The organism is Actinoplanes cyaneus (assembly GCF_016862095.1).
Taxonomy (GTDB): Bacteria; Actinomycetota; Actinomycetes; order Mycobacteriales; family Micromonosporaceae; genus Actinoplanes; species Actinoplanes cyaneus.
The window spans coordinates 1-40718 of record NZ_BOMH01000009.1 but is presented as its reverse complement, the minus strand read 5'-3'; the positions used below and the strand labels follow the sequence as shown (position 1 = coordinate 40718).

The following is a 40718-nucleotide window of genomic DNA, read 5'->3' as shown; positions in this document are numbered from 1 at the left end:
CACCGGCGGTGCGACGGGCTCGGCGGAGACGGCGGCGTGACTCAGGACAGGCACGCGCACTGCACGTTCTGCGGCGCGCGCTTCGTGCCCGGCCAGCCGTGGCCGCGGCGGTGCGCGGCGTGCGGCGAGACGACGTACCGCAATCCGACGCCGGTCGCGGTCGCCCTGCAGCCGATCGGTTCCGGTCTGCTGGTGATCCGGCGCGGCATTCCCCCGGCGCAGGGCAGGCTGGCGCTGCCCGGCGGCTTCATCGAGCTCGACGAGACGTGGCAGGCCGGCGCCGCCCGTGAGCTGCGTGAGGAGACCGGTCTGAAGGCAGACCCCGCGGAGGTACGCCTTTTCGACGCCCTCAGCGCCCCCGACGGCACGCTGCTCATCTTCGGACTGTTTCCCCGGCTCGCCGGGCCCGGCGAGCTCCCCGGCACGCCGCCCACGGTGGAGGCGCTCGGCCTGGAGGTGCTTCCCGGCCCCACCGAGCTCGGCTTCGGCCTCCACACCCAGGTGGCGAACCGGTGGTTCACGGAGACCCGCGGGAACGGGTGATCAACGGGGTTCCGGCCGCCGAGCCCGGCGGCGGACATAGGCGACGGTCACCGCCGCCACGAGCACAGGCCACCATGCGGCGGGCAGGTAACAGGCCGTCGCCAGCATCGTCCAGCCAGGCGACGGGCGGCCCGCCGCCCCGATGAGCACGTCCCAGTTCGCGACGCTCGTCACCACGATGACGGCGAGCGGCACCACGCCGGCCGCCGCGAGCCCCGCCACCAGCCAGGTGGGACAGCGCCGGCTACCGAGCACCGGTACCCAGGACGGGACCTGTTCCCCCACGGGTACACCAGGCCGAGCGTCAACGACGCGAACGCGATCGACAGAACGCTGAGAGACAGCACGTAGACGGTGCCGGGACCGGGGATCTGCTGCAGTTCGCGCCACTGGTCGGACATGCCGAGGCCGGCACCGAAACCGGCCGCCGACCGCCACACCGACGAGGGGACGACGCACCACACCGTCGCCCACGCCGCGACCACGGCCCACCGCGGCGTACCCGCCACCGGCCTCCACGCGGGATCAGACACCTGCGGGTCACCTCCCGGAAGGCATCAGCATATCGAGATGGACGCCTCAGTCGATGAGTCCGGCGGTGACCAGCTCGTCGAGGAGCAGGCGGATCGCCGGGGCACACCGCGGCGCGTCGGCGGAGGTGAACCAGGCCAGCTCGGCGATCTCGTTGGCCGCTTCCGGGGTGGCGTCGGACTCGGCGAGGAAGCACACCAGCCGCACCCGGGTGCCGGGTGGGCGATTGTGGGCGGGGGCTTCGATCGTACGGAAAAGTCGCAGTTGATCTGCTGTCACGACGATCCCGACCTCCTCCAGCGTCTCCCGCGCGGCGGCCTCGGCGTGCGTCTCCCCCGGCTCGGGCTTGCCGCCGGGCAGGTAGAAGGCGTCGGAGTTCTTCGCGCGGACGACGAGGACGCGACGGTCCCGCACGCACACCCATGCGGCGGCGACGACCTCACCCACGGCTGCGGCCCTGATGTCGCTCATGCCAGCGTGAACGGGGCGCCGGACTCGAAACGAGCCAGATCTTCGAGGGTACGACGGGTGTTCGGCCCGGCCGACTCCGGCAGCGCGTCCACCGGGTAGAACGCGGCGTCGATCGTCTCGTCCGTCTCCCGCAGCAGGTCGCCGGACCACGAGTCGGCGCGGCAGGCGAGCGTCACGTGCTGGTACGGATGCCCGTACGCGCTGGTCGTCAGCCCCTCCCCGGAGTAGAGGGCGAACGGCGTGACCTCGTGCACGGTCAGCCCGGTCTCCTCGACCACCTCGCGGATCGCGCAGTCGCGCAGGGTCTGCCGCAGCTCCATGGTGCCGGCGGGCAGCGCCCACCGCCCGTTGTCGCTGCGCCGGATCAGCAGCACCTTGCCCTCGGGGTCGCGCAGCACGGCACGCGCCCCGACGGTCAGGAGCACCCGCTCCGGTCCGACCGATTCCCGCAACTGACCCAGATAGGACTCTTCCCACGCCGGCACGCGAGCGACGCTAGCATCTCAGCCACCGGTGATCTGCGCCGAACCGCAGGAGGTGACGCGGATGCGCTCCCTGGTGCTGGTCGTCGCGCTGGCCGGCGTTCTGGGGCTCGGCGGCGCGGGCTGGTCGGCGGTGGTGGTGGCGAGCGGGTCGATGCGGCCGGCGATCCGGCCCGGTGACGTGGTGCTGACCGCTCCGGCCCACCGTTTGCGGGTCGGGTCGGTGGTCACCTACCGCAAGCCGGGCCGGCCGATGCTGCACCGGGTCGTCGGCGTCGACGCGCACGGCCGGCTGATCACCAGGGGCGACGCGAACGCGGTGGCGGACGCCGCCCCGGTGCCGCGTGAGGCGGTCACCGGGGTGGCGCGGTGGCGGGTGCCCTACGCCGGGTTGCCGGTCCTGTGGATGACCGGGATCGGTCACCCTCTGGTCGCGGCGCTGTGCCTCGCGTGCTGGGTCAGATCTCGTCGATCAGGTCGGCGACCGAGTTGATGATGCGGGACGGCCGGTAGGGGTACGTCTCGCTCTCCATCCGGGTGCTGATGCCGGTCATCACCAGGATCGTCTCCAGGCCCGCCTCGAGGCCGCAGAGCACGTCGGTGTCCATCCGGTCGCCGATCATCGCCGTCGTCTCGCTGTGCGCGCCGATCGCGTTCAACGCCGAGCGCATCATCATCGGGTTGGGCTTGCCGACGAAGTACGGCTTCACGCCCGTCGCCTTGGAGATCATCGCGGCCACCGAGCCGGCCGCCGGGAGCAGCCCCTCGTTGGACGGGCCGGTCGCGTCCGGGTTCGTGCAGATGAACCGGGAGCCGCCGTTGATCAGCCGGATCGCCTTGGTGATCGCCTCGAAGCTGTACGTCCGGGTCTCGCCGAGCACCACGTAGTCCGGCTCGAACTCGGTCAGCACGTAGCCCGCCGCGTGCATCGCGGTGGTGAGCCCGGCCTCGCCGATCACATACGCCGTGCCGCCCGGGCGCTGGTCGGCGAGGAACTGGGCGGTCGCCAGCGCTGCCGTCCAGATCGACTGCTCGTCCACCTCGAAGCCCATCCGGGTGAGGCGGGCCTGCAGGTCACGCGGGGTGTAGATGGAGTTGTTGGTGAGGATCAGGAACGGCTTGCCGGACGCCTTCATCCGGTTGACGAACTCGGGGGCGCCGGGCACCGGCTCGCCCTCGTGGACGAGCACGCCGTCCATGTCGGTGAGCCAGCTCTCGATGGCCTTGCGTTCCTTCATTCCGGGGCTCCAGGTCGCTTCGCAGGGGGGCAGCAGTTCGTCGGGCAGACGTCCCAGGTCGGCAGAGTACCGAGCTTGGTGTGCGGTTGATCACCCAGCCGTTCCTGGACCAGCTCACGCACCATCGACACGAACTTCGGGTGGACCCCCGGGGTGGCCGCACGCGCATAGCCGAGGCCGAGCCGGTCGGCGGTCTCCTTCGCCTCGTTGTCCAGGTCCCAGATGACCTCGAGGTGATCCGACACGAAGCCGATCGGGCTGACCACCACGTCGGTGACCCCCTTCTCGGCGAGCGCCTCCAGGTGGTCGTTGACGTCCGGCTCCAGCCACGGGACCTGCGGCGGGCCGGACCGGCTCTGCCAGACCACGTCGTAACCCAGGTCGTCACCGGCCCGGGCGTGCACGAGCCGGGCGGTCTCCTCCATCTGGGAGGTGTAGCGACCGCCGGTGGGCCCGGCGTTGCGGGCCATGCTCATCGGGATGGAGTGCGCGGTGAAGACGATCCGGGTGGTGGCCCGGCGGGCCGGGTCGAGCGTGCCGAGCGCGGCGCGGACCGCCTCGGCGTGCGGCTCGACGAAGCCGGGGTGGTCGTGGAACTGCCGCAGCTTGCTGATCAGCGGCGCTTTGGGGCCGACCGCCTTGCGGGCCGCGGCGATGTCCTCCCAGTACTGCTTGCAGGAGGAGTATCCGCCGTACGCGCTGGTGGCGAAGCCCAGCGCGTTCTCGACACCGTCGTCACGCATCTGCGCCACGGTGTCCGCCAGCATCGGATACCAGTTGCGATTCCCCCAGTACGCCGGCAGGCCGATGCCGTGCGTGGCGAACTCGCCCTCGACCGCGGCCAGCAGGTCGCGGCACTGCTGGTTGATCGGGGAGACCCCGCCGAAGTGCATGTAGTGCTCACTCACCTCGGCGAGGCGCTCGTCCGGGACGCCGCGCCCGCGCACCACGTTGCGCAGGAACGGCATCACGTCATCGGGCTTTTCGGGGCCGCCGAAGGAGAGCAGGACGAACGCGTCGTAAACCACCCGACCATCCTGCCACCGGCTCGGTCAACCGGCGTGCCGGAACCGCTCCCGTGTCGGCGGTGTCACGATGCCGCGGTCAGGCCGCGATGGCGTGGTAACCGCCGTCGACGTGCACCATCTCGCCCGTGGTGGCCGGGAACCAGTCGCTGAGCAGCGCGCAGACGGCCTTGGCGGTCGGCTCCGGGTTGGTCAGCTCCCAGCCCAGCGGCGCCCGCTGCGTCCACGCCTCCTCGAAGTCGCTGAAGCCCGGGATCGACTTGGCCGCCATGGTGCGCAGCGGCCCGGCCGACACGATGTTGCTCCGGATCCCGTGCTTGCCCAGGTACATGGCGAGGTAGCGGGACGCCGACTCGAGCCCGGCCTTGGCGACGCCCATCCAGTCGTAGAGCGGGTACGCCTTGGTCGCGTCGAAGGTCATGCCGACGATCGAGCCGCCCTGGTCCATCAGTGGCAGGCACGCCGTGGCCAGCGACTTGTAGGAGAACGTGGAGACGTGCAGCGCCTGCGCGACGTCCTCCCACGGCGTCTCCAGGAACGTGCCGCCGAGCGCGCTCTGCGGGGCGAAGCCGATGGAGTGGACAACGCCGTCCAGCCCGTCGACGTGCTCGCGGACGCGGGAACCGAGCGCGTCCAGGTGTTCCTGGTTGGTCACGTCCAATTCGATGACCGGCGCCGGCTGGGGAAGCCGCTTGGCGATCCGCTCCACCAGCGAGAGCCGGCCGAAGCCGGTGAGCACGACGGTGGCGCCGTTCTCCTGCGCGAGCTTCGCCACCGAGAAGGCGATCGAGGCGTCGGTGATGACGCCGGTGACGAGCAGCCGTTTGCCGGCCAGCAGTCCAGACAACATTCTCTCCTGAAAAAGGTTCTCGGAAGAAGTCAGTGCCCCATCCCCAAGCCCCCGTCGACGGGGAGCACGGCGCCCGAGATGTACGCCGCACTGTCGCTCGCCAGGAAGGTCACCGCGGCGGCCACCTCGTCGGGACTGGCGAGCCGACCGGCCGGGACGGCCTTGATGATCTCGGCCTTGCGCGACTCCGGCAAGACGTCGGTCATCTCGGTCTGAATGAAACCGGGCGCCACCACGTTCGCCGTGATGTTCCGGGTGCCCAGTTCCCGCGTGATGCTACGGGCCATGCCGACCAGACCCGCTTTCGACGCGGCGTAGTTCACCTGGCCGGGGCCCCCGTACAGGCCCACCACCGAGGAAATGAAGATCAACCGGCCCCACTTGGCGCGCAGCATCTTGCCGGTGGCCCGCTTCGCGACCCGGAACGCGCCGGTCAGGTTCGTGTCGATGACCCGCTCGAACTGCTCCTCCGACATCCGCAGCAGCAGCGTGTCGTCGGTGATGCCGGCGTTCGCGACCACGACCTCGATCGGGCCGATCTCGGCCTCCACGAAGCTGAACGCGGCATCCACCGACGCGGAGTCGGTGATGTCGCACTGCACGCCGAACAGGCCCTCCGGGGCGCCCGTCCCACGGTGGGTGATGACGACCCGGTCGCCCTGCTTGGCGAACGCCTGGGCGATGGCCAGGCCGATGCCGCGGTTTCCGCCGGTCACCAACACGGTGCGAGGCACAGCGCACTCCTTCGAGAGGTATCTGTCATACCCGGGTAGGGGGTACCGCAGGACGACGACAGCCTCAGCCCATCGTCCTACCCTGCTGGGGATGGAGACTACCGACCGCGGAGCGCGAAACGGGTTAATGGGGCCACTGGTTCGGCTCACGTTCGGCCGCGAGACCCCGCGCCCGGCGACCCGCGGCCGGCTGCGCTACTTCCTGCCGCTGATCGTGATTGGCCTGGTCGGCGTCGGTTCGACGGCCTTCGAGTACCTCCAGGCGGTCCGCGAACTCCCCACCGTCGTGATCGCGGTCATCGCCATCGGATCCGTGCTGCCGGTCGCCCTCGCGTACCGCCTTCCGGTGAACGCCTGGCGGCTCACGTTCCTGATGATCTTCGTGGGCACGGTGAATCACGCGCCGAACGAGCCGTGGCCCTGGAACACCGTGCAGATCCTCGCCACGATCTTCGTGCTCGCCCGCCTCGCCGTGGTCAGCACCTCGCTCGTCACGATCTGGGCCACCACGTTCACGGTGATCCCGGTCCTGCTGCTGGGCGGGAAGAACTCCGGGGGCGCGGCCGTCATGATCGTGGCGGTCGCGGCCCTGGGCAACATCGTGTCGTCCCGCCGCCGTACCCGGGAGCTGCTCGCCCAGCAGGAGGAGATCAACGAGCAGGAACGGGCCCGGCGCTCGGTGCTGGAGGAACGTGCCCGGATCGCCCGGGAGATGCACGACGTGGTCGCGCACCACATGTCGATGATCGCGGTGCAGGCCGAGACCGCGCCGTACCGTCTGACCGGCCTGCCCGACGACGCCAAGGAGGAGCTCGCCTCGATCGCCGGGGCGGCCCGGGAGGCGCTCACCGACATGCGCCGGCTGCTCGGCGTGCTCCGCGCGGAGAACCAGGATGCCGAGCGGGCCCCGCAGCCGGGGTACGACCAGATCACCGACCTCGTCGCGACAGCGCACCGGGCCGGGCTGCCGGTCACCGGCGACCTGCCCGTGCTCGCCGGGGTCGACGGGACGGCCGGGCTCACGGCGTACCGGATAGTGCAGGAGGCCCTGGCCAACGCGGGCCGGCACGCGCCGGGCAGCCCGGTGCGGCTGACCGCGCGCGTCAACGGCGACCGGCTGGAGCTGTGCGTCGCCAACGAGCTGACGACGACGCCGGAGGCGGGGCACAAACCGGGTCACGGCTTGATCGGGATGCGTGAGAGGGTGGCGTTGCTCGGCGGCGAGCTGACCGCCGGGCCGGACGGCGCCGGGAGCTACCGGGTGCTGGCCCGCATCCCCCGGCAGCCGGAGGCTCGATGATCAGGGTGTTGATCGCCGACGATCAGGCGATGGTCCGGCAGGGGTTCGGCGCGCTGCTCGCCGCGCAGCCGGACCTGCTGGTCGTCGGCGACGCGGCGGACGGGGCGGCAGCGGTCACCGCCGCCCGGAACCTGAACCCGGACGTGATCCTGATGGATGTCCGCATGCCGGTGATGGACGGTCTGGAGGCGACGCGGCGACTGGCCTCGGCCGGCGGCCCCAAGATCCTCATCCTGACCACCTTCGATCTCGACGACTACGTCTACGAGGCGCTGCGGGCCGGCGCCAGCGGATTCCTGCTCAAGGACGCGCCGGCCGCCGACCTGGTGCAGGCCGTCCGCGTGGTCGCGGGCGGGGAGGCGCTGCTCGCGCCGTCGGTGACGCGGCGGCTGATCGCCGAGTTCGCCGCCCGCCCGCAGAAGGACCGGCCCCGCCCGGTCGCGCTGAACGCGTTGACCCCGCGCGAGACCGAGGTGCTGCGGCTCATCGCACGGGGCCGGTCGAACCAGGAGATCGCCGCCGATCTCGTGGTCGCGGAACAGACCGTCAAGACCCACGTCGGCCGGATCCTGACGAAACTGTCGCTGCGGGACAGGGCGCAGGCAGTCGTTTTCGCGTACGAGACGGGCCTGGTCGCGGCGGGCGAATGACCCGGACGGGTGTTCCACGCCACCTGTGGGGAGCCTGAGTTTCTTAAGTTCTCTTTAAGGGGTACAGTTCCCGGCGGTTCCCTGGCCCGACGACCTTGCGGAGGTGATCGCTGTGCGAGATAGCGATCCTCCTAGTCGTGGCCGGGACGCTCGTCAGCGTTTCTGACCGCTGACCAGACTTCCCACCCGTTTCCACCGGCTCGACCCTGCCTTCAGGGGAGCCGGCCGTGTCGTGTGCGCCGCGACACCGGGAGCGGGCATGGCCGCGACGTGACCGCGCTTCTTCACCGCCCGTCACGAAGCGGAAGTAGGTGGCTCCACCATGAAGAACCTGATCGCTCCCCTCGGCTTCACCGTCATGACCGCGTGGGTCGTCCTGCTCTTCGTCCTCGCCTCGCACAACACGCCCTGACCGTCCCCGGCGCGCCGGCGTCGGCGCTTCGCACAGCGGACCCGGGTTGTCCGGCGCGCGGCGTCGGCATCGGCGCTTCGCACAGCGAGCCCGGCTTTCTCCGGCGCCGGCCTCGGCGCTTCGCACGATCAGCCCGGCTTTCTCCGGCGCGCGGCGTCAGCGTTCCCGCCGCGCGCACCCGGGGATCACGGCAGGCGGGACGTCCACAGCAGGCTCGTGGCCGCCCCGACCAGGGCCAGCAGCAGCGCGGCCGCCGCATACCACTGCGTCACCTCGCGCGGCTGCGTCCGGTGCCCGATCGAGCTGCCCATGTCCTCGTAGACCTTCTTCAGCTCGCTGACCGAGGCCGCCTCGTAGAAGTAGCCCTTCGTCCGTTCCGCCAGCTCCTGCAGCGAGAGCCGGTCCACCGGCACCCGCTGGAGCTGGCCGCGGATGTCGACGACGCCGGTGTCGGTGCCGAACGCGATCGTGCTGACCGGCACGTTCGCCCCGGCGGCAGCGGTCGCGGCGTCCTCGATCGAGCGGCCGGACGTCCGGTAACCGTCGGAGAGCAGCACGATCCGGGCCGGGGGCGCGCCGTCGGCGCCGTCCGACGGGATCGAGCGGATCGCGTCGAGCGAGGTGAAGACCGCCTCACCGGTCGCGGTCGCCTCGGCCAGCGTCAGGCCGTCGATCCCGGCGAGCACCTCGGCACGATCCTTGGTCGGCGCGACCAGCACGTTCGCCGCCTTCGCGAACGACACCAGACCCAGGTTGTACGTCGGGGGGAGCTCGCTGACGAACGCCTTCGCCGCCTCCTGCGCGGCCTCGATGCGGGTCGGCGCCACGTCGTCGGCCTGCATGGAGAGCGACACGTCGATCGCCAGCATCACGGTGGCCCGCTCCAGCGGCTGCTCCTGGTCGACCGACGGGCGGGCCGTGGAGAACGCCAGCGCGGCCAGCATCAGCAGGAACGCGGCGGCCGACACGTGCCGGCGCCAGCCCAGCCCCTTCGGCGCGAGGGTGCGCAGCAGGTCGACGTTGGTGAAGCGCATCGCGTACGACCGCTTGTGGAGCTGCCGCCACACGTAGGCGCCGGCGACGACGAGAACGGGCAGCAGCGTGAGCAGCCACCACGGAGCCAGGAAGCGGATCATCGAGTGGTCCCCCGGGTGCGTGCGTGTCGTTGGGCGGCCACGAAACGGACCATGTCCAGCAGCCAGTCGGTGTCGGTGCGCAGCCGCAGGTGAGCGGCACCGGCCGCGCGCAACGCCCGGGCGATCGTGGCCCGCTGCTCTCCCGCCGCGGCCGCGTAGCGCTCGCGCAGCGCCGGGTCGGCCGTCTGCACCTCGTGCAGGTCGCCGGTCTCCGGGTCGGTCAGGGTGAGCACGCCCACATCGGGCAGCTCCAGCTCACGCGGGTCGACGACCTCGATCGCCAGCACGTCGTGCCGGACGCCGAGCTTGCGCATCGGCCGCGACCACGTCTCCGCCGGCGCCAGGAAGTCGGAGATCACCACGGCGACGCCGCGCCGCCGGGGCGGCCGGTTCAGCAGGTCGATCAACTCGCCGAGATCGGCGCGACCCGGCCGGACCTGGGTCCGCGCGATCGCCCTGAGCAGGCCCTGCGCCTCCTTGCGACCGGGCCGGGCCGGCATCCGGACGACCGGCGGGCCGGGTGCCTCCGCCTCCGCCTGACGTTTCCGGAAGAACCCCGACGAGCCCTTTCCCGGTACGGCGGAGCCGGTGCCCACGACCGCACCGATCCGGTTGCCGCCGCGAGCGGTCAGGTGGGTGACCGCCGTGGCCGCCGCGATCACCAGGTCCTTCTTCAGCCACTTGGCCGTGCCGAAGTCGAGACTGGCCGACAGGTCGATCGCCATCCACGTCTCCAGCTCGCGGTCGGCGACCGTGCGCCGCACGTGCGGGAGGGTGGTGCGGGCGGTGACCGGCCAGTCCATCCGGCGCACGTCGTCGCCCGGCCGGTACTCCCGGGACTCGCCGGCCTCGGTGCCGGGGCCGGGCAGCAGCCCCACGTAGTCGCCCTGGAGCAGGCCGTCCAGTTTCCGGGTGACGAGCAGCTGGAGCCGGGCGAGGACAGCCTCGGCCCGCGCCGCCTCGTCCGGCGGCGCCGGCGTAGAGCCGACGGGTCGACTCATGGGTGCGGCCAGGGGCCGTTCTGCGGGAACGCCGGAGCGCCGGCCGGAACACCGCTGGTGGGCTGCACCCCGTTCGGCTGGATCCCGTTCGGCGCGGGCGGGTGCGCGCTGCCGTTCGGCGAGGTGCCCTGACGGGACGCGACCGAGGGCATCGGCACCATCTGCATGATCCGGGCGACGATGTGGTCGGCCGGGATGTCGTCGGCGAGCGCGTCGTAGCTGAGCACCAGGCGGTGCCGCAGGATGTCGGGCGCGACGTCCTGCAGGTCCTGCGGGAGCGCGTAGTCACGGCCGCGGAGCAGGGCCAGGGCCCGGGTGGCGCGGACGATGCCGAGCGAGGCGCGCGGGCTCGCACCGTACTGAATGAGCTGGGCGACGTCCGGCATGCCGTGCTGGGCCGGGGCGCGGGTGGCCAGCACCAGCCGGACCGTGTAGTCGACCAGCGCGTTGTGCACGAAGACCTGATCGGCCCGGCGCTGCAGGGCGAGCAGGTCGGCCGGGGTGAAGACCTGCTTCGGCTCGGGCGCGCTCACGCCCATCCGGTAGACGATCTCGCGCTCCTCGGCATCGGTCGGGTACCCCACGACGATCTTCATGAGGAACCGGTCGCGCTGCGCCTCGGGGAGCGGGTAGACGCCTTCCTGCTCGATCGGGTTCTGCGTGGCCATGACCAGGAACGGGTCGGGCACGTCGTAGCTCTTGCCACCGATCGACACCTGGTGCTCGGCCATCACCTCGAGCAGCGCCGACTGCACCTTGGCGGGTGCGCGGTTGATCTCGTCGGCGAGCAGGAAGTTCACGAAGACCGGGCCGAGCTCGACGTCGAACTGCTCGTTGCTCTGCCGGTAGATCCGGGTGCCGACGATGTCGGCGGGCACCAGGTCGGGCGTGAACTGCACCCGGGAGAACGTGCCGCCGACCACCTTGGCGAGGGTCTCGACCGCGAGGGTCTTGGCCACGCCGGGCACACCCTCCAGCAGGCAGTGACCGCGGGCCAGCAGCGCCACGAACATCCGCTCGACCATCCGGTCCTGACCGACGATGACCCGCTTGACCTCGAACATCGCCCGTTCGAGCTGCGACGCGTCATGCGCCGGCGGGACCGGCACGGCCCCCTCGGGGCTGGTCTCGGTCTCGGGCGTGCCTGGCTGCGCCACCGGTCCTCCAGAACGGTCGTGATCCGCCGGCTCGGATTGCCGACGCTCAAGACTTACATGACAGACAACTACACACGGCTGAGAGGTTCCTAGGAGCATAGAGACCGGCGCCGTCATCTGACCGTCACCATCATCCCGGTCCGCGAAGATCTCCGCAGCCCAGGGCACTATCGGCCGAACATGTTGATCTTTCTGCGCGATCCGCCGGAACGGGCACGCTCACCGGGTGGATCCGTACCTCTCAGAACCGTGTAGCATTTGCCGTGTCGCCGGGCGGCTTCCCCCGTGGCCGCCCGGCGCATAACTCGCTTTCCTTTCTCCCACGTCGTTTCCTCTATGTTGGTCGACATGGTCGAGGAACTTCCCCCGCAGTGTTCCGCCAAGGGTTGTCGCGCGCCCGCTGCCTGGCAATTGCTCTGGAACAATCCGAAGTTGCACACGCCGGAATATCGCAAGACGTGGCTGGCCTGCGACGATCATCGGATTTCCCTGGGAGCGTTCTTGGAGGCCCGCTCCTTCCTCCGAGAAGTGACGCCTTTCGTGTCGTCGGAAGATGCCGGCGTCTCCTAGTCTCGTAGATGTGAACGAGCCTTCCGTGCCGACCGCCGTCGATGCCCTGCAGCCGTGGCCGGACACGGTGCAATGGCGTCCCGTCTCCCCCAAGCTGATCACCGTGGACCTGATCGGGCTGGCCGTCTGGCAGGTGATCCTCGTCGCCGGGCTCGTCACCGGATGGCTGCTCGCCGGTGGCTGGGGCTGGCTGGCCGGGATCGCCGCGGTGCTGCTGCTCGGCGTCTGGCGGGCGACCGTCGCCGTCCGTGGCGTGCGCGCCTGGGGTTATGCGGAACGCGACAACGACCTGATGGTCCGGCACGGGCTGCTGGTCAAACGGCTGACCATCGTGCCGTACGCACGGATGCAGTACGTGGACGTCACCGCCGGCCCGATCGAACGGGCCTTCGGGCTGGCCACCGTGCAGTTGCACACCGCGGCGGCGGCCAGCGACGCCCGGGTGCCCGGCCTGCCGCCCGAGGAGGCGGCCCGGCTGCGTGACCGCCTCACCGCCCTCGGCGAGGATCGGGCCGAAGGCCTGTGACCACCACGCAGACCCCCGAGCAGGCCCAGCGGCAACGGCTGCACCCGCTCAGCCCGCTGCTGCACGGCGCCAAGACCCTCTTCGTGATCATCGCGGCGCTCTCCTGGCAGACGCTGAACCGGCTCGGTCTCGTCCACTTCGCGTTCGTCGTGGGCGCCGTCGCGGTCGGGGCGGTGATCTTCTCGGCGGTCGGGTGGTGGAACACCGGCTACCAGCTCGTCGCGCGCGAGCTGCGGATCTCCGACGGGCTGCTGTTCCGGCGGAACCGGGCCATCCCGCTCGACCGGCTGCAGTCCGTCGAGCTGCGACGGCCACTGCTCGCGCAGCTCACCGGGCTGGCCGAGCTGCGGCTCGAAGTGGTGGGCGGGAACAAGGCCGAGGCACCCCTGGCGTACCTGACCGTGCGCGAGGCCTCGGCACTTCGCGAACAGCTTCTCGCGCTCTCCGGCCGTACCGCCGCAGCAGCGACCCCGGCCACGGCGGACCCGGCGGCCGGAGTGCCCGCCTCGACCCCGCTCCTCGCGGTCCGCAACCGCGACCTGCTGATCAGCCAGCTGCTCACCCCGCAGGCTTTCCTGCTGCCGGTCGGCGTGGCCTTCGTGATCACCCAGTTCGTGATGGAAGGGTCGTGGACCTTCATCGGCATCGCCAGCACCGTCACCGCCATGGCCGGGGTGCTGCTCCAGCCGATCCGGCGGGTGCTGCGCGACTGGAGCTTCCGGCTCGCGCGCGACCCCGGCGGCCGGCTGATGCTGCACTACGGGCTGACCGAGACCCGCAGCCAGGTGGTGCCGCTGCACCGGGTGCAGGCGGTGCGGATCACCTGGCCGTTCCTGTGGCGGCTCAACAGCTGGCTCTACCTGCAGCTCGACGTCGCGGGATACGAGACGCCCGACCGTGGCAACGACACCGGGTCCGACCGGCTGCTCCCCGTCGGCGACCAGCACGCGGCCCGGTTCCTGGTCGGGACCGTACTGCCCGGCGTCGACCTCGCCGCGCTGGCCACCTCGCCGCCGCCGGCCCGGGTGCGGTGGCTGCATCCGATCGGGCTGCGGTTCATGGGCGTCGGGCTGCACCAGGATGTGCTGGTCACCCGGCAGGGGCGGCTCGCCCGGGAGATGACCCTGGTGCCGTACGCCCGGCTGCAGAGCGTGCGGGTCGTTCAAGGGCCGCTGCAGCGGCTGCTCGGCGTGGCGACCGTGTACGCGGACGCGGCGGGCGCCCGGTCCGGGGCAGCCCGGGACCGGGATGTGGCGGAGGCCTGGGCGCTGGCGGAAGAGCTGGCGCGGCGGGCCCGGGAAGCCCGGCGGGCGGCGCCGGACGGTCAGATCTCCCCGGCGGCCGTCCCCGCGACGACGCCCGTCCCCTCGGCGGCGCCCGTCCCCCCAACGGCTCTCCCTCCGGCGGCGGCCCTCCCTCCGACGGGGGCCCTCCCTCCGACGGGGGCCTTTCTACCGCCCGCGGCCGGATTCCCGCCGCCTCCGGTGGCTTCGCCGCAGCCTTCGGTCGGTCAAACCGGCGACGACGCGTTCTGGCAGCGACCTCCGCAGGCTTAGGCTTCGAGCATGGAGCTTCCGGAGTTCGCGCCCGGCCTCGGCGCACGGGTCGAGTTGACGGTCACCGACGCCGACACCGCGCAGTCCGTCGGCTCCGGCGACGTGCCGGTGCTGGCCACGCCGCGGGTGCTCGCGCTCGCCGAGGCCGCCACGGTGGCCGCGACCGCACGGCAGATACCCGGCGGCATCACCACCGTCGGCACCAGGGCCGAAGTGGAGCATCGCGCGCCGACCCCGGTCGGGCGGACAGTGGTCGCGCAGGCAACGCTGGCCAAGGTGGACGGCCGCAAGCTCTCCTTCGACGTGACCGTGCGGGACGGGGAGAGCGTGGTCGCGGAGGTGCGGGTCGAGCGGGTGCTGCTGGATCGGCAGCGTTTCATCGCCCGCGCGCTCGGCGACTGACCCCCGGTCCTCGGCTGGTCCTCATGGTCGTTATCCGAGTCGGATAACGACCGTGAGCACCAGCCCGGACCGCAAGCCGCGCCGCCTGCTGGCGCCGGGTCCCGGCTGGCGCTCACGGTCGTGACAACGGTCCCGGAGCAACCGTCAGCGCCAGCCGCCCGCCGCCGCCCGGCGCAGGAGCCGGCTGGTGCTCACGGTCGTCACGACGGTCCCGGAGCAACCGTCAACGCCAGCCGCGCGCCGCCGCCCGGCGCAGGACCCGGCTGGCGCTCACGGTCATGACGAGCGCCCTAAGCAGCCCTCAGCACCAGCCACGGCCGGGAGTCGCGTCGATGGCGAGGACGGGCGGCGATCGCGGCGGTCAGAGGGCGGGCCAGCGGGCGGCGAGCTCGGACGGGGTGGGCATGGCCGTGGCGCCGCCCTGGCGTTCGCAGACCAGACCGGCAACCGCGAGGGCGTACCGGACGTACTCCTGCCACCCGGCCAGACCTGCCGGGCGGCCGGCGGTGAGCAGCCGGTGGACCAGGGCGCCCATCACCGAGTCGCCGGCGCCTGTCGCGTCGATCGCGTCGACCGCGGGGGCCGGGAGCATCGCCGCGCCGTCCGCGGCGGCGACGTGGGCGCCCCGGGCACCGCAGGTGACCACGACGGTGCCGGCGCCCAGGGCGCGGATCCGGTCGGCGGCCGCGGCCGGGTCGCTGTCGCCGTAGAGCAGCTGGGCGTCGGCGGAGCTGAGTTTGACCAGGTCGGCGGTGGCGAAGAACTCCTCGACCAGCTCGCGGAGCGCGTTCAGGGCGGCGTCGTCGGGGAGCAGCCGGGGACGGACGTTCGGGTCGAAGACGCGGACACCACCGAAACCCGCCCACGCCTGCCGGGCGGTGGCCCGGAACGGCTCGCGGAGCAGGCAGATCGAGCCGGTGTAGAGCACGTCGGCCCCGGCCAGCGCGCGCGGGTCGAGATCGTCCGGGCTGAGCAGCGCGTACGACGGGGGCTCGCCGTAGAACGTGAACGCCGGCTCGGCGCCCTCGAACGTGGTCACCGCGAGCGTGGTGGGCACGTCGACGCGGCGCACGCCGGTCGCTCCGACACCGGCCTCGGCCAGGAACGCGGCGATGCGGTCGCCGAGGACGTCGGTGCTCAGCGTCCCCGCGTACTCCACCGGGCTGCCCAGGCGGGCCGCGCCGACGGCGACGTTGAGCGGCGCGCCGCCGATCGCCTGGCGGTAGATCTGCTCGCCGCCCACCTCGGCCTCGAGGAGATCGATCAGCGCCTCGCCCAGCACCACCGCGTTACCCATGCCAGTCCTTCCGTTGCTTCACCGGATCTCAGCCTTGCGCTCCGCGCCGGGGAAATCCAGCCCGACGTTGCCGCACCGGACAAATCCTCTTTTGAGAGAATTAAGGCATGTTTGCCAACCGAATACTGACGACTCTGCATCTGGCGACCGCCGCGGCCTGCCTCGCCGCCTCACCAGCCGCCGCCACCTCACCAGCCGCCGTCGGCTCACCAACTGCCGGCGGCTCACCCGCGGCCGCCGCCGGGCTCGGGCCTGCCGCCGCCGGGTCCGGGCCCGCCGTGTTCCAGACCTGGCGCCCAGGGGCTCAGGCGATCACGTACGACGTCAGGGCCGTCCCGCCCGGCGCGACAGCGCAGGTCCAGTTCAGCTCGACCGGGCACAACCTGTGGGTCCGGCTGGAGGTGACCGGGCTGGTGCCGGGGCGGGCCTACGGCGCGCACATGCACGTGGCCGAGTGCGGCCGGGACCCTAAGGCGGCCGGTCCGCACTACCAGCATCAGCACGACCCGGCGGCGACGAAGGAGAAGCCCTCGGCGGATCCGCGGTACGCGAATCCGGCGAACGAGATCTGGCTGGACTTCACCGCGGACGCGCGCGGCACCGCGGTCGCGAGTCGCGAGCAGCGCTGGATGGTGGCCGACGACCGGATGCCGAGGTCGCTGGTTCTGCACGCGGAGACGACGAGGACCGGTCCTGGTGTCGCCGGGACAGCCGGCGCACGTGTCGGTTGTCTCAAACTTCCTTTCGGGTACGGCCATGCGGGGTCTTCGAGACCGCAACCACCCACGGAGATCGCCCTGCAGGGATGAGCGTTAAGGGCGCCCCGGCGCCCTGCTCAGCCCGGAAGGGTCCCCGCGGGAGCGACGATCCGGACCACAGCGGAGCTAGGACCTGAAGAGTTTGATCTTGAGAAGTCACCCGGGGCACCGGGCCATGCTTTGTGTCGGAGGTAGGCGGTAACGTCGGGTCACAGCTCGCGAACGGAGGCACCCCACGATGGCGCAGAAGGACGGCGGCGCGCAGCCCGCGCCGAAGACGGAGTCGCACGACCCCGGCTTCCCCGAGGCGTTTCTGCAGTTCATGCGCACCGGCTGGCGGGAGGACCCGATCTCGGTCGCGCCGGTGCCCGAGGTGCCGAACTATGCGAAGCGCCGCGCCGCGCTCTCCGAGGCGTTCCCCGGCGAGACGCTGATCATCCCGAGCGGCAACGAGAAGGTCCGGGCGAACGACACGGATTACCCGTTCCGGCCCGGCAGCGACTTCTTCTACCTCACCGGCGACCGCGACCCGGACAGCGTGCTGGTGCTGCACCCGACCGCGTCCGGGCACGAGGCGGTGCTCTTCACCCGCGAGCGCAACTCCAAGGACACCGACCGGTTCTTCCGTGACCGCAACGGTGAGCTGTGGATCGGCCGCACCCACACCCTCGCCGAGAAGTCGACGGAGCTGGGGCTGGAGACGGCTTCGCTGGGCCACCTGGGCTCCGCGCTCGCCCAGTCGGCGCCGGGGCGCACCCGCGTGCTGCGCGGCCTCGACGCGAACGTCGACCGGGCAATCCTGGCCTACGAGCCCGACCGCTCCCGGCCCCGCGACCGCGAGCTCGCCTGGACGCTCTCCGAGCTCAAGCTGGTCAAGGACGAGTGGGAGATCGCCCAGTTGCAGGCCGCGATCGACGCCACGGTCCTCGGCTTCGAGGATGTCGCGCGCATCCTCCCGGCCGACCGCGGGGTCAAGGAGCGCCTGCTGGAGGGCGTGTTCGGGCTGCGCGCGCGGCACGACGGCAACGACGTGGGCTACTCGTCGATCGTGGGCGCGGGCTCGCACGCGACGATCCTGCACTGGGTGCGCAACAACGGCGTGACGAAGCCGGGCGAGCTGCTGCTGATGGACATGGGCGTCGAGGGGCACAACCTCTACACCGCCGACGTGACCCGCACCGTGCCCGTCTCCGGGACGTTCACGCCGTTGCAGCGCCAGGTGTATGACATCGTTCACGCGTCGCAGCAGGCCGGCATCGAGGCGGTCCGGCCCGGCGTGCTGTTCAAGGACGTGCACCAGGTGTGCATGCGCGTCCTCGCCGAGGGGCTCGACGACCTGGGCCTGCTCCCGGTCAGCGTGGACGAGGCGATGGCGGAGGACAGCACGATCTACCGGCGGTGGACGCTGCACGGCTTCGGGCACATGCTCGGCATCGACGTGCACGACTGCGCGCACGCCCGTAACGAGACGTACCGGGAGGGTGCGCTCGGGGAGGGCTACGTGCTGACGGTGGAGCCGGGGCTCTACTTCCAGCCGGAGGACGAGCTGGTCCCCGAGGAGCTGCGCGGCCTCGGCATCCGGATCGAGGACGACGTGCTGGTCACCGCGGACGGCTGCCGGAACCTGTCGGACGGGCTGCCGCGGACGTCCGACGAGGTCGAGACGTGGCTCGCGGCGCAGCGCGAGGCCGGTCCGCGCCTCCCCTCCTGAGGTCGAGCCGCGCCTGCCTCCCGGAATCCTGCCGCGCCCGCCCTTGGTGAGGCCGGCGCGGCTGGTTTCTGGGGCCGGGCCGCGGTCGTGCGGCTTCCGCCGGGCGTCACCGAGGCGGCGCCCGGCGAGGCGAGGGGGTTTGCGGGGCGCTGCGAGGATTGACGGATACCGCGTTTCGCCGACCCCTCAGGAGCCGCCGTGACCGACCCCCGCGCTTTCACCGTCGATGTCGAACGCAGTGACGGCCGGGTGGCTGTCGAGGTTCGCGCACCGGGTCGCCGGCACACCGCCGTCCTGGAGCGGCTGCACCAGCCGGAGCTCCAGGCGCACATCCCGATCGGGACGCGCGAGCGGCAGCATCTGCGGATGATGGTCGACGATCTTCCGGTGCACCTGCGGCCGGGAGCCGGGCGGTGGTCACGCTTCTCGTACCGGGTGGTGGTCGAGCACGAGGGCCGTCAGTACCTGTACCGGCCGACGACGGCCGGGAGCAGCCGCCTGCTGCGGGACGGCTTCCGGATCGGTGACTTCACCATCTCGGAGACGGGTGACGTCGAGGTGTCCTGGGAGGGCTCCGCCGAGGCCGAGCCCGTCGAGGTCGCGATCGGGTATGCGCTGGCCGCAGCGTTCGGCGCGGGTGCCGAGTTCTTCCTGGTCGCGCTCCTGGAGCACCCGGCCCTCTGACAGGCCGCCTCCCCGAGGACCCGGCCCGCTGAAACGCAGCTCCCGACCACACGGCTTGCTGACACGCAGCCGTTTGCTGACACCCAACCCCCGAGCGCCCGGCCTGCTGACACACAGCCGCCGGGCACCCAGCTCGCTGGCGCGTAACCGCGGAGAACCGGGCGGGGGCTGTCAGCCGGCCTTGTAGTCGGAGACGATCCAGCACTCGGCGCCGGAAGCCTCACCGGTCACGTTGACGGTGACCTTGACCGGATGGCCGTCAGCCCCGTCGTACTCCGTGGCCACCTCGCCGCCGTCCTCGGCGCTGGTCTGCGCCATGTCGACCAGCTCCTTGAGCGTGGGAACCTCGATCTCCTCGCCCTCACCGCCGGTGACCGGGCCCAGGTCGACGTCGGCCGACGGGCCCGGGGCAGCGGCGGCGCCGCCCACGCGGGAGGAGGTCGCGATCTGCCCGCTCTTCACTGTCGCCTGGTATCTGCCGGTGGGCTTGGCGGGGTCGCAGCCGCGGGTCAGCACGAACGAGTAGGACGCCGGCTCGGTCCAGGCGGGCGCCGGCCCGCCGTGGACCGGTGCGGCGGACGCCGAGGCCGCCGGCTCGGTGAACTTCGGGTCATCGGACGACGAGCTGCACCCGGCAACCACACCGACCAGCGCAAACGCGCACAGGGCACGCTCGAACCGCACCAGGACCTCCGCTTCGACGGCCCGCCGACCACCGGCATGCCACGCGGCGCAATCTAGCGCAGCCGCGCACCCCGCCAAGCCCGGGGTTCATCGATCGCGCCCGGGCCGGGCCACGCCGAACCCGGTGCCCGCCGATCGCGCCCGGGGCGGGCCACGCCGAACCCGGCGCTCGCCGATCGGGCCGGGTCACGCCGAACCCGAGGTTGCCGATCAGGCCGGGCCGGGTCACGCCGGGGCCAGGGTTCGCCGATCAGACCGGGCCGCATCACGCCGGCAGCTCGGCGACGAAGACCGCGACCTGGCGGGCCGGGACGGTCAGCGCGGCCCCGTCCGGCTCGGTCACCGCGGACGCGCCGCGCAGCACCGGGTCGGCCGAGGCGGTCAGCTCCGGGTGCAACCGCAGCGCGCCTTCGCACGGCACGACCTGGCGGGTCACCTCGTCGGTCGCGTTGAAGACGACCACGATCCGCCGCCACCGCTCGTCGAGGCCGGTCCCGTCGAGGCACATCACGATCACGCCGGGGGTCTCGCCCGGCCCGCCGAGCGGGAACGTCACCCGCCGCTGCACCTCGTCGGCGGTGGGCAGCCCGAAGACCGGCGACGTGCGCCGGATGCGCAGCAGCTCCCGGTACCGCTCGGCGGCCAGGTCGATCACCTCGGCGCTGGGCACGAGCGCCGGATCGGCGAGCAGCGGCCGGGCGAAGTCCCACTTGTCGCCGTTGTCGCCGTGGGGCGGCAGGCCCAGGCCGAAGCCGTTGCCCTGCCCCGGGTCCCAGCGGATCTGGTTGAACCAGTCGCCCGAGTTGAACGAGTTCCGATCCAGCGACTTGGACCGCAGCCGTTCGCTGCCGAGCGCCAGGAATCCGGCGCCCTGCCCGAGCACCACCAGCGCCAGCGCGAGCACCTGCATCCGGGCCCGGTCCACGGGGCGGGTCCCGGCGGGGAGTTTGAACGCCATCGCGTCGTACAGGATCTCGTTGTCGTGCGCGTCGACGTAGTTGATCGTCTCGCCGGGTGAGGCCGCATAGCCGCACGGCGATCCGTTGTAGTCGACCTGGGCCCCGCTGCGCTCCACCCCGTCGTGGTTGACGAAGCGGTACGTCGCCAGCCCGCCCGCAAGTCCGACTTTGATCAGATCGTGCACCGTGCCGGGCGTGCGGGAGCCGAGCCCGGTCACGAAGCCCTGCACCCCCGGGTCGTCCCCGAACGCGCCACCGCCGCGCGCCGCGTCCCGCATCCGGTCGTTGAACGAGCCGATCCCGGTGCCCGCCATGTTGACCTGCGTCGCCTGGGCGAACCGCGCGTCGTGGGCGACCTCCCCGAAGTTCCACCCCTCGCCGTACAGGCAGATGTCGCGACCGTGCTCGACCCGATGATCGAGGGCGAGCCGCGCCTCCAGGATGTTCGAGCGCGGATGGTGGCCCATCAGGTCGAAGCGGAAACCGTCGACCTTGTACGCCCGGGCCAGCGTGACCAGCGAGTCGATGATGAGCTTGCCCATCATCATGTTCTCCGGCGCCGTGTTCGGGCAGCACGTCGACTCCGCGGTGCTGCCGTCGGGCAGCAGCCGGTGGTAGTACCCCGGGACGATCCGGTCGAGCACGCTGAACCGGTCGAGCCCGTCCCCCATCGTGTGGTTGTAGACGACGTCGAGCACCACCCGCAGGCCCGCCGCGTTGAGCCCGGCCACCGCGGCGCGCAGTTCCCGGATCCGCGCCGTCCCGGCGGGGTCGGTGGCGTAACTGCCCTCCGGCGTCGTCCAGTGCCACGGGTCGTAGCCCCAGTTGTAGCCGTCCCGGTCCGCGACCTCCATCACCGCGCGCTGCTGCTCGGCCGAGTCCGGCGGGAAGGACGCCAGGTCACACGCGGGTTGTGCCTGGTCGGCGCGACGGTCGGGCACGGTGGCGAAGTCGTTGACCGGCAGCAGGTGCACGTGGGTCAGCCCGGCCTCGGCGAGCGAGCGCAGGTGGCGCATCCCCTCCGCGCCGGGGCGGGCGAACGCCTGGAACGTGCCCCGCTCGCCGGCCGGCACCGAGGCGTCGAAGATCGAGAAGTCCCGCACCGACACCTCGGCGATCTGCATCCGCGCGGGCGCGACGGCGGCCGGCTTGACCAGCCCGTCCCATCCGGGCGGCGCGAGCTCCGGGTCGTCGAAGAGGTCGACGAGCCGGCTGTGGGTGGAGTCGGCGGCCAGCGACACCGAGTACGGATCCGTCACGCTCGTCGTCACGACCTGTTGGGCGGCCGGGTGCCACACCTGCACCCGGTAGCGGTAGAACCGCCCGAGCCACTTGCGTTTGACCGGAATCGACCACACGCCGTTGACGTCGTCGCGGTCCATCGGCAGCAGCCGCGGCTCGGCCTGCGGGTCGCGGTAGAGCTCCAGCTGAACGTCCCGCGCGGTCGGCGCCCACACCGCGAGCCGGGGCTGGTCGACGTCCAGGGTCAGGCCCAGATCGGCGTCGGCGGCCTCCAGGTACAGGTCGTCGAGTACCCCGGCGATCTGCACCGCTGTCCGCGCGGTCACCTCGCCGCTCGTGGTCCGTCCCTCCACCAGCAACCGGTCGCGCAGCAGCTCACCCAGCTCGGCGTCGCCCAGTTCACGAACGGCATACGCCCGGTATGCCCGAAGGTGCGGGAAGCGCCGGCTCTGCGCCTGGAACAGCCCGCCCGGGCGGGGCGTGAGCGGGAACGCGGTCTTGCCGCTGAGCAGCTCGAACGCGGCGGCCCGGCCGGCGAGCCACTCGGGCAGGGCGATCGTCGTGCGGTCGAGGAACACGGCGTGCGAGCGGGCCGGGTCGAGCTCGGGGCCGAGGGTGCCCAGGTCGGGACGGATCGGGTCGACCTCACCGGCCAGCAGCCAGACCTCCCTGGTCACGGTCAGGTCGAGCCGCTGATCGTCGGGCAGGTCCTTCTCCTCGCCGCGGTGCAGCACGTATCGCAGGCCGGCCGCGCCGGGCTTGAGCGGCACCCGGAACACCGCACCGAACGCGTCGAACTCGGTGGGCATCAACGGCGTACGCCAGAAGGTCTTGATCTCGAGAGGAACGCCCTCCCAGCAGTGCAGACCCCAGCCCTGGTAGTCCCCGCCGGGGCGCCGGTAGTGGATCACCGCGGTGCCGGCCGGCGGCTCGGGAGCCGGCTCGGCGAAGGAGACGCGCTCGTCGCCGGACCGCAGCCAGATCTCGCCGGTCGAGCGGACCACGACGAACCGGTCGGCCTCGACGTCCTTGCGGCCGTCGGCGTGGACGACCACGAAACCCACCGAGGCGGCGCTCTCCGGAAGCCGTACCCAGGCGAAACGCCCGAAGGCATCGGCGCCGGCGAACGTCGCCTCCTGGACGCCGACGTCACCCCAGACGTGCAGTGACCAGTTTGAGTAGTCGCCGTCAGGACGGTGGTAGTGAACGATCAGCCACGACACCGCCACATCGTCGCACCGGGATACGACCTTTTCAGCGGGAAGCGATCACCGTCGTGATCAGCGGCCCGTCAGCGCCGGTCCGGATCAGGTACCGGTAGCGCTCGCCGGGCACCGCTCCACCGGCGCTGTCCAGGTATTCCCACTCCACCTCGACCAGCGACAGGGCGGTCGAGACGCGCTGCACGTCGAGCAGTTGCGCGTGTGCCGCGACGATCTGCTGATCCCGGTACGTGGGAGCGGCGCCCAGGAACGACAACGCGACCGCCGCCGGCGAGCTGAACGTGAAGCTGTACGAGTCGGCGACCACCATCCCGGGCAGCGCGTGACATCCCGCGATGACGGCGATGTCGCCGGTGGTGAGCGCCGCGCCGTAACGGCTGAAGAACTCGGTGAGCTGATCCAGGTCCGCCGACGTCGTCATGCGCGCGGGATGCCCGCCGATCGACTCCGGTAAACCTGTGCCCGCCGCACCGGGCCCGGCTGGAAGGATCAGCACGTGGACCCCGCCTTGCGAGGGCTAGCAAGACGGACGTACGGTTTAGCGGACGGCACAACCGAGAGTTAGGCCTACCTAACCCGAAGGTCGCCCTTTCGGTGCGAAAGACTTGACTTCCAGTCGCTGGGTGTGAAGGAGATGACGGTGGCCAGCCTCGACACCTTTGGTGCGAAGAGCGAGCTGCGCGTCGGAGACGCGAGCTACGAGATTTTCACGATCGACAAGGTGAAGGGGCACGAACGCCTGCCCTACTCCTTGAAGATCCTCCTGGAGAACCTCCTCCGGACCGAGGACGGCGCGAACATCACCGCCGACCACATCAACGCGCTCGGCAGCTGGGACCAGAACGCCGACCCCAGTGTCGAGATCCAGTTCACCCCGGCACGGGTGCTGATGCAGGACTTCACCGGCGTGCCCTGCGTGGTCGACCTGGCCACGATGCGCGAGGCCGTGAAGGACCTGGGTGGCGACCCCACCAAGGTGAACCCGCTCGCGCCGGCCGAGCTGGTCATCGACCACTCGGTGATCGCCGACCTGTTCGGCCGCGCGGACGCGTTCCAGCGCAACGTCGAGCTGGAGTACCAGCGCAACCGCGAGCGCTACCAGTTCCTGCGCTGGGGCCAGACCGCGTTCAACGAGTTCAAGGTCGTCCCGCCGGGCACCGGCATCGTGCACCAGGTCAACATCGAGTACCTGGCGCGTACGATCATGGAGCGCAACGGCCAGGCGTACCCGGACACCGTGGTCGGCACCGACTCGCACACCACCATGGTCAACGGCCTGGGCGTGCTGGGCTGGGGCGTCGGCGGCATCGAGGCCGAGGCCGCCATGCTCGGCCAGCCGGTCAGCATGCTGATCCCGCGGGTCGTCGGCTTCAAGCTCTACGGCGAGGCGCCGGCCGGCACCACCGCCACCGACCTGGTCCTCACCATCACCGAGATGCTGCGCAAGCACGGGGTGGTCAGCAAGTTCGTCGAGTTCTACGGCCCCGGCGTGAGCGCGGTCCCGCTGGCGAACCGGGCCACCATCGGCAACATGTCCCCGGAGTACGGGTCGACCGTCGCGATCTTCCCGATCGACGAGCAGACCATCGACTACCTCAAGCTCACCGGCCGCACCGAGCAGCAGGTCGCGCTCGTCGAGGCGTACGCGAAGCGGCAGGGTCTCTGGCTCGACCCGAACGCCGAGCCGGACTACTCGGAGAAGCTCGAGCTCGACCTGTCGACGATCGTCCCGTCCCTCGCGGGCCCGAAGCGCCCGCAGGACCGCGTGCTGCTCAGCGAGGCCAAGCAGGCGTTCCGCGAAGTGCTGCCGAACTACGCCGCGCCGCACGGTCACGCCGACGAGGCCAGCGAGGAGTCCTTCCCGGCGTCCGACTCGCCCGCCAACGGGGTGGAGGACGAGGCCGACAAGCCGCACGCGTTCAGCGCCGCCCTCGGCGCCACCGGCCGCACGTCGAAGCCGACAGTGGTCAAGGGCGACGACGGTGTGACGTACGAGCTGGACCACGGCGCGGTCGTCATCGCCGCCATCACGTCCTGCACCAACACCTCGAACCCGCAGGTGATGATCGGTGCGGCGCTGCTGGCGAAGAAGGCGGTCGAGAAGGGCCTGACCCGCAAGCCGTGGGTCAAGACCACCCTCGCCCCCGGCTCCAAGGTCGTCTCCGACTACTACGACCGGTCCGGCCTCACGCCGTACCTGGACAAGATCGGTTTCAACCTGGTCGGCTACGGCTGCACCACCTGCATCGGCAACTCCGGCCCGCTGCCCGAGGAGGTCTCGGCGGCGATCAACGAGAACGACCTGACCGCGGTCAGCGTCCTCTCCGGCAACCGCAACTTCGAGGGCCGGATCAACCCGGACGTCAAGATGAACTACCTGGCGTCGCCGCCGCTCGTCGTGGCGTACGCGCTCGCCGGCTCGATGGACATCGACATCACCACCGAGCCGCTCGGCACCGGGTCCGACGGCAAGCCGGTCCACCTCGCCGACATCTGGCCGTCCGCGCAGGAGATCGACGAGGTCATCGCGCAGGCGATCGGCGCCGAGGGCTTCTCCACGGCGTACCAGGACGTCTTCGCCGGCGACCAGCAGTGGCAGTCGCTGCCGACGCCGACCGGCGACACGTTCGCGTGGGCCAGTGACTCCACCTACGTCCGCAAGCCCCCGTACTTCGAGGGCATGTCCGCCGAGCCGACCCCGGTCAAGGACATCTCCGGCGCGCGCGTGCTGGCCAAGCTGGGCGACTCGGTCACCACCGACCACATCTCCCCGGCCAGCTCGATCAAGGCCGACTCCCCCGCCGGCAAGTACCTCGCCGAGCACGGCGTCCCGCGCGCCGAGTTCAACAGCTACGGCTCGCGCCGCGGCAACCACGAGGTCATGATCCGCGGCACGTTCGCCAACATCCGGCTGCGCAACCAGCTGCTGAACGACGTCGAGGGCGGCTTCACGGTCAACCACCTGACCGGTGAGCAGACCACGATCTTCGACGCGTCGGTCGCGTACCAGGAGGCCGGCGTCCCGCTGGTCATCCTCGCCGGCAAGGAGTACGGCTCCGGCTCGTCCCGCGACTGGGCCGCCAAGGGCACCATGCTGCTCGGCGTGCGCGCCGTCATCGCCGAGAGCTACGAGCGCATCCACCGCTCGAACCTGATCGGCATGGGCGTGCTCCCGCTGCAGTTCCCGCAGGGCGAGACCGCCGAGTCGCTCGGCCTGACCGGCACCGAGACGTTCTCGTTCGCCGGCGTCACCGAGCTCAACAACGGCACCACCCCGCGCACGGTCAAGGTCACCACCGACACCGGCATCGAGTTCGACGCGGTCGTCCGTATCGACACGCCCGGCGAGGCCGACTACTACCGCAACGGCGGCATCCTGCAGTACGTCCTCCGCAAGATGCTCCGCAGCTGACATTCCGCTGTCCGGACGCCCCGTTCTCCCTCGGGAGGGCGGGGCGTTCCGCATTTCCGGCATCAGATCAACTTCAAGATCTTCATTGCCTGTCTCCGCTGTGGTCCAGACCGTCGCTCCCGCGGGGACCCTTCCGATCCGAGCAGGCCGCTGGGGCGGCCAAAACGCTCAGATCGAAAGGGCGACCTCCGTGGGTGGGCACGGTCAGAGCAGAAAAGAGCCCACACAAGCGCGAATAAATCGGTTGCGCGGGCTCACGGCGTGGGGAAATGTCGTGGGCGCACCGCGGTGGCATCGCCGCGCGCACTGTCCGGCCCGTCCACGGCCGGCTCGAGAGAAGAGGGGGGTGGCCACGAGATGGCTGTCTTTGCCGTTGCTGTTTTTCCGGCTTCCCTGACAACTTCTTTCTCCGAGGAGAACCTCCAGTGCGAGAGCACGACTCCTACGGTCCGGCCACCATGCGCCGCGGCCGTCGCAAGTTCGACGACGACGAGTCCGACTTCCTGAAGCGCGGCCGGCTCGAGCCGGCCCTCCAGGAGGATCCCGACCTGCCCGAGGTCGGTGATCGCTGGTCCACCTGGGACGGCGCCCTGCACGGCCCCGACCCTCGGCCCGACTGGCTGCGCACCGAGCACGGCGCGGTCGACACCGAACTCGGCGTCCTGAAGACCGGCAAGGAAGCAGACGTCTTCCTGGTCCGGCGCTGGCTGCCGGCGACCGGGCAGGTCAGCATGCTCGCCGCGAAGCGTTACCGGGACGGCGAGCACCGCATGTTCCACCGCGACGCGGGATACCTGGAGGGCCGCCGGGTCCGCCGGTCCCGGGAGATGCGGGCCATGACGAACCGCACCTCGTTCGGCAAGGAGCTGATCGCGGGGCAGTGGGCGGCCGCCGAGTTCGACGCACTCGGGCGGCTGTGGCAGGTCGGCCAGGAGAGCGGGCTGGTCTGCGTGCCGTACCCGGTGCAGCTCATCGGCACCGAAGTGATGCTGGAGTTCATCGGCGACTGGGAGACCGGGGAGGCCGCGCCACGGCTCGCCCAGGTCCGTTCCGGCGCCGAGGAGCTCGACGACCTGTGGCGGCAGATGGTCGACGCGCTGTCCGTGCTGTCCCGGGCTCAGGTGGCACACGGCGACCTGTCGCCCTACAACACGCTGGTCCACGACGGGCGGCTGATCCTCATCGACCTGCCGCAGATCGTCGACATGGTCGCCAACCCGCGCGGCGCCGAGTTCATCGCCCGCGACGTCACCAACGTGGCCACCTGGTTCCGGGCGCGCGGCCTGCCGATCGACACCGAGGAGCTGATCGAGCGGCTCCTGCTCGAGGCGGGACTGCGGTGAGGCCCCGACCGGACCCACGTCCGGTCCCGACCCGCACGTCGCGCATCACGGGTTGCCGCCGCCCGCGCGACAACCGGCCCGCGGGCCGCTGACCGGGCCCGGTGTGCGGCCGCCGTTCGAGAGCGGCGGCCGCGCACCGGATCACTGCAGGTAGCTCTCCACCTCGCTGACGCTGTGTGCCTGCTCGGAGTCGGGGTTGTTGCCGACCTCCCGGGCGGCACGGCGGCGGCGCAGCAGATCCCAGCACTGGTCGAGAGCCTCCTCGACATCCTTGAGGCGGGCATGCTCATCGGTGGAGGAGATCTTGCCCTGGCTCAGCTGCTGACGCAGCTGGTGCTCCTCCTCGACCAGGCCGTGAATGCGGGTCAGCACACTGTTGTCATCCATGCCCGAAGCCTATTCACCTCGGCCTCGAACCCCACACACCCCCGCACGTGTCCGACGTCGCATCCCCCGACCCGACCGCACCCCACCAGCCCCCACGCCGTCAGCGCGCACACCGCCAGCCGCCACGCCCTCAGCCCGCACGCCGTCAAGCGGCACGCGACCCACTGCCCGCACCGGGCCGCGGCGCGGCGCACGGTCCCGGCTGGTTCTCATGGGCGTTATTCGTCCCGAATAACGCCCATGAGAACCAGCCGGAAGAGCGGGCCGCGCAGCTTCCGGGCCTGGAAGCGGACATCGCGTCCGGGGTGACCGCGCCCGGGGCCGGGTCAGTGCCGGCGGACGGCGTCCTCGACCAGGTCCAGGACGCGCGCGAGATCGCCCGGCGGGCGGCCGGTGGCCAGGTGCAGGACGAGCCCGTCATAGGCCAGCTCCAGGAACTGCGTGAGCACCTCGACCGGGACGTCCTGCCGCAGCACGCCGGCGTCGCGCTGGCGCTGCAACCGCTCCCGGGTCGCGTCGGCGATCGCGGCCGAACGCTCCGCCCAGCGCTTGGCGAACGCCGGGTCGGTGCGCAACCGGTGCGACACCTCGAGCTGCGTGCCGAGCCAGCCGGCCGTGTCGCCGTCGCTGTTGCCGGCGCGGCCGAGCAGGTCACGCATCACCTGGACGAGGCCGTTGCGGGCGACCGTCTCGACCATCGTGGCCGCGTCGTCCTCGGCGACGGCGAGGAACAGCGACTCCTTGTCACGAAAATGGTGGAAAATCGCGCCTCGGGACATGCCCGTGGCTTCCTCGAGACGGCGGACCGTGGCGCCCTCGTAGCCGAAGCGCGCGAAACAGCCCCGCGCCGCCGTGAGGATCTCGTGGCGACGGGCGTCGAGCTGGTCCTGGCTTACCCTGGGCACACCGCTGATCGTGTCACGTGGCCCCGGCGTCTTGCAATCCGTACGTACGGCTTTTAAAGCCACGATCGGATGACGCTAATTACGTCAAGTCTTCCGCTTTTTGTTTACAGTCCTGGACTGTTCGCTTCGGGCGCCGCTCACGTAAAGTGCCCGGGTGCCTCTAGTCTTCCTCGCCCTGGACGACACCCTGCTCGACCGCAGCGGTGCGTACCGGCTGTGGGCTAAAGGTTTCCTCGACGAGATCGGCGCCTCGCAAGATGATCTTGATTGGCTGGTCGCCGTGGACGCCGACGGCCTGACCTCCCGGTGGGATCTCGCCGACCAGATCCGGGACCGCTACCAGCTACGAGTGCCGGCCATCGATCTCGTCGACGAGCTGCACGAGGGCCCGCTCGCCTTCGAGCGCCTCGACCCGATGGTCGGCTGTGCCCTGGAGATCGCCGCCGACGCGGGCCTGATCCCGGTCATCGTCACGAACGGCGCCACCGAGCAGTCCGAAGGGCGCATCCGGCGTACGGGGCTCGACCGCTATGTCGCCGACTGGGTGATTTCGGAGCAGGCCGGCGTCAGCAAACCCAACCCCCGCATCTTCGCCCTCGCCGCGCAGAAGGTGCGGATGCGACTGGCCGGCGCCTGGGTCGTCGGCGACAGCCCGGAGGCCGACATCGGCGGCGCCGCGGCTCTCGGTCTGCCCAGCGTCTGGCTGCACCGTGGCCGCGAGTGGATGGACACGCGGTTCGCCCCGACACGCGTGGTCGGCAACGTCATCCAGGGCTTGTCCGCCATCATGGCCGCCCGCGTCTGACCGGGCTGGCACTCACGGTCGGATTCCGGCCCGGAAACAACCCTCAGCACCAGCCGGCGGCCCGCGGCTGGCGGTCACGGTCGTAACCCGGCGCGGAAGCAACCCTCAGCACCAGCCGGCGGCGCGCGGCTGGCGGTCACGGTCGCAACAACAGGTTTCGGTGGCAGCGGGCATTACCCCGGGGGTAATGCCTTTGCGGCGGATGGGCGCATACCGTGGCGGGCATGAGCGCCGTAGGGCAGTTGTTGCGCACGTGGCGGGGCGAGCGCCGGTTGAGCCAGCTCGATCTTTCCGCGCGGGCGGGCGTCTCCGCACGGCACCTGTCCTTCGTGGAGACCGGGCGATCGCGGCCGACGCGGGACATGATCCTGCGGCTGGCGCGGGAGCTGGACGTACCGCTGCGGAATCGCAACGAGTTGCTGCTGGCCGGCGGCTATGCCCCGGCCTATTCCGAGGCGGACCTCGATGATCCGCCTCTGGCGGATGTCCTGCACGGGCTGCGGCAGGTGCTGGACGGGCACGGGCCCTGCCCGGCGGTGCTGGTCGATCGGCATTGGACGATGGTCGACGCGAACGCCGCCGTGACGCGGTTCACCGACGGCTGCGCGCCGGAGCTGCTGGAGCCGCCGGTGAACGTGCTGCGCCTGGCCCTGCACCCGAGGGGCCTGGCGCCGCGGATCGAGAATCTCGTCGAGTGGCGCACGCACCTGTTGCACCGCCTGGACCGGCAGGTCGCCGTGACCGCCGACCCGGTGCTGCGGGAGCTGCGCGCGGAGCTGGGCGGTTATCCCGGTGGCGAGATAGCCGCCGGGTCGCCCGGGGTCGTCATCCCCTTGCGGTACGACGGTCTGAGCTTCTTCACCATGACCGCCGTGCTCGGGACGCCGCGCGACGTGACCCTCGCCGAGCTGGCGATCGAGACCTTCCTCCCGGCCGACGCGGCCACGGCTGCCGCTCTGGGAAGATAGGGACATGGATCTCGGGCTGTCCGATCGTGTCTTCATCCTCACCGGCGCCTCACGAGGGCTGGGCCTGGCCACCGCGCAGGCGCTCGTCGCCGACGGCGCGCGGGTGGTGATCTCGTCACGCGACGAGGAGAAGATCGCCGACGCGATCGACGTGCTCGGTGACGGGAACGCCGTCGGGGTGGCCGCCGATCTGACCGATCCGGACACTCCGCGCGAGCTGGTGGACACGGCGACCGAGCGGTTCGGCAGGCTGGACGGCGCGCTGGTCTCGGTGGGCGGCCCGGCGCACGGCACGGCCGCGAGCATGAGTGACGACCAGTGGCGCTCCGCCTTCGAGACGGTGTTCCTGGGGTCGCTGCGCGCGGTGCGGACGTTCGCGTCGGCGCTTCCCGAGGGTGGCGCGATCGGGCTGGTGCTGTCCACGTCGGTGAAGGCGCCGCTGAGCGGGCTCGGCCTCTCCAACGGTCTGCGGCCGGGCCTGGCGATGGCCGCGAAGGACATGGCGGACGAGTACGGTCCGCGGGGCATCCGGGTGTTCGGGATCATGCCGGGCCGGTTCATGACCGACCGGAACCGGGAGTTGTTCCAGGCCACCGGTGATCCGGCGACCGCGGCGGCCGAGGTGTCCGAGCGCATCCCGGTGCGGCGGATCGGGGAGCCGGCCGAGTTCGGCAGTGTCGCGGCGTTCCTGCTGTCGCCGGTGGCGAGCTACGTGACGGGGTGTGTGATCCCGGTCGACGGCGGCTCCCTGCGCGCGCTGTGACGGTCTTCCCGAAGCCGACCGCCGAGGAGGTCGCGGCGGCCGGTGACCGGACCATTCCCGATCTCGTCGGGCCGGACCTGCGGATCCTGTTCTCCGGGATCAATCCGAGCCTCTACTCGGCCGCGACCGGTCACCATTTCGCCCGCCCGGGCAACCGCTTCTGGCCGACGCTGCACGGCGCCGGGTTCACCGACCGCCTGCTGCACCCCTCCGAGCAGCAGCTGCTGCCCGCGCTGGGTCTGGGTATCACGAATGTCGTCGCCCGGGCCACCGCCCGCGCGGACGAACTGTCCCCGGCGGAGCTGGTCACCGGTGGCGCGATCCTGGCCGAGCTGTCCGACCGCCTCCGTCCGCGGTTCCTGGCGGTGCTCGGCGTGACGGCGTACCGTGCCGCGTTCGGCCGCCCCAAGGCCCGGATCGGCCGGCAGCCGGACACGGTCGGCGGCGTCCCGGTCTGGGTCCTGCCGAACCCGAGCGGCCTGAACGCCCACTTCCAGCTCCCGGACCTGGTCCGCGAGTTCACCGCGCTGCGCGAGGCCGCTACCTGAGGCCGGTCCGCGGTGCGTCGTCGCCGGGGCGTGGCGGAAGGACGCGCTGCTCGTGGATCGCCGTCTCGCGACGGGACAGGTCCGCCGTCGGCCGGTAGACCTCGTCGATCGGGCCCATGATGCCGCCACCGATGCCCTTGCGCTTCACCCAGGCGCCGAAGCGGGCGAACGCCCAGAGCAGGGCCGTCAGCACGATCGCGAAGACCAGGAAACCCGTCACGGCTCCACGGTACCGGCGGGCACCGTGACGATCTCCACATCATCCGAGGCGGCGAAGGGCGTGCCGGACGCGGCGAACTGGGTCCGGTACAGGTCGGCGTAGAGCCCACCGGCGGCGACCAGCTCCTCGTGCGTCCCGCGCTCGACGACCCGGCCGCGGTCGAGGACCACGATCAGGTCAGCCTCCCGGATGGTGGAGAGCCGGTGCGCGATGACCAGCGCCGTCCGGCCGCGCAGCGCCGTGGTCAGCGCCCGTTGGACGGCCGCTTCGGACTCGCTGTCGAGGTGAGCGGTGGCCTCGTCGAGGATCACGATCGACGGCTGCTTGAGCAGGAGCCGGGCGATCGCGATCCGCTGCTTCTCCCCGCCGGAGAACCGGTAGCCACGCTCGCCCACCACCGTGTCGAGGCCGTCGGGCAGGGCACGGACCAGGTCGCCGACCTGCGCGCCCTCCAGAGCGGCCCACATCTCGTCGTCGGTCGCGCCCGGACGGGCGTACCGCAAGTTCTCCTTGATGGTCTCGTGGAAGAGGTGCGAGTCCTGCGTGACCACGCCGACCGTGTCCCGCAGCGAGTCCAGGGTCGCGTCGCGGACGTCGATGCCACCGACCAGGACCGCGCCCCCGCTGACGTCGTAGACCCGGGAGACCAGCATCGACGTGGTGGACTTGCCGGCGCCGGACGGGCCGACGAGCGCGACCAGCTGGCCGGGCTCGACGGTGAAGTCGACACCGTGCAGGACCGGCGCGTTCTCGGTCCGGTCCAGGGTCGCCACGTCCTCCAGCGTCGCGAGCGAGACCTCGGCGGCGCTCGGGTAGCGGAATCGCACGTCGCGGAACTCGATGCGCCCCGACCCGGCCGGGATCGGTGTCGCGCCCGGCTTCTCGGCGATGCCCGGCTTCAGGTCGAGCACCTCGAAGACCCGGTCGAACGAGACGAGGGCGCTCATCACGTCGACGCGGACGTTGCTGAGTGCGGTGAGCGGGCCGTAGAGGCGGGTGAGCAGCAGCGCCAGGGTCACCACGGTGCCGGCGGACACCTCACCGCGGACGGCGAGCCAGCCGCCGAGCCCGTAGGTCAGCGCCTGTGCCAGCGACGCGACCAGCAGCATGGCCACGAAGAACGTGCGGGAGAACATGGCCTGCTGCACGCCGATGTCGCGTACGCGCTCTGCCCTCTCCTGGAATTTCGACGCCTCCGCCTCGGGCTTCCCGAAGAGCTTGACCAGCAGCGCGCCGGAGACGTTGAACCGCTCGGTCATCGTCGCGTTCATCTTGGCGTCGAGGTCGTACGACTCCCGGGTGATCTCGGCGAGCCGCTTCCCGACCCGCCGCGCGGGGATGATGAAGGCCGGCAGCAGGGCCAGCGAGATCACCGTGATGGGCCAGGACAGGCTGAACATCACGACGGCGGTGAGCACGAGCTGGATGACGTTGCTGAGCACGCCGGAGAGGGTCGACGTGAACGCCCGCTGCGCGCCGACCACGTCGTTGTTGAGCCGGCTGACCAGCGCGCCGGTCTGGGTGCGGGTGAAGAACTGCAGCGGCATGCGCTGCACGTGGTCGTAGACCCGGGTGCGCAGGCTGAGGATGATCCCCTCGCCGATGCGCGCCGAGTACCACCGCTGGGCCAGCGAGAGCAGCGCGTCGGCGACCGCGAGGCCGGCGATGAACAGCGCGATCCGGATGACCGTGGCGGACGCTTCCGGGCCGCCCCGGGTGATCGTGTTGATGACGTCGCCGGCCAGCAGCGGGGTGGCCACGCCGATGACGGCGTCGAAGACGACGGCCAGCAGGAAGACCGCGATGTCGCGGCGGTACGGCCGGGCGAAGCGCATGATCCGCTTCGTCGTGCCGGGTGTGATCTCGTGCTTGGCGACCTTGTCAGCGCTCTGGATCGAGCGCAGCATGTTCCAGCTCGTCATACTCATTGCCGTCACCTCCCGGGAGTCAGCAACCCGGGAGGCGACAACACTATTCCGTGGCCGGGACCGCTCCGCTGCCCTGAGCGGTCCCCGCTCCTACTCCCCGGACCCGAGCAGTTCCGCGAGCCGGCGGGTCTGCGCCTCCCGCTCGGCACGATCCTGCTCCGGGTACGACCGGCCGGGCGCCCCGCCCAGCAGGCCCTTGATCTCGGCGACCGCGTTCGCGTCCCCGGCCAGCACGGCGGCTGACAGGTCGGCGACCGCGTCCTCCAGATCGGTCCTCGGGACCACGGCGGTGGCGAGGCCGATCCGGTCCGCCTCGTCGGCCGCGATCCGCCGGCCGGTAACACAGATCTCCAGCGCCCGGGACGGTCCGACCAGTTCGGTCAGTCGTTTCGTCCCACCCAGATCGGGCACCAGGCCGAGCGTCACCTCGGCCATCGAGAACCGTGCGTCATCGGCGAGCACACGCATGTCACAGTTCAACGCCAACTGGAAGCCGGCGCCTATGGCATGCCCCTGCACCGCCGCGATGGACACGATGGACGGACTCCGCAACCACGTGAACGCGGCCTGGAAGCCCGCAATCCGATCGGCGCAGTCAGCGGCTGACAACTGCGCCAAGCGAGCCAGTGAGGAATCGCCGCCGCCCTTGGCAACAGACAGATCCAGGCCGGCGGAAAACGCACGGCCTTCGGCTCGCACAATGACGACGCGGACGTCGCCCGGCAATTTCCGGGAAATGTTGCTGAGCTCCGCCCACATGGCCGGAGTCTGTGCATTGAGAACGTCGGGCCGGCACAACGTGACCGTCGCGACCGGCCCAGCCTGTTCGTAGCGAACGCCTACTTCGTCGGCGGTTGACGTTTTTACCGGCTCGGCGTCGGCCGCTGTCACGCCTTCTTGCGGCGGCGGGCCCCGCCGCGCTGGCGCAACTGCACACCGGATTCGGTGAGCACGCGGTGGACGAATCCATAGGAGCGGCCGGTCGAAGCGGCAAGCGCCCGGATGCTCTCTCCGGAGGTGTAACGCTTCACCAGGTCCTTGGCGAGCGACTGCCGCTCGCTACCGACGATTCGACGACCCTTCTCAGTACTGGTAGCTGTGCCAGTGGCTGCCATCTTGAATCCTCACGTCGCAGACAGTGCGGTCAGATACGGTCCCACCTATTACACCGCCTCCAACGATCATGCGCCAGGCATCTCGCGTCGAGGAACGTGCCCATTTATTACTGTCAGGAACTTGACGGTTACCACGGGCATCAATGTCAGACCGTTTGCAGACTGCGCCTCGAGCGACATTTACGGGGCGTCACCCGAGGCGCGGGAGCCTCTCCAAGACCATCGATCACCTGCAGAAACACTCGATCGAGGCGCCACCCTGCGAGACCGGACGGACACGCTGTGCATGCGCTGTGAGGGGACTGTGCGGGACGGTCAGCCCGTACGGGCTCAAGTCCGACGTGCCCGCAAACGCCCGAACATCGCACTGTCTGTGTGGGCACCAGTTGACAACTGACGATGCCGTTGATCCTGGATCACCCGATCCGGGCGGTGCTCCGTAGTGGGACCTCGCCTCGCACGCGGCCCCCACTACCGACCACCGTCTAGGCGAGCTCGACCAGCTCCAGCATGTCGTCGCTCCACGTGTCCTCGTCGCCGTCCGGCAGGAGGATCGCCCGGTCCGGCTTGAGCGCCGCCACACACCCCGCGTCGTGGCTGACCAGCACGATCGCGCCCGGGTAGTTGGCGATCGCGTCGAGCACCTGCTCGCGGCTGACCGGGTCGAGGTTGTTCGTCGGCTCGTCGAGCAGCAGCACGTTCGCCCCCGAGCAGACGAGCGTGGCCAGCGCCAGCCGGGTCTTCTCACCACCGGAGAGCACCCCGGCCGGCTTGTCGACGTCGTCACCGGAGAAGAGGAACGCGCCCAGGATCTTCCGCAGCTCGGTGTCGGTCTGCTCGGCGGCGGCGCTGCGCATGTGCTCCAGGATCGTGCGGTCCACGTCCAGGGTCTCGTGCTCCTGCGCGTAGTAGCCCAGCCGCAGGCCGTGACCCGGGCGCACCTCACCGGTGTCGGACTGCAGCAGGCCGCCGAGGATGCGCAGCAGGGTGGTCTTGCCGGCGCCGTTGAGGCCCAGGATCGCCACGCGCGAGCCGCGGTCCACCGCCACGTCGACATCGGCGAAGATCTCCAGCGACCCGTACGACTTCGACAGGCCGGTCGCCGTCAGCGGCGTCTTGCCGCAGGGGGCGGGACTCGGGAAGCGGACCTTCGCCACCTTGTCCGAGCTGCGGACCTCCTCCAGGCCACCGAGCAGCTTCTCGGCGCGCTTCGCCATGTTCTGCGCGGCGACGGTCTTGGTCGCCTTGGCGCGCATCTTGTCGGCCTGGGCCATCAGGGCGCCGGCCTTCTTCTCGGCGTTGGCGCGCTCCCGGCGGCGGCGGCGCTCGTCGGTCTCGCGGGCCTCCAGATACGTCTTCCAGCCCATGTTGTACATGTCGACGACCGCGCGGTTGGCATCCAGATACCACACCTTGTTGACCGCGGCCTCGAGCAGCTCGACATCGTGGCTGATCACGATCAGGCCGCCCTTGTGCTGCGCCATGTAGCCGCGCAGCCAGGCGATCGAGTCCTGGTCGAGGTGGTTGGTGGGCTCGTCGAGCAGCAGGATGCCCTTGCCGTTCTGCCCCGAGTTGGCGAACAGGATGCGGGCCAGCTCGATCCGGCGGCGCTGACCGCCGGAGAGGGTGCCGATCGTCTGGGCGAGCGCCCGGTCGGGCAGCCCCAGGTTGGCACAGATGCGGGCGGCCTCGGCCTCGGCGCCGTAACCACCGAGGGCGGAGAACTGGTCCTCCAGCTGGCCGTAACGCCGGACGAGCTTGTCGTCCGAGCTCTCCTCCAGCTGCACCTCGAGCTTCTGCATCTCGGCGAGAATCGTGTCCAGCCCGCGGGCCGAGAGCACCCGGTCGCGACCGGTCACGTTCAGGTCGCCGGTGCGCGGGTCCTGCGGGAGGTAACCGATCTCACTGGTCCGCTCGACCTGGCCCGCGTACGGAATCCCCTCGCCGGCCAGCACCTTGAGCGTCGTGGTCTTGCCCGCGCCGTTGCGGCCGACCAGGCCGATCCGGTCGCCGGGCTGCACCCGCAGGGTGGTCGGGGACATCAGGATTCGTGCGCCGGCGCGGAGTTCCAGACCGGTGGCGGTGATCATCTAGGGCTTCTCGCTCTCGGGGATCGGGCTGACTCGGGCGCATCTGAGATATCGGCAGGTCAGCCTTCGCGGAGCAGCACCGCGCCATCCTACCCGGGAGGCGGCGGCACCTCCCAACCGATTAGGCAGCAAGATCATCGGGTACACGCGTGACAACCGTGGCGAAGTGAGGACGGCATGGAACTCAATGAGAACGCCGAGATCGACACCAGTCAGGTCGAGGACGGTCGCGGCTCGGGCGGCGGCGGGGGCGGCTTCGGTGGTCTGCCCATCGGTGGCGGTGGCCTGACCGGCATCATCGTCACGGTGCTGCTCGCCCTGGTCGGTGGCTACTTCGGCATCAACAACCTGGGCGGCGGCGGCAGCGGCAGCTCGGGCACCGGCGACAACGCGAAGATCGAGCAGGAGTGCAAACAGGCCGAGGCGAAGAAGCAGCTGGACTGCCGCAACGCGCTCTACGTCAACTCGATCCAGGCCTACTGGGCGACCGAGTTGCCGCAGGCGTTCGGCAAGCAATACACGAAATCGGTCACGCACATCTTCTCCGGCCGGGTGAGCACCGGCTGCGGCGCGGCGGACTCCGGCGTCGGGCCGTTCTACTGCCCGGCCGACAAGAAGGTCTACATCGACCTGACGTTCTACGACCAGCTGGCGAAGGAGCTGGGCGCGCCGGGCGAGTTCGCGCAGCCGTACGTGCTGGCCCACGAGTACGGCCACCACGTGCAGGACCTGCTCGGCACCGAGGCCAAGATGCGCCAGGCGCAGAACTCGAATCCCGACCAGGCGAACCTGGAGTCGGTCAAGCTGGAGCTGCAGGCCGACTGCTACGCGGGGGCCTGGGCGAAGGGCGCGACCGGCACGACCGACGCCAAGGGCAACAAGATCTTCAAGAGCCTGACCGCGTCGGACATCCAGGAAGGCATCCAGACGGCCGGCCAGATCGGTGACGACACACTGCAGCAACGTGGCGGTGGCACCATCAACCCGGCGGAGTTCACCCACGGCACGTCGGCAGACCGGCAGAAGTGGTTCAGCACCGGTTACAACTCCGGCGACCCGAAGCAGTGCGACACGTTCGCGCCGGGCGCCGTCAAAGAGGGAGACTGACCGCTTCCGGTCATCCTGACCTCCGGCCGCCGACCCGCACCTGGCGCGGGACGGCGGCCGGACCCGTACTCACCCCTCACGGATCAGGATCGGCACCGCCCGCGCCGCCGGAATGGCGTTCAGCAGCACGGCGTGACGCGGCTCCGGCACGTCCAGCAGGCGCCCGGTTCGCAGCTCGGCGAGCGGCGCCAGCGGGCGTTGCGCCAGGATCGCGTCGATCGCGGCGCGGTCTCCGCCGGTGACCAGGGCGGCCAGGGTCCGTACCTCGGGAAGGAGAATGCGCCCCGCGATGCCGGCGCTGTCAGCGGTGGCCGCCTTCGCCTGGTTGTCCCGCCGCCGGGCGAAGCGCTGCTGCGACCAGCCGCCCGCCGCTGTCCGGCCCTGCACATAGTGGGTGTCCACCTTGGAGGCGACCAGCTCGGTCCCGTCGGCGATGCCCGCGGCGACCGCACCCTTGCGCGCCAGCAGCAGCCCGAGCCTGCGGGGCGTCCGCGCCGCGGCCAGGAGCTCGGTCACCGTCGCCGGCTCGCCCGCTCCCGGCGGGGCGGTCAGCGTCGCCAGCGCGCCGTCCTCGGCGATCAGGAGCAGACCCTCTTCCCGGTACGGACCGTGCCGCCCCGCGAAGTTCGCCAGCCAGCGTTCGAGCCGCTCCGGTGCGACGTCCACCCATTTCCCGCCGCCGGCGGCCGGCCGTTCACCCATTCTTGTCAGACTACGGTGGCAGGATCCGGCGTGGTGGTGTCCCGGTTGCGGCGTGCCCCCAGCGGCGCGATCCGCGGGCAGAACCCGGTGGGTGAGCCGGTCGGTCCGCCGGGGACGACCCGGCCGTCCGGCGGTCAGGAGTCGAACAGGAGACGAAGGGCCAGGGCGGCGATCACCAGGCTGGACGTCAGCGCGGTGAGGAGGCGGCCGCGGGGACCGGTCAGCAGACGGCCCACCAGGGAGCCGCCACCGGCGATCAGCAGCTGCCAGCTCGCCGACGCGAGGAACGCGCCGAGCACGAACCGGACGGCGCCGCCCATGCCACTGCCGCCCGTGCCACCGCCGCCCGTGCCACCGCCGGCCAGGACCAGCGCGACGAAGTAGATCACGGTGGCCGGGTTGAGCAGGGTCAGAGCGAGGATCCCGGCATACGCGCGGAACGCCGTGGCGGGCCGTTCCTCCCGCACGCCGCCGCCGGGGCCACGGATCGCGCCCCACGCGGTCCACGCCGCGAACAGCAGCAGCACGACGGCGCCCGCCCAGCGCAGCGGCCCGGCGATCGGGGCGACGACACCCGCGACGGCCGCTCCCCCGGCGACCGCGACGCAGGCGTAGATGCCGTCCGCGGTGGCCGCGCCCATCCCGGCCGCGGCGCCGACCCGCAACGACACTCGGGCGCTCAGACTCACGATCAGGGCGCCGATCGCGCCGACCGGCACCGCGATCCCGTATCCGGCGACGACGCCGGCCAGGAATCCCCCGCTCACGACCGTGCTCCGCTCAGGACGGCGTCCCGCTCACGACGGTGCACCACTCTGCTCACGACGGCGGCAAGGCCATGATCGGCCGGCCGGGCGGTCACGACGGCTGCTTCGGCACCGCCGTTCCGCGGGCGGCCTGCTGCTGTCGCCCGGGCCGTCCGGCCGCGGGGACAGGGACAGGGAGGTAAGCCCTCGATTCGGTCACGCCGCCATCATGCTGGGCCTCGGCTCCGGCAGCCAGCGATTTCCGGCCACTTCGCACCGCCGCGCCCGGTCACGGGAACCGGGGCACGCAAGCGCCACGCCGCGGCACGGGAACCGGGGTACGCAACCGCCACACGGGTCGGGACGGCGACGCGGGTTGCGGCTCCGGCTGGTCCTCACGGTTGTTATGAGGCACGAGTAACAACCGTGAGGACCAGCCGGAAGAGCGAGCCGCGGCGCTTCCGTGCCCGAAGTGGAGGTCGCGTCCGGGGTGACCGCGCCCACCCACGGAGATCGCCCTCGTGGGTTTCGCGTTCT

At 71.1% G+C, this 40718-nt stretch carries 41 protein-coding genes; 18 read left to right on the top strand and 23 right to left on the bottom strand.

Translation table 11 applies throughout. The annotated features are described in order from the left end of the window. Window positions 1-36 precede the first annotated feature (36 nt). Window positions 37-543 carry an NUDIX domain-containing protein gene (locus tag Acy02nite_RS06755; RefSeq protein WP_203738944.1) on the top strand — a complete coding sequence of 169 codons (507 nt, stop codon included), beginning with the start codon at window positions 37-39 and terminating at the stop codon, window positions 541-543. Here the strand turns inward: Acy02nite_RS06755 and Acy02nite_RS06750 are convergent, their stop codons facing one another. The 3 genes from Acy02nite_RS06750 to Acy02nite_RS06740 form a co-directional block, all read right to left on the bottom strand. Continuing rightward, a complete protein-coding gene (locus Acy02nite_RS06750) occupies window positions 544-828 on the bottom strand; it encodes a hypothetical protein (protein ID WP_203738939.1) in 285 nt (94 codons plus the stop codon). 294 nt (window positions 829-1122) lie between these two features. Next, complete coding sequence (locus Acy02nite_RS06745) at window positions 1123-1545, bottom strand: NUDIX hydrolase (protein ID WP_203738938.1); 423 nt, start codon at window positions 1543-1545, stop codon at window positions 1123-1125. Further along, complete coding sequence (locus Acy02nite_RS06740) at window positions 1542-2030, bottom strand: NUDIX domain-containing protein (protein ID WP_203738937.1); 489 nt, start codon at window positions 2028-2030, stop codon at window positions 1542-1544. Before Acy02nite_RS06740 ends, Acy02nite_RS06745 begins: the two co-directional genes overlap by 4 nt. A gap of 61 nt (window positions 2031-2091) precedes the next feature. Between Acy02nite_RS06740 and Acy02nite_RS06735 the strand changes: the two genes are divergently transcribed. Beyond that, window positions 2092-2520 (top strand): signal peptidase I, encoded by a 429-nt coding sequence (locus Acy02nite_RS06735; RefSeq protein WP_203738936.1) that lies wholly within the window; start codon window positions 2092-2094, stop codon window positions 2518-2520. Here Acy02nite_RS06735 and Acy02nite_RS06730 read toward each other — a convergent pair. The 4 genes from Acy02nite_RS06730 to Acy02nite_RS06715 form a co-directional block, all read right to left on the bottom strand. Next, complete coding sequence (locus tag Acy02nite_RS06730; protein ID WP_425548145.1) at window positions 2486-3322, bottom strand: HAD-IIA family hydrolase; 837 nt, start codon at window positions 3320-3322, stop codon at window positions 2486-2488. The two genes, Acy02nite_RS06735 and Acy02nite_RS06730, sit on opposite strands and share 35 nt — an antisense overlap. Next, complete coding sequence (locus Acy02nite_RS06725) at window positions 3262-4293, bottom strand: ferrochelatase (protein ID WP_203738934.1); 1032 nt, start codon at window positions 4291-4293, stop codon at window positions 3262-3264. The genes Acy02nite_RS06730 and Acy02nite_RS06725 overlap by 61 nt, the downstream gene beginning before the upstream one ends. Window positions 4294-4369: 76 nt before the next feature. Beyond that, window positions 4370-5137 (bottom strand): enoyl-ACP reductase FabI, encoded by a 768-nt coding sequence (gene fabI, locus Acy02nite_RS06720; protein ID WP_203738943.1) that lies wholly within the window; start codon window positions 5135-5137, stop codon window positions 4370-4372. Between the two features lie 32 nt (window positions 5138-5169). Further along, a complete protein-coding gene (locus tag Acy02nite_RS06715; protein WP_203738933.1) occupies window positions 5170-5874 on the bottom strand; it encodes a beta-ketoacyl-ACP reductase in 705 nt (234 codons plus the stop codon). Window positions 5875-6001: 127 nt separating this feature from the next. On the opposite strand from Acy02nite_RS06715, the gene Acy02nite_RS06710 reads away from it, so the two are divergent. Both Acy02nite_RS06710 and Acy02nite_RS06705 read left to right on the top strand, forming a co-directional pair. After that, a complete protein-coding gene (locus Acy02nite_RS06710; RefSeq protein ID WP_203738932.1) occupies window positions 6002-7174 on the top strand; it encodes a sensor histidine kinase in 1173 nt (390 codons plus the stop codon). Then, window positions 7171-7824, top strand: coding sequence for a response regulator (locus Acy02nite_RS06705; protein WP_203738931.1), 654 nt, complete (start codon window positions 7171-7173; stop codon window positions 7822-7824). Before Acy02nite_RS06710 ends, Acy02nite_RS06705 begins: the two co-directional genes overlap by 4 nt. Window positions 7825-8421: 597 nt before the next feature. Here Acy02nite_RS06705 and Acy02nite_RS06700 read toward each other — a convergent pair. From Acy02nite_RS06700 to Acy02nite_RS06690, 3 genes are read right to left on the bottom strand one after another with little or no spacing between them, the layout of a single operon-like run. Continuing rightward, window positions 8422-9372, bottom strand: a complete 951-nt coding sequence (locus tag Acy02nite_RS06700) for a VWA domain-containing protein (RefSeq protein WP_203738930.1) — start codon at window positions 9370-9372, stop codon at window positions 8422-8424. After that, window positions 9369-10373, bottom strand: a complete 1005-nt coding sequence (locus Acy02nite_RS06695) for a DUF58 domain-containing protein (RefSeq protein ID WP_203738929.1) — start codon at window positions 10371-10373, stop codon at window positions 9369-9371. Before Acy02nite_RS06695 ends, Acy02nite_RS06700 begins: the two co-directional genes overlap by 4 nt. Then, entirely contained in the window at window positions 10370-11530 is a 1161-nt protein-coding gene (locus tag Acy02nite_RS06690; protein WP_203738928.1) for an AAA family ATPase, read from the bottom strand. Before Acy02nite_RS06690 ends, Acy02nite_RS06695 begins: the two co-directional genes overlap by 4 nt. Before the next feature lie 348 nt (window positions 11531-11878). Here Acy02nite_RS06690 and Acy02nite_RS06685 point away from each other — a divergent pair, with 348 nt between their 5' ends. The 4 genes from Acy02nite_RS06685 to Acy02nite_RS06670 are packed head-to-tail and all read left to right on the top strand — an operon-like array spanning window position 11879 to window position 14584. After that, a complete protein-coding gene (locus tag Acy02nite_RS06685) occupies window positions 11879-12100 on the top strand; it encodes a hypothetical protein (protein WP_239174346.1) in 222 nt (73 codons plus the stop codon). Beyond that, window positions 12084-12626: a PH domain-containing protein gene (locus Acy02nite_RS06680; protein WP_203738926.1), complete on the top strand. Its 543-nt coding sequence runs from the start codon at window positions 12084-12086 to the stop codon at window positions 12624-12626. Before Acy02nite_RS06685 ends, Acy02nite_RS06680 begins: the two co-directional genes overlap by 17 nt. Next, a complete protein-coding gene (locus tag Acy02nite_RS06675) occupies window positions 12623-14182 on the top strand; it encodes a PH domain-containing protein (RefSeq protein WP_239174342.1) in 1560 nt (519 codons plus the stop codon). The genes Acy02nite_RS06680 and Acy02nite_RS06675 overlap by 4 nt, the downstream gene beginning before the upstream one ends. Before the next feature lie 9 nt (window positions 14183-14191). Beyond that, window positions 14192-14584, top strand: a complete 393-nt coding sequence (locus Acy02nite_RS06670) for a thioesterase family protein (protein WP_203738925.1) — start codon at window positions 14192-14194, stop codon at window positions 14582-14584. A 361-nt stretch (window positions 14585-14945) separates the two neighbouring features. On the opposite strand, the gene Acy02nite_RS06665 is transcribed toward Acy02nite_RS06670, so the two are convergent. After that, the gene (locus Acy02nite_RS06665) at window positions 14946-15881 is read right to left on the bottom strand and encodes a carbohydrate kinase family protein (protein WP_203738924.1); all 936 of its coding nucleotides are present in this window, start codon (window positions 15879-15881) and stop codon (window positions 14946-14948) included. Window positions 15882-15988: 107 nt separating this feature from the next. On the opposite strand from Acy02nite_RS06665, the gene Acy02nite_RS06660 reads away from it, so the two are divergent. The 3 genes from Acy02nite_RS06660 (at window position 15989) to Acy02nite_RS06650 (ending at window position 19034) form a co-directional block, all read left to right on the top strand. Continuing rightward, on the top strand, window positions 15989-16690 hold the full coding sequence (locus tag Acy02nite_RS06660; protein WP_203738923.1) for a superoxide dismutase family protein: 702 nt from the start codon (window positions 15989-15991) through the stop codon (window positions 16688-16690). Window positions 16691-16877: 187 nt separating this feature from the next. Next, window positions 16878-18350, top strand: coding sequence for an aminopeptidase P family protein (locus Acy02nite_RS06655; protein WP_203738922.1), 1473 nt, complete (start codon window positions 16878-16880; stop codon window positions 18348-18350). A gap of 198 nt (window positions 18351-18548) precedes the next feature. Continuing rightward, complete coding sequence (locus Acy02nite_RS06650) at window positions 18549-19034, top strand: hypothetical protein (protein ID WP_203738921.1); 486 nt, start codon at window positions 18549-18551, stop codon at window positions 19032-19034. 171 nt (window positions 19035-19205) lie between these two features. Here Acy02nite_RS06650 and Acy02nite_RS06645 read toward each other — a convergent pair whose 3' ends face one another. The 3 genes from Acy02nite_RS06645 to Acy02nite_RS06635 form a co-directional block, all read right to left on the bottom strand. Next, window positions 19206-19718, bottom strand: coding sequence for a hypothetical protein (locus Acy02nite_RS06645; RefSeq protein WP_239174340.1), 513 nt, complete (start codon window positions 19716-19718; stop codon window positions 19206-19208). Window positions 19719-19983: 265 nt separating this feature from the next. Continuing rightward, on the bottom strand, window positions 19984-23142 hold the full coding sequence (pulA, locus tag Acy02nite_RS06640; protein WP_239174339.1) for a pullulanase-type alpha-1,6-glucosidase: 3159 nt from the start codon (window positions 23140-23142) through the stop codon (window positions 19984-19986). A 31-nt stretch (window positions 23143-23173) separates the two neighbouring features. Then, window positions 23174-23563 (bottom strand): DUF6841 family protein, encoded by a 390-nt coding sequence (locus Acy02nite_RS06635; RefSeq protein WP_203738919.1) that lies wholly within the window; start codon window positions 23561-23563, stop codon window positions 23174-23176. A gap of 213 nt (window positions 23564-23776) precedes the next feature. Here Acy02nite_RS06635 and acnA point away from each other — a divergent pair, with 213 nt between their 5' ends. After that, window positions 23777-26554, top strand: a complete 2778-nt coding sequence (acnA, locus tag Acy02nite_RS06630; RefSeq protein ID WP_203738918.1) for an aconitate hydratase AcnA — start codon at window positions 23777-23779, stop codon at window positions 26552-26554. A 425-nt stretch (window positions 26555-26979) separates the two neighbouring features. Continuing rightward, complete coding sequence (locus Acy02nite_RS06625; protein ID WP_425548143.1) at window positions 26980-27897, top strand: serine protein kinase RIO; 918 nt, start codon at window positions 26980-26982, stop codon at window positions 27895-27897. 141 nt (window positions 27898-28038) lie between these two features. Here the strand turns inward: Acy02nite_RS06625 and Acy02nite_RS06620 are convergent, their stop codons facing one another. Together Acy02nite_RS06620 and Acy02nite_RS06615 are read right to left on the bottom strand one after the other, a co-directional pair. Then, on the bottom strand, window positions 28039-28284 hold the full coding sequence (locus Acy02nite_RS06620; RefSeq protein WP_203738917.1) for a DUF2630 family protein: 246 nt from the start codon (window positions 28282-28284) through the stop codon (window positions 28039-28041). A gap of 326 nt (window positions 28285-28610) precedes the next feature. Next, window positions 28611-29189: a TetR/AcrR family transcriptional regulator gene (locus Acy02nite_RS06615; protein ID WP_203738916.1), complete on the bottom strand. Its 579-nt coding sequence runs from the start codon at window positions 29187-29189 to the stop codon at window positions 28611-28613. Between the two features lie 154 nt (window positions 29190-29343). On the opposite strand from Acy02nite_RS06615, the gene Acy02nite_RS06610 reads away from it, so the two are divergent. From Acy02nite_RS06610 to mug, 4 genes are all read left to right on the top strand, one after another. Then, entirely contained in the window at window positions 29344-29994 is a 651-nt protein-coding gene (locus tag Acy02nite_RS06610) for an HAD family hydrolase (protein WP_203738915.1), read from the top strand. A 224-nt stretch (window positions 29995-30218) separates the two neighbouring features. Beyond that, window positions 30219-30962 carry a helix-turn-helix domain-containing protein gene (locus tag Acy02nite_RS06605; protein ID WP_203738914.1) on the top strand — a complete coding sequence of 248 codons (744 nt, stop codon included), beginning with the start codon at window positions 30219-30221 and terminating at the stop codon, window positions 30960-30962. Window positions 30963-30966: 4 nt separating this feature from the next. Next, window positions 30967-31725 (top strand): SDR family oxidoreductase, encoded by a 759-nt coding sequence (locus tag Acy02nite_RS06600; protein WP_203738913.1) that lies wholly within the window; start codon window positions 30967-30969, stop codon window positions 31723-31725. Beyond that, window positions 31722-32273 (top strand): G/U mismatch-specific DNA glycosylase, encoded by a 552-nt coding sequence (gene mug / locus Acy02nite_RS06595; RefSeq protein WP_307872273.1) that lies wholly within the window; start codon window positions 31722-31724, stop codon window positions 32271-32273. Before Acy02nite_RS06600 ends, mug begins: the two co-directional genes overlap by 4 nt. Here mug and Acy02nite_RS06590 read toward each other — a convergent pair. The 5 genes from Acy02nite_RS06590 to Acy02nite_RS06570 form a co-directional block, all read right to left on the bottom strand. Further along, on the bottom strand, window positions 32266-32493 hold the full coding sequence (locus tag Acy02nite_RS06590; protein WP_203738912.1) for a hypothetical protein: 228 nt from the start codon (window positions 32491-32493) through the stop codon (window positions 32266-32268). The two genes, mug and Acy02nite_RS06590, sit on opposite strands and share 8 nt — an antisense overlap. Next, window positions 32490-34421 (bottom strand): ABC transporter ATP-binding protein, encoded by a 1932-nt coding sequence (locus Acy02nite_RS06585; protein WP_203738911.1) that lies wholly within the window; start codon window positions 34419-34421, stop codon window positions 32490-32492. Before Acy02nite_RS06585 ends, Acy02nite_RS06590 begins: the two co-directional genes overlap by 4 nt. A gap of 90 nt (window positions 34422-34511) precedes the next feature. Beyond that, on the bottom strand, window positions 34512-35312 hold the full coding sequence (locus Acy02nite_RS06580) for an enoyl-CoA hydratase/isomerase family protein (RefSeq protein ID WP_203738910.1): 801 nt from the start codon (window positions 35310-35312) through the stop codon (window positions 34512-34514). Further along, window positions 35309-35536, bottom strand: a complete 228-nt coding sequence (locus tag Acy02nite_RS06575; RefSeq protein ID WP_014441759.1) for a helix-turn-helix domain-containing protein — start codon at window positions 35534-35536, stop codon at window positions 35309-35311. The genes Acy02nite_RS06580 and Acy02nite_RS06575 overlap by 4 nt, the downstream gene beginning before the upstream one ends. Window positions 35537-36021: 485 nt before the next feature. Beyond that, on the bottom strand, window positions 36022-37626 hold the full coding sequence (locus Acy02nite_RS06570) for an ABC-F family ATP-binding cassette domain-containing protein (RefSeq protein WP_203738909.1): 1605 nt from the start codon (window positions 37624-37626) through the stop codon (window positions 36022-36024). Window positions 37627-37803: 177 nt separating this feature from the next. Here Acy02nite_RS06570 and ypfJ point away from each other — a divergent pair, with 177 nt between their 5' ends. After that, window positions 37804-38733 (top strand): KPN_02809 family neutral zinc metallopeptidase, encoded by a 930-nt coding sequence (ypfJ, locus tag Acy02nite_RS06565; RefSeq protein WP_203738908.1) that lies wholly within the window; start codon window positions 37804-37806, stop codon window positions 38731-38733. Window positions 38734-38802: 69 nt separating this feature from the next. Here the strand turns inward: ypfJ and Acy02nite_RS06560 are convergent, their stop codons facing one another. Further along, a complete protein-coding gene (locus Acy02nite_RS06560) occupies window positions 38803-39435 on the bottom strand; it encodes an acVLRF1 family peptidyl-tRNA hydrolase (RefSeq protein WP_203738907.1) in 633 nt (210 codons plus the stop codon). A 134-nt stretch (window positions 39436-39569) separates the two neighbouring features. Further along, entirely contained in the window at window positions 39570-40202 is a 633-nt protein-coding gene (locus tag Acy02nite_RS06555; RefSeq protein WP_203738906.1) for a LysE family transporter, read from the bottom strand. Window positions 40203-40718: the final 516 nt, after the last annotated feature.

What these genes read in the sequence shown, in the direction of transcription:
- Acy02nite_RS06575 (WP_014441759.1), bottom strand. Translation starts at nt 35,536, where the DNA reads ATGGCAGCCACTGGCACAGCTACCAGTACTGAGAAGGGTCGTCGAATC.
- Acy02nite_RS06605 (WP_203738914.1), top strand. Translation starts at nt 30,219, where the DNA reads ATGAGCGCCGTAGGGCAGTTGTTGCGCACGTGGCGGGGCGAGCGCCGG.
- Acy02nite_RS06745 (WP_203738938.1), bottom strand. Translation starts at nt 1,545, where the DNA reads ATGAGCGACATCAGGGCCGCAGCCGTGGGTGAGGTCGTCGCCGCCGCA.
- Acy02nite_RS06680 (WP_203738926.1), top strand. Translation starts at nt 12,084, where the DNA reads ATGCCGGCGTCTCCTAGTCTCGTAGATGTGAACGAGCCTTCCGTGCCG.
- Acy02nite_RS06700 (WP_203738930.1), bottom strand. Translation starts at nt 9,372, where the DNA reads ATGATCCGCTTCCTGGCTCCGTGGTGGCTGCTCACGCTGCTGCCCGTT.
- Acy02nite_RS06665 (WP_203738924.1), bottom strand. Translation starts at nt 15,881, where the DNA reads ATGGGTAACGCGGTGGTGCTGGGCGAGGCGCTGATCGATCTCCTCGAG.
- Acy02nite_RS06635 (WP_203738919.1), bottom strand. Translation starts at nt 23,563, where the DNA reads ATGACGACGTCGGCGGACCTGGATCAGCTCACCGAGTTCTTCAGCCGT.
- acnA (WP_203738918.1), top strand. Translation starts at nt 23,777, where the DNA reads ATGACGGTGGCCAGCCTCGACACCTTTGGTGCGAAGAGCGAGCTGCGC.
- Acy02nite_RS06570 (WP_203738909.1), bottom strand. Translation starts at nt 37,626, where the DNA reads ATGATCACCGCCACCGGTCTGGAACTCCGCGCCGGCGCACGAATCCTG.
- Acy02nite_RS06670 (WP_203738925.1), top strand. Translation starts at nt 14,192, where the DNA reads ATGGAGCTTCCGGAGTTCGCGCCCGGCCTCGGCGCACGGGTCGAGTTG.
- Acy02nite_RS06735 (WP_203738936.1), top strand. Translation starts at nt 2,092, where the DNA reads ATGCGCTCCCTGGTGCTGGTCGTCGCGCTGGCCGGCGTTCTGGGGCTC.
- ypfJ (WP_203738908.1), top strand. Translation starts at nt 37,804, where the DNA reads ATGGAACTCAATGAGAACGCCGAGATCGACACCAGTCAGGTCGAGGAC.
- Acy02nite_RS06660 (WP_203738923.1), top strand. Translation starts at nt 15,989, where the DNA reads ATGTTTGCCAACCGAATACTGACGACTCTGCATCTGGCGACCGCCGCG.
- Acy02nite_RS06620 (WP_203738917.1), bottom strand. Translation starts at nt 28,284, where the DNA reads ATGGATGACAACAGTGTGCTGACCCGCATTCACGGCCTGGTCGAGGAG.
- Acy02nite_RS06685 (WP_239174346.1), top strand. Translation starts at nt 11,879, where the DNA reads ATGGTCGAGGAACTTCCCCCGCAGTGTTCCGCCAAGGGTTGTCGCGCG.
- Acy02nite_RS06585 (WP_203738911.1), bottom strand. Translation starts at nt 34,421, where the DNA reads ATGAGTATGACGAGCTGGAACATGCTGCGCTCGATCCAGAGCGCTGAC.
- Acy02nite_RS06705 (WP_203738931.1), top strand. Translation starts at nt 7,171, where the DNA reads ATGATCAGGGTGTTGATCGCCGACGATCAGGCGATGGTCCGGCAGGGG.
- Acy02nite_RS06695 (WP_203738929.1), bottom strand. Translation starts at nt 10,373, where the DNA reads ATGAGTCGACCCGTCGGCTCTACGCCGGCGCCGCCGGACGAGGCGGCG.
- Acy02nite_RS06655 (WP_203738922.1), top strand. Translation starts at nt 16,878, where the DNA reads ATGGCGCAGAAGGACGGCGGCGCGCAGCCCGCGCCGAAGACGGAGTCG.
- Acy02nite_RS06560 (WP_203738907.1), bottom strand. Translation starts at nt 39,435, where the DNA reads ATGGGTGAACGGCCGGCCGCCGGCGGCGGGAAATGGGTGGACGTCGCA.
- Acy02nite_RS06710 (WP_203738932.1), top strand. Translation starts at nt 6,002, where the DNA reads ATGGGGCCACTGGTTCGGCTCACGTTCGGCCGCGAGACCCCGCGCCCG.
- Acy02nite_RS06600 (WP_203738913.1), top strand. Translation starts at nt 30,967, where the DNA reads ATGGATCTCGGGCTGTCCGATCGTGTCTTCATCCTCACCGGCGCCTCA.